The organism is Micromonospora sp. NPDC049060 (assembly GCF_040649055.1).
Classification (GTDB): domain Bacteria; phylum Actinomycetota; class Actinomycetes; order Mycobacteriales; family Micromonosporaceae; genus Micromonospora; species Micromonospora reichwaldensis.
The window spans coordinates 1-42,990 of the sequence record NZ_JBEZEV010000049.1; the positions used below are offsets into that span (position 1 = coordinate 1).

Genomic DNA, 42,990 nt, shown 5'->3' on the forward strand with positions numbered 1-42,990 from the left:
CGCATGTCGAGATCAAGGAGGGCGCCGAGCTGCTGGCGCACCTGGACGACTACCTGCGGCACGCCCCGGCGAGCCCCGGTCGGCCCGGCCCAGCGCACCACCGTGCCGTCGGCGTATGTGCGCAGCACCTCGAAGGTGAGCCGGTCGGTCTGCGGCAACGGCCCCATGGACAGGGTGAGCCGGGCCGGGCCGGGAGCCGTGCCGGGCATCCGGACCCAGGTCACCGCGCTGGTCACCTCGTCGACCCGGGACGAGTGGATGCCGGCGACCGGCTGGTCGAGCCTGCGGGAGGTGATCCGGGGCGCCCAGCCGGGCACCGACATCGGATAGACCTCGGCGATCGGGGCGTCGGCCGGCAGCCGGATCTCGATCCGCTCGGCGCGGGCGCCCGGCAGTTCGTCGGGCACCACGAACTCCAGTTTCACCGCACCGCCCTGTCGCGCCTGCGTCGGGCTGGTCGTCACGTCGGCCGCGTACGCCGGGGCGGGCCAGGTCAGCACCCCGGCCGCCGCCAGGACGGCCACCGTCGCGCCCCGGCGCCGGGGCCGGGGCCCGGGCCGCACACCGTGCATCGTCGCCATCGTCGGTCCCATCCGTCTCCACGGGCCGGCACGGTTCCGGCCACGTCCGGTAGTTCGGATGCGGGGACGCAAAGGTTCAACGCAGGGCTCAGGACGCCGGCCGGGCCCGGCGCGCTCGGCCCGTCCCGGGGTGCCGGCGGGGCGGCGCCCGTCCCACGGCCCCCGGGGGCGGTGGCGTCGGCGACCGTGCCGGCGGGGGCGACCGATAGCATCGCAGGAGCCGAACGTTCGGCGTCATCCGTGCCGTCTGCTGGAGGAGTCACCGTGTCCGCACCCCGTACCCCCGCCGTGGCCGACCCCGTCGTCGTCGCCGCCGGGACCACGGCGGCCGACGCGGTGGCCGCGGCCGGTCTGCCCGCGTCCGGCCCGAAGGCGATCGTGGTGGTCCGCGACCCGCAGGGCCAGCTGCGCGACCTGGACTGGGCCCCGCAGGCCGACACCGAGGTCGAGCCGGTCAGCCTCGACTCGCCGGACGGGCTCAACGTGCTGCGGCACTCCTGCGCGCACGTGCTCGCCCAGGCCGTGCAGGACGTCTTCCCGGAGGCCAAGCTCGGCATCGGCCCGCCCATCGAGAACGGCTTCTACTACGACTTCGCCGTCGACAAGCCGTTCCAGCCGGACGACCTCGGCAAGCTCGAAAAGCGGATGCAGGAGATCGTCAAGTCCGGCCAGCGGTTCCGCCGCCGGCGCTTCGGCAGTCTCGACGAGGCGAAGGCCGAGCTGGCCGCCGAGCCGTTCAAGCTGGAGCTCATCGACGTCAAGGGCGAGGGGCTGGACACCTCCGAGGTGATGGAGGTGGGCGGCGGCGAGCTGACCATCTACGACAACCTCGCCGCCAAAGAGGACAAGGTCTGCTGGTCGGACCTGTGCCGGGGCCCGCACCTGCCGAACACCCGGCTGATCGGCGCGTTCAAGCTGATGCGCTCGGCCGCCGCGTACTGGCGCGGGTCGGAGAAGAACCCGCAGCTCCAGCGGATCTACGGCACCGCCTGGCCGACCCGGGACGAGCTGAAGGCGTACCTGAAGCTGCTGGAGGAGGCCGCGCGGCGCGACCACCGCAAGCTCGGCGTGGACCTGGACCTGTTCAGCTTCCCCGACGAGCTGGGTTCGGGCCTGGCGGTGTTCCACCCCAAGGGCGGCATCATCCGCCGGGAGATGGAGAACTACTCGCGCATCAAGCACGAGCAGGCCGGCTACGCCTTCGTCAACACCCCGCACATCACCAAGGGCCACCTGTACGAGGTCTCCGGGCACCTGGACTGGTATGCCGACGGCATGTTCCCGCCCATGGAGGTCGAGGGCGCGAGCTACTACCTCAAGCCGATGAACTGCCCGATGCACGACCTGATCTTCCGGTCCCGGGGGCGGTCCTACCGCGAGCTGCCGCTGCGGATGTTCGAGTTCGGCACGGTCTACCGCTATGAGAAGTCGGGCGTGGTGCACGGCCTGACCCGGGTACGCGGCATGACCCAGGACGACGCGCACATCTTCTGCACCGAGGAGCAGATGGCGGGCGAGCTGAAGTCGCTGCTCGTCTTCGTGCTCGAACTGCTGCGTGACTACGGCCTGGACGACTTCTACCTGGAGCTGTCCACCCGCAACCCGGAGAAGTCGGTCGGCACCGACGAGAACTGGGAGCGGGCCACCGAGGCCCTGCGCTCCGCCGCCGAGGAGTCCGGGCTGGACCTGGTGCCCGACCCGGGTGGCGCGGCCTTCTACGGCCCGAAGATCTCGGTGCAGGCCAAGGACGCCATCGGCCGGACCTGGCAGATGTCCACCATCCAGGTCGACTTCAACCTGCCGGAGCGCTTCGGGCTGGAGTACCAGGCCGCCGACGGCACCCGGCAGCGGCCGGTGATGATCCACCGGGCGCTCTTCGGCTCGATCGAGCGCTTCTTCGGGGTGCTCACCGAGCACTACGCGGGCGCGTTCCCGGCGTGGCTGGCCCCGGTGCAGGTGGTCGGCATCCCGATCCGCGAGGACCACACCGACTACCTGCACGGCTTCGTCGCCGCGCTGCGCGCCGAGGGCGTCCGCGCCCAGGTCGACGCGGGCGACGACCGGATGCAGAAGAAGATCCGCACCGCCCAGCAGCAGAAGGTCCCGTTCATGGTGATCGCCGGCGACGACGACGTGGCCGCCGGCACCGTCTCGTTCCGCTACCGGGACGGCTCGCAGCGCAACGGGGTGCCGGTCGCCGACGCCGTGGCCCACGTGCTCGACGTGGTCGGCTCCCGGACCAACGTCGGCCCCTCCGCCGCCTGACCCGCGACGCACCGAAGGCCCCCCGCACCGCGGGGGGCCTTCGTCATGGGGTCGTCAGGTGTCAGATCCCGCAGCTCGGCGCGGACCAGCCGCCGACCGCCCCGACGTGGGTGTGGTCGTTGTGACCCGGGTAGCCGGGGCCGAGGATCTGGCCGAAGCCGTGGTAGCGGGCCTGCTGGGCGAGCCGGCAGAACGAGGGCGACCCGACCAGGTCGACGCCGTCGCCGTAGAGGTGCCGGCTGTTCGAGGCGCCGCCGACCGCGCTGTTGCACGAGTAGCTGCGGAAGCCGCTGCTGATATTGATCGACACGCTGCCGAGGGCCTTGCGCATGGCCTGGAGCTTCCACATCGACACCAGCGCGTTGAACCGGGCGGTGCTCGCGGAGACCGCGCCGCCGGACCAGGTGCTGTTGCACCGGTTCAGCTCGGCGTAGCTGAAGTTGACCGGGGTGCAGTCGTCGTCCTGGAGCGCGTAGAGCTGGTTCTGGGTCGCCGGCCCCGCGATGCCGTCCGCGGCCAGGCCGTACGCCTGCTGGAAGCGGATCACGGCGGACCGGGTGGCCGGGCCGAACGAGCCGTCGAGGGAGAGCTGGGCGTTGTAGCCGGGGTAGCCGGCGAGCCGGATCTGCAGCTGCCGGACATCCTCGCCGGTGGCGCCCTGGGCGAGGACGCGTCCCCATGTGTAGCAGCCGTCCGCCTGCGCGGGGCTGCTGGTCGCCACCACGCCCACGAGGGCGGTGGAGGCGGCGAGTGCGCAAGCGGCGAGCGCCCGGCCAAAGCGGCGGAATGCGGTTCTCACGATGGGCTCCCATCGACAATGGATGATGTCTGTGGATGGATTCTTCATTCACGTTCATCAGTTCGTCAAGAACTTTCACCCCCTATCCGTCCCCCTGAACGCGATCCGGGCCCCAGGGGGGGCGTCGGGGGTGGGCGCGGACCGGCGTACGGCGTCCGGAGCGACCGTCGCCGGGAACGTAGGATCGGTGGCGTGACTGGGGTGGAACGGCACATGGACAGCGGCATGGCCGACGGCCTGGAGCGGCTCTGGACTCCGCACCGGATGACCTACATCTCCGGGGAGGACCGGCCCGAGGGCGGCTACGAGCGGCCCGCCGGCTGCCCGTTCTGCCGAGCCCCGGGGCTGGCGCCCGAGGAGAGCCTGGTGGTGGCCCGGGGCGAGCACGTGTTCGCGGTGCTCAACCTCTATCCCTACAACCCCGGGCACCTGCTGGTCTGCCCCTACCGGCACGTGGCCGACTACACCGAGCTGGACCTGGCCGAGACCACCGAGCTGGCGGCGTTCACCCAGACCGCCATGCGGGTGGTACGCAAGGTGAGCAACGCGCACGGGTTCAACCTGGGCATGAACCAGGGCGGCGTGGCCGGCGCGGGCATCGCCGCGCACCTGCACCAGCACGTGGTGCCCCGCTGGGGCGGCGACGCCAACTTCATGCCCGTGATCGGGCAGACGAAGGTCCTGCCGCAACTGCTCACCGACACCCGCGACCTGTTCACCCGGGCCTGGCCGACCTAGACCGACCCTCGCCCTTCCCGGCGGTCCGTGACGGTGTGCGGCTCCGCCTGCGGGCCCCTCCCCGCCCGCCGGCCCCGCTCCCGCACCGATCGACACCCCCCGCGTCCGGGCCGGTCGGCGGCTGCGGGCGGTGGTGTCGTCCGTGGACTTCCTGTCCCAGGTCGGGCGCGAGGTGGCACGATCTGGCGATGGCAGTGACGACGCGGACGTTGGGCCGCAGCGGCATCGAGGTCAGCGCCCTCGGCATGGGGTGCTGGGCGATCGGCGGCCCCTGGGCCGAGGGCAGCCAGCCGCTGGGCTGGGGCGCCGTCGACGACGACGAGTCGGTCCGCGCGATCCGGCACGCGCTCGACCTCGGCGTGACGCTCTTCGACACCGCCGACACCTACGGGGCCGGGCACGGCGAGCGGGTGCTCGGCCGGGCCCTCGCCGGCCGGCGCGACGAGGCCGTGATCGCCACCAAGTGGGGCTGGACCTTCGACGAGGCCACCCGCCAGGCCACCGGCGAGGACCCCTCCCCGGCGTACCTGCGGCGGGCCGTCGCGCACTCGCTGCGCCGGTTGGGCACCGACCGGATCGACCTCTACCAGCTGCACCTGGCGGACCTGCCGGTGCCGCGGGCCGAGGCCCTCGTCGGCACCCTGGAGGACCTGGTCGCCGAAGGGCTGATCCGGGCGTACGGCTGGAGCACCGACCGCCCCGACCGAGCCGCCGCGTTCGGGCGGGACGCCCGGCACGCCACCGCCGTGCAGCACACGCTGTCGGTGCTCCGGGACGCCCCCGAACTGCTCGCCGTCTGCGACAAGTACGACCTCGCCAGCGTCAACCGGGGACCGCTGGGCATGGGCCTGCTCTCCGGCAAGTACACGGCCGGCTCCACGCTGCCCCGCGACGACGTGCGGGGGGTCGCCCCCGGTTGGCTGGAGTGGTTCCGGGGCGGCCGGCCGGCGCCGGAGTGGCTGCGCCGCGTCACCGCCGTGCGGGCGGCGTTGACCGCTGACGGGCGTACCCTCGCGCAGGGCGCGCTCGGGTGGCTCTGGGCGCGCAGCGACCGCACCGTCCCGATTCCCGGCTGCCGCACCGTGGCCCAGGTGGAGGAGAACGCCGGGGCCCTGCGCCGGGGTCCGCTGCCGGCCGACCAGTTCGCCGAGGTGGAGCGCCAGTTGGCCGCGCTGCGCTCGGCCGCCCTCCGCGACGCCGACCGCCCCCACCGGCCGAGCCCGCTGCCTCCCACCGCCCGCCCCTGACCCGGCCGGGGACCGGTTGCCCGCCGGTGCTCAGGGGTGGGTGGGGTGTTCCTTGCGGAGCTGGTCGGCCAGGTGGGCGGGCATCGGGTCGTAGCGGACGAAGTGGCGGCGGAACGTGCCGGTGCCCGACGTCATGGAGCGCAGCTCGACCGCGTAGCGGAGCAGCTCCGTGGCCGGTACCTCGGCCCGGACCACGGTGCGTCCCTCGGCCTCGGGGTCGGCCTCGGTGCCGAGCACCCGGCCGCGCCGGCCGGACAGGTCGCCCATCACCGCGCCCACCGAGGAGTCGGGCACCCGGACCGCCACCTCGTCGATCGGCTCCAGCAGCGCCGGCTGCCCCTTCCCGGCGGCGTCGCGCAGGGCGAGGGCGCCAGCGGTCTGGAAGGCCGCGTCGGAGGAGTCGACGCTGTGCGCCTTGCCGTCGACGAGGGTCACCCGCAGGTCCACCACCGGGTGGCCGGCGACCAGGCCGCGTTCCATCTGGGCGCGTACGCCCCTCTCGACGGAGGGGACGTAGTTGTGCGGCACCGCCCCGCCGACCACCCGGTCGACGAACTCGAATCCGGCGCCGGGCGGCAGCGGCTCGACCTCGATGTCGCAGACGGCGTACTGGCCGTGGCCCCCGGACTGCTTGACGTGCCGGCCGTGCCCCGACGCCCCGACGGTCAGCGTCTCGCGCAGCGCGACCCGGACGGGCTCGGTGTCCAGCTCCACCCCGCCGGCGCGCAGGCGCTCCAGCACCACGTCGGCGTGCGCCTCACCCATGCACCAGAGCACCAGCTGGTGGGTCTCCGGGTTGCGCTCCAGCCGCATGGTGGGGTCGCCGGCGACCAGGCGGGCCAGGTTGCGCGCGAGGGCGTCCTCGTCGGCGCGGCTGCGGGCCACGACGGCCACCGGCAGCAGCGGCTCGGGCATCTCCCAGGGGGCGATCAGCAGCGGGTCGTCCTTGGCGGAGACGGTGTCGCCGGTCTCCGCGCTGCCCGACTTGGTGATCGCGCAGATGTCGCCGGCCACGCAGACGCCCACCTCGCGCAGGCTCGCGCCCAGCGGCGTGTAGATGTGGCCGACCCGCTCGTCGGCGTCGTGGTCGGGGTGGCCGCGCTCGGCCATGCCGTGCCCGGAGACGTGCACGGTCTGCTCGGGGCGCAGGGTGCCGGAGAAGACCCGGACCAGGGAGACCCGGCCGACGTGCCGGTCCACGGTCGTCTTGACCACCTCGGCGACCAGCGGGCCGTCCGGGTCGCAGGTCAGCGGCGGCCGGGGGGAGCCGTCCACCCCGGCGACCGCCGGCAGCTCGTGCTCCAGCGGCGAGGGGAAGCCAGCGGTGAGCACCTCCAGCAGCGCGTCCAGCCCCACGCCGGTCTCGGCACAGACCGGCACCACCGGGTAGAAGTGACCGCGGGCGACCGCCTTCTCCAGGTCGTCGACGAGCACGTCGGTGCCGATCTCCTCCCCGTCGAGGTAGCGGTCCATCAGGGACTCGTCCTCGCTCTCGGCGATGATCCCCTCGATCAGCTCGTTGCGGGACTCGACGATGGCGGGCAGGTGCTCCGGGTCCGGCTCGCGTACCTCGGCCGGCAGGCCGGCGGTGTAGTCGAAGACCCGGCGGGTGATCAGGCCGAGCAGGCCGACGGTGGAGATCCCGTCGTCGCCGAGCATCGGCAGGTAGAGCGGGAGCACGTTGTCGCCGAAGACCCGCTGGCACAGCGCCACGGCCTCGTCGAAGTCGGCGCGCGGGTGGTCCAGCCGGGCCACGGCGACCGCCCGGGGCATGTCGACCGCCGCGCACTCCTCCCAGAGGGCGGCGGTGGCGGCGTCCATTCCGTCGACGGCGGAGACCACGAACAGTGCCGCGTCGGCGGCCCGCAGGCCCGCCCGCAGCTCGCCCACGAAGTCGGCGTAGCCGGGGGTGTCGAGCAGGTTGACCTTGACCCCGTCGTGCAGCAGCGGGGCGCAGGCCAGGCTCACCGAGCGCTGCTGGCGTACGGCGGCCGGGTCGTGGTCGCAGACGGTGGTGCCGTCGGCGACGTTGCCGGCCCGGCCGATCGTGCCGCTCGCCGCGAGCAGCGCCTCGACCAGGGTCGTCTTGCCCGCCCCGGAGTGCCCGACGAGCACCACGTTACGGATCCTGCCGGGCTCGGTCACCACCGGCGCGCCGCCGGCGGCCCCCTTCTCCTGACTCTTCTGCGCCATGGGGCGCACCTCCCTCAGCCGTGGTTGGTGGCGACCGCCGCGCGCGACGGGGAAGCGGCCCGGTCGGGTTCCGCGGCGACATCCTCCGGTGTGGTGCCGGTTTGCGGGTAATCAACGGGCGGGTGGGTGAGCTGGCTCACTTCCCTGCCCCGATCTCACACCCGATCCGGGGCCGGCACAAGGCTCCGTCCCGCGGGTCGCCTGACCGGCCGTACCGCTGCTGCTACGCGGACCGTTATCGTGGGACCGCCATGGCGAAGATCTTCCAAGTGTCGGCCCGCGCGGGGATGACCCGTGTCGTCGAGCCGGTCGCACGCCGCCTGCTCCGAGCGGGCGTAACTCCCAACGCGGTCACCGTGGCGGGCACCCTCGGGGTGCTCGTCGGCGCGCTCGGCTTCGGTGCCCGCGGTCATCTGGTCGCCGGGGCCCTGATAGTCACCTTCTTCGCGCTCACCGACCTGCTCGACGGGACGATGGCCCGGATGAGCGGGGGATCGACGAAGTTCGGGGCGTTCCTCGATTCGAGCATGGACCGGGTCGCCGACAGCGCCGTCTTCGGCGCGGTGGCGTACTGGCTGGCCACCCAGCACCAGTACTCGGGCGTCGCCGCCGCGCTGCTCTGCCTGGCCGCCGGCGGGCTGGTCTCCTACGTCAAGGCCCGCGCCGAGGGGCTCGGCATGACCTGCAACGTGGGCATCGCCGAGCGCACCGAGCGGCTGCTCATCGTCGGCGTCGGCGGTCTGCTCACCGGCGTCGGCGTCAAGCCCGCACTGGAGATCGCGCTCTGGCTGCTCGCCGCCGTGTCGATCTTCACCGTGGGCCAGCGCATGGCGCACGTCTACCGCCAGGCCCAGCGGGTGCACACCCCGGGCGGGCAGGGGTGAGCGCGACACCCGCCGGTCGGCCGGGGCCGGGGGGCCGGCGCCGGTGAACCTCACCGAGCTCGGCTACGTCGCCGGGTGGCGCGTGATCCGCGCGCTGCCCCGGTCGGTCGCGGCGGCGGCGTTCCGGGCGGGCGCCGACCGCGCCCACCGTCGCGGCGGCGGGGGTACGGCCCGACTGCGCGCGAACCTGCGCCGGGTGGTCGGCCCCGACCTGCCGGAGGCCGAGCTCGACGAGCTGGTCCGTCGTGGCCTGCGCTCGTACGCCCGGTACTGGCTGGAGGCGTTCCGGCTGCCCGCGCTCAGCCGGGCGGAGATCCTGGCCGGTTTCCGGCTCGACGGCGAGGAGAAGCTCGCCGCCGACGTGGCGGCCGGGCGGGGCGCGGTGGTGGCGCTGCCGCACGCCGGCAACTGGGACGCGGCCGGCGCCTGGGTCGCGGCGACCGGCTGGCCGATCACCACGGTCGCCGAGCGGCTCAAGCCCGAGGGCGTCTACCAGCGCTTCCTCGCCTTCCGCCGCAGCCTGGGCATGGAGATCCTGCCCACCCACGGCGGCGAGCGGAACGCCTTCGACGTGCTGGTCGACCGGGTCCGGGCCGGCACGGTGGTGCCCCTGCTGGCCGACCGGGACCTCTCCGCGCGGGGCGTGGAGGTCGAGTTCTTCGGCCACCGCACCCGGATGCCCCCGGGCCCGGCCCTGCTCGCGCTGCGCACCGGAGCGCCCCTCTACGTCGCCTCGATGTGGTACGAGGCGGACGCGGCGTGCGCCTCGATCGAGGGACCGCTGCCGCTGCCCGGCCCCGAGGAGGGCCCGCTCGACCAGCGGGTCCGGTCGCTGACCCAGCGGATCGCCGACGGTCTGGCGGCGGGCATCGCCCGGCATCCGGAAGACTGGCACATGTTGCAGCGGATGTGGCTGGACCAGCATGGCAGGGGCGGCGACGCGACCCTGCCCTCCCCGGCCGCCGGACAGGCGTAAGGGAGGCGTTTGCACGTGCGCATCGGCATCGTGTGCCCGTACTCCTTCGACGTGCCCGGTGGGGTGCAGAACCACGTCATGGACCTCGCCGAGGCGCTGATCGGGCTCGGGCACGAGGTGAGCGTGCTCGCCCCGGCCGACGAGGACTCCCCGCTGCCGCCGTACGTGGTGCCGGCGGGACGGGCCCTGCCCCTGCCGTACAACGGCTCGGTGGCCCGCATCGCCTTCGGCCCGGTCTCCACCGCGCGGGTGCGGCGGTGGATCATCCGGGGCGAGTTCGACGTGCTGCACGTGCACGAGCCGCTGACCCTGAGCCTGTCGCTGCTGGCCGTGCTCTCCGCCCGCGGCCCGGTGGTGGCGACCTTCCACACCGCGATGACCAGGTCGCGGGCGCTGGCCGCCGCGCAGGGCGTGCTCCAGATCGTGCTGGAACGGATCACCGCCCGGATCGCGGTGAGCGCCCTGGCGCGCAAGGTGCAGGTCGAGCACATGGACGGCGGGGCCGTGGAGATCCCCAACGGGGTGGCCGTCGCGAAGTTCAGCCACGCGCAGCCCCTGCCGGGCTGGCCGGGGGAGTGCCCGCCGGGCCGCGACGGGGCGATCGGGTTCCTCGGCCGGTTCACCGAGGCCCGCAAGGGCTTCCCGATCCTGCGCGACGCCTTCGTCGAGCTGGCCCGGCAGCGTCCCGGCCTGCGGCTGCTGGTGGCCGGGCCCGGCGACGCCGACGACCTGTTCGGCCGGTTCCCTGCCGACCTGCGGGACCGGGTGACCTTCCTCGGGCTGGTCTCCGAGGAGGACAAGGCGCGGATGCTGCGCAGCGTGCACCTCTACGTGGCGCCGAACACCGGCGGCGAGTCCTTCGGCATGATCCTCACCGAGGCGCTCGCGGCAGGCACGACCGTCGTCGCCAGCGACCTCGACGCGTTCCGCCGGGTGCTCGACGGCGGCCGGGCCGGCCGGCTCTTCCCGACCGGCGACCCGGCCGCGCTGCGTACCGCCCTCGCCGACCTGCTCGACGATCCCGGCGCCCGGGCCGCGCTGACCGCCTGCGGCGACCAGGTGGTGGCCACCTTCGACTGGCCGGTGGTCGCCCGGCGGGTACTGGAGGTGTACGCGGCGGCGATCGAGGCCACCGACGGGCGGGTCATGGACACCGAATGGGTGGGGCTGGACTAGACGATGTCGCGCATGTGGTGGGTGGTGCTCGCGGCCCTGGTCGTCGGGCTGGTGGCGGCGTACCTCGTCTGGACCGCCGGGCGGGTCGGCCGGCTGCACGCGCGGGCGGAGCTGGCGGCCCGCGCCCTGGAGGCCCACCTGCTGCGCCGGGCGGCCGCCGCCGCGGTCCTGGCCGAGCGCCGCTACGGCGTCGAGCTGTACGCGGCGGCGCGGATCGCACTGGACGCCGAGCCCGACGAGCGGGAGGCCGCCGAGAACGACCTCACCCGCCAGTTGCGGGCGGTGGAGCTGGACCCGGCGGATCCGGGCTGCGAGGCGGTGATCGGCGCCAGCCGGCGGCTCGCCCTGGCCCGTCAGGTGCACACCGACCTGGTCCGCGACGCCCGCGCGGCGCGGGGCCGCCCGCTGGTGCGCCTGTTGCGGATGGGGCGCCGACGCCCCTGGCCGACCTACTTCGACATCGACGACCCCACCCTCACCGTCCCGGCTGACGTCCCCGCCACCTGACCCCGGCGCGCGTCCCCGCACGGGAGCATCGCGGGCGGGGAGGGGACGGACTTCGCATCCGGGAGCAGCGGGACAGGCGGGGAGAAACCACGCGGGGCCGGTGATGGCTGCCACAGTGCAGGCCACCGTGGGTCTGATTGGCTGTCGGATCGGCGTTGGAGCCGTCGTAGCATTTCCGCAGCCACCCCCCGAGCACGTTCGAGGAGCGATGACCCGTGCCCGAAACCACTGCCCAGCACGCTAGCGCCAGCCCCGTCACCGGCACCGCCCGCGTCAAGCGCGGCATGGCCGAGATGCTCAAGGGTGGCGTGATCATGGACGTGGTCAACGCCGAGCAGGCCAAGATCGCCGAGGACGCCGGCGCCGTCGCGGTGATGGCGCTCGAGCGGGTGCCCGCCGACATCCGCGCCCAGGGCGGGGTGTCCCGGATGAGCGACCCCGACATGATCGACGGCATCATCAACGCCGTCTCCATCCCGGTCATGGCCAAGGCCCGGATCGGTCACTTCGTGGAGGCCCAGATCCTCCAGTCGCTCGGCGTCGACTACGTCGACGAGTCCGAGGTGCTGACCCCGGCCGACTTCGCGAACCACATCGACAAGTGGGCCTTCACCGTCCCCTTCGTCTGCGGGGCGACCAACCTCGGCGAGGCCCTGCGCCGGATCACCGAGGGCGCGGCCATGATCCGCTCCAAGGGTGAGGCCGGCACCGGTGACGTCTCCAACGCCACGACCCACATGCGCAAGATCCGCCAGGAGATCCGCCGGCTGAGCTCGCTGCCGACCGACGAGCTGTTCGTGGCCGCCAAGGAGCTCCAGGCGCCGTACGAGCTGGTCAAGGAGGTCGCCGAGAGCGGCAAGCTGCCGGTGGTGCTCTTCACCGCAGGTGGGATCGCCACCCCGGCCGACGCCGCGATGATGATGCAGCTCGGCGCCGAGGGCGTCTTCGTCGGCTCCGGCATCTTCAAGTCCGGCAACCCCGCGCAGCGCGCCGCCGCGATCGTCAAGGCCACCACCTTCCACGACGACCCGGACGTGCTGGCCAAGGTCTCCCGGGGCCTGGGCGAGGCGATGGTCGGCATCAACGTCGACGAGATCCCGCAGCCGCACCGCCTGGCCGAGCGCGGCTGGTGAGCTGTCAGGAAGGGCACCTTCCTGTCGCCTGGTGCACAGGAAGGTGCCCTTCCTGACACAGCAACAAGCCGGCACGTTCGTTACGAGAGGAACGGCAGATGAGCGACGCACCCGTGATCGGCGTGCTCGCCCTTCAGGGGGACGTCCGCGAGCACGTCGCCGCGCTGGCCGAGGCCGGTGCGGACGCCCGCCCGGTACGCCGCCCGCAGGAGCTGGACGCGGTGGACGGGCTGGTCATCCCCGGCGGTGAGTCGACCACGATCAGCAAGCTCGCCGACATCTTCGAGATGCGCGAGCCGATCGACAAGCGCATCGCCGACGGCATGCCGGTCTACGGCTCCTGCGCCGGCATGATCATGCTGGCCACCGAGGTCCTCGACGGCCGGCCCGACCAGCGCGGCTTCGCCGGCATCGAGATGACCGTACGGCGCAACGCGTTCGGCCGGCAGGTCGACTCGTTCGAGGCGCCGGTGGGGGTCACCGGGGTCGAGGGCGGCCCGTTCCACGCGGTGTTCATCCGGGCGCCGTGGGTCGAGCGGGTCGGCGAGGGCGTCGAGGTGCTCGGCACGGTGACCGAGGGCCCGGCCGCCGGGCGGGTCGTGGCGGTGCGGCAGGGCAACCTGCTGGCCACCTCGTTCCATCCCGAGCTGACCGGCGACGCGCGGGTGCACGCGTACTTCGTGGCGATGGTCCGGGCGTCCCGCTGAGTGACGGCGACGGGTCCCTCCGCCGCTACCGGCCCGGCTTGGAGGGCCGGTGCGAACAGCGGTCCACCTCCGGGTTCAGGGTGCTGGGCTCGTACGGCTTCGGGGCCTGACCGCAGCCGCGTTTTCGTCCCGTCCGTCCCGTTACGGGCGGCCGGGGCAGGGCGGCGGCGCGCGGCGCGGTGACAGCGACCCGCCGGGCGTCGGTAGGATTGCCGAGATTCGGCGGGGCCAGCTGCCCGTCCACGGCTTTCCCGCAGGGCTGCCCGGCACCACCGCGTGCGCCGGCGGGAGCGGGGGCGTGCGCGGTCGGTCGATGCAGACGGCGGGTAGCAACGGAGGTAGCAGATGTCCGGCCACTCAAAGTGGGCGACGACCAAGCACAAGAAGGCGGTCATCGACGCCAAGCGCGGCAAGATGTTCGCCAAGCTGATCAAGAACGTCGAGGTCGCCGCGCGCACCGGCGGCGGTGACCCGGCCGGCAACCCGACGCTCTACGACGCCATCCAGAAGGCGAAGAAGAACTCGGTCCCCAACGACAACATCGACCGCGCCGTCAAGCGCGGCTCGGGCCTGGAGGCCGGCGGCGCCGACTGGCAGACCATCATGTACGAGGGCTACGGCCCCAACGGCGTGGCGATGCTGATCGAGTGCCTCACCGACAACCGCAACCGTGCGGCCACCGAGGTGCGCACCGCGCTGACCCGCAACGGCGGCTCGCTCGCCGACGCGGGCTCGGTGTCGTACATGTTCTCCCGCAAGGGCGTCGTGCTCGTACCCAAGGCCGGCACGACCGAGGACGACGTGATGATGGCGGTCCTCGACGCCGGCGCCGAGGAGGTCAACGACCTGGGCGAGGCGTTCGAGGTGGTCTCCGAGCCGACCGACCTGATCGCCGTCCGCACCGCGCTCCAGGACGCCGGCATCGAGTACGAGTCGGCCGAGTCGTCGCTGATCCCGAGCGTCAACGTCCCCCTCGACGAGGAGGGCGCCCGCAAGATCTTCAAGCTGATCGACGTGCTGGAGGACTGCGACGACGTGCAGAACGTCTACGCGAACTTCGACGTCAGCGACGAGGTGATGGAGGCCGTCGGCTGATCCCGACGTCCCCGGCGCACGGGCCGGCACCGCCGCGACCGCCGTCGACTCCCGGCACCGACCGGGAGCCGGCGGCGGGAGGCGGTGGCCCGCGCGTCGCCGCCGCGCGGGCGCGTTCCGTCCGACGTACGACCGATCTCGCCGGACTCGCGGGGTCCGTGGTCGGGGGTGCGCCGCCCCGCGCTGGCTAGGCTGCGGGGCGTGGACCACGCGGGCCGGGCGGAGCGAGACGATGGTGGGGCGGGCGACGGTGGCCGGTTCGCGCCGGGCGACGTCGTGGTCCGGCGCGAGATCCTGCGCGGCGAGGTGTGGTTCGGCTGCCCGACGATCTGCGTCGAGGACACGCCCGACCTGCTCGTGCTCTACCTGCCCCCGGGCGCGGAGTTCGGTTTCCCCGAGGCCGGCGGCTTCCCGTGCGGGCGGCACCCGTGGCAGGTCGCCGGGCACCGGGCGTGGAGCGGGCACGGCAAGCTGATGCTGCACCGCCCGGGTGAGGCGCACTCCGTGGACGTCTTCTGGACCGGCCCGCAGCGCGCCTTCGCCGGGTGGTACTTCAACCTCCAGGAGCCGGTGCGGCGTACCCCGATCGGGGTGGACACCCTCGACCACGAGCTGGACCTCTGGTGGGGTGCCGGCGCCGACCGCTACGTCTGGAAGGACGTGGAGATGTTCGCCCAGCGCCTGGAGGAGGGGCGCTACCCGGGGATGGCCGACGCGATCCGGGCCGAGGGCGACCGGATCGCCGCCCTGCTCGACGCGGGGGAGCGCTGGTGGGACGAGGACTGGTCGAGCTGGCGTCCGGACCCGGCCTGGCCCGTGCCGGCCCTGCCGTCCGGCTGGGACACGGTCCCACCGACCCGCTGATCGCCGCCGGCCGCACGTGCCGCGGATGGCGCCGGCGGGCTGGTGGCCCGCCGGCGCCGGCGCTCAGCCCAGCGTCTTCTCGCGCGACCGCCACGCCGTCCGCACCGAGGTGCGGCCGTTGGTGCGTAGCAGCGAGCCCTCGTACACCCGGGCCCCGGCGGCCACGAACGCGGCGGCCGCGACCAGCAGCAGGGCCAGGGACACCAGCGGCTCCCAGCCGGCCGCGTCCCCCGTGAACAGCCGCAACGGCATGGCCGTCGGTGCGGAGAACGGCACATAGGACAGCACCCGCATGGCCGTCGCGTTGTCGTTCAGGAAGATCACCGCGAAGAACGGCAGCATGACCGCGAGCTGCACCGGCGTCGACACCCCGGCGATGTCCTCCTGCCGGTTCACCAGTGCGCCGGCCGCCGCCCACATGGCCGCGACCAGCACGAAGCCGAGCAGGAAGAACGGCAGGAACCAGCCGATCGCCGGGGCCAGCAGCGAGAGCAGCCCGCCGCTGTCGCCGAACTGCACACCGACCAGGGCGACGAGGGCGACCAGGGCGATCTGCCCGAGCGCCAGCACCGTGCCGGCGATCATCTTGCCGGCCAGCAACGCCCGTACCGGTACCGCGGCGACCAGGATCTCCACGATCCTCGTCTGCTTCTCCTCGACGATGCTCTGCGCGATCTGCACGCCGAAGGTCTGCGAGGTGACGAAGAAGATGAACGCGAAGGCGAACGGCACCAGGAAGGCCACCACCGGGTCCACCGCGTCGGGGTCCAGCAGCCGGACCGCGGGCTGCGTGCTCAGCGCCGCCACCACGTCGTCGGGGGCCTCGTCCATGGCCAGGACCGCCGGCCCGGAGACCACCGCGGCGTCGACGTCGCCGTCGCGTACGGCCTGCTCGGCGGCGCGGTCGTCGGGGACCGTACGGACCTCCAGCCCCGCCTCGCGCAGCGGGCCGGCCGCCGACGCGGTCGCCGCCACGCTCGACGGGCCGCCGGAGAGCAGCGGCGGCAGGATGGTCGCGGCGGCGGCGATCAGCAGGAAGAACAGGGTGCTGAACAGGAAGGTGCGGTCGCGCAGCTTGACCCGGATCTCCCGGCCGGCGACCAGCCGGGTGGCCTGCATCGTGTTCACTGGGCGACCTCTCGGAAGATCTCGGTGAGGGAGGGGCTGACCGGGCGGAACGCGCGGACCGGGCCGCGTGCCAGCGCCGCGTGCAGCACCGGCTGCTCGTCCGCGCCGGGGGCGAGGTCGAACACGGCGCGCGCGCCGTCCAGGTCGACGAGGGTCACCCCCGGCTGGTCCCGCAGCCAGCCGGCGTCGGTCTCCACCACCAGCTCGTACCGGGGCACGGTGTACGTCGCGCGCAGCTCCTCCCGGCTGCCGGCGGCCCGGATCACGCCGCCCCCGATGATCACCAGGTCGTCGCAGAGCCGCTCGACGACGTCCAGCTGATGGCTGGAGAACAGCACCGGCGCGCCCGCGGCCGCCCGCTCCCGCAGGACCGCCACGACCGTGTCCACGGCCAACGGGTCGAGCCCGGAGAACGGCTCGTCGAGCACCAGCACCTCGGGGTCGTGCACCAGGGCGGCGGCGATCTGCGCGCGCTGCTGGTTGCCCAGCGACAGCGTCTCCAGCAGGTCGTCGCCGCGCTCGGCGAGCCCGACCCGCTCCAGCAGCGCGTCCGTGTTGCGTCGCGCCGCGGCGGCGGTCATCCCGTGCAGCCGGCCCAGGTAGGTCACCTGCTCCCGGACGCTCATCTTCGGGTAGAGGCCGCGTTCCTCCGGCATGTAGCCGAAGCGCTGGCGGGCCTGCCGGCTCAGCGGAGCGCCCTGCCAGGTGATCTCGCCGGCGTCCGGGGCGAGCACCCCGAGGATGATCCGCATGGTGGTGGTCTTGCCGGCGCCGTTGCCGCCCACGAAGCCGGTCATCCGGCCGGCGGCCACGTCGAAGGACACGTTCTGGAGCACCCGCCGGTCGCCGAAGCTGCGGTCGACGCCGTCGAGGCGGAGCACATTGGTCACGGCGTCCACGCTAGATCGCAGGCCGCGCCCCGCCGTCCGCCCCGAGATCGAGCACGCCGTCCCCCTCATGGCGGAGCCGGGTCAGCCGCCGGGACGCACCACCCCGTGCTCGTACGCGAAGACCACCGCCTGCACCCGGTCGCGCAGGCCCAGCTTGGCGAGCACCCGGCTGACGTGGGTCTTCACCGTCGCCTCGCCCAGGTGCAGCCCGGCGGCGATCTCGGCGTTGCTGGCGCCGCCGGCGACCAGGACCAGGACCTCCCGCTCGCGGGGGGTGAGGTCCCGCAGCGCCGCCTCGGGAGCCGTTCTCGGGCCGCCCGGCGGGCCGGGCTCGCCGGGACGGGCGAAGGTGGCGATCACCCGCCGGGTGAGTTCCGGGGCGAGCAGACCGTCGCCCCGGGCGAGCACCCGGATCGCCTCGATCAGGGCCTCCGGGGTGCCGTTCTTGAGCAGGAAGCCGCTGGCCCCGGCGCGCAGCGCGGCGAACAGGTAGTCGTCCCGGTCGAACGTGGTGAGGATCAGTACGGCCGGCCCGCCCGGCCCGTCCTCCCCGGCGGTGATCCGGCGGGTGGCCTCCAGCCCGTCGACCCCGGGCATCTCGACGTCCATCAGCACGACGTCCGGACGCAGCGCCCGGGCCATGGTGGCGGCGCGCTCCCCGTCGGCGGCCTCCCCGACGACCTCGATGTCGTCCTCCACCTCCAGGATGACCCGGAAGCCGGTACGGACCAGGTGCTGGTCGTCGGCGAGCAGCACCCGGACCGGACGGTCGGTCCCGGGCGCCTCCTGTCCGGCGCTCACGCGGGCCGCCCCACCGGCAGCGGCAGCGGGAACCGGGCCCGTACCCGCCAGCCGCCGCCGGCGCGCGGGCCGACCTCCAGCGCGCCGCCGTGGGTGGCGACCCGCTCGCGCATCCCGACCAGGCCGAGCCCGTCGGCGTTCGCCGGGCGGGTCGCCCGTCCGTCATCGGTCACGTCGACCTCCACCTCGTGTGCCAGGTAGCGGATGCGCACGTCGAGCGCGGTCGCGCCCTCGGCGTGCTTGAGCGTGTTCGTCACGGCCTCCTGGGCCACCCGGTACGCAGCCTGCGAGACCGACTCCGGCAGCGGCGTCGGGTCCCCGTACACGCCCATGGTGGCCCGCAGCCCGGCTTCGCGGGCGCGCTCGACCACGGCCGCGATCTGGTCGACTCCGGCCGGTCCCGGCTGCTCCGGGCGGTCCGGGCCGCCGTCGCGGGCGCGGAGCAGGCCGAGCATCCGGCGCAGCTCGTCGACGGCCGTGCGGGCGGTCTCCTCGATCGCGCTCAGCGCGGCGCGGGCCTTGACCGGGTCCTTGTCGAACACCCGGCGGGCGGCGGACGCCTGCACCCCCATCACCGACACGTGGTGGGCGACCACGTCGTGCAGCTCCCGGGCGATGCGGACCCGCTCGCCCACCACCGCGTGCTCGCGGATCTCGGCCTGCGAGCGGCGCAGCTCCTCGGCCCGTGCCTGCACCTCGTGCTGCCGCCGGGCGGCCAGCCACGCCGTCTCTCCGAAGAAGTACGCGAACCCGAAGTAGAGGCCGTTGACCAGCACCCCGTTCACCATGGCCGCGAGCAACGGGGGCACGGGCCCGACGGCGCGGGCGAATGCGTCCGGGGGAATGGTGGTGTAGGTGGTCGCGTAGTAGACCCCGAGCCACAGGAACATGGTGGCGATGACGCCGATCCGCAGCCGCCGGGACAGCCGCCGTTCCCGGCCCCACGCGCCCAGCGTGTAGAGGGCGGCGAACAGCGCCCACGAGGCGAGCTGCGTCTCCGGGGCGGAGCGGGCCTGCGCGGCGATGAACGCGATCGAGACCACCAGCGTGACGGCGGCGGGGAACCGGCGTCGCCAGATCAGCGGCAGGGTCACCGCGACGGTCCAGAAGATCTGTTCCGGGCCGGACGGCGGCGGGCCGAGCAGGAACGCTCCGGCGCTGCGGGCCAGGGTCAGGCTGAACAGCGCCAGGACGGTCGCGGCCAGTCCGATGTAGACGTCCAGCCGGCGCTGCTCCGGGGTGGGCCCCGGGCGCCGCCAGTCCTCGTCGGTGTCGCTGTTCATCCAGGTCAGGATCTCATCCCGCCGGGCGCCGCCGATCCGGCACCCGGTCGGGGCGGCCCGGCCCGTCGCGGGACCGGACGCGTCACGGCCCGGCACGCGTGGCGCGCCGGGCCGTGACGGTGGTGGATCAGGTGCGGTTGCGCCACGTCTTGACGGCGCTGTCGAGGATGTCCCAGAGCGTCACCAGCACCGTGCCGGCGATCACGGCGGTCGCCACCAGGTTCAGGTTGTCGCCCTCGCCGAGCCACTCGAAACGGGCCACGAACTCGGGGTTGAGCAGCCGGTCGGTCGACATCAGCCAGACCACCGGCGCCGCGAACGCCAGGCCGAGCACCGCGTTGACCGCGACCAGCGACCAGGTCCAGCGCCCGACCCGGTACTTGGCGAACTCCAGGCCGATCGTGGCCACCAGCACCGCGATCAGGAACGGCAGCCAGAAGCTCCACAGCGCCGGGTCGAGGATCGGCAGGTTCTCGCCGTCGTCGGTGGGCACGAACGAGCGGAAGTGCTGCATCGGCAGGTAGGCGATGACCAGCGCCAGGAAGGTGACCGAGGCGGCGATGTCGGTGAGGGTGATCTGCCGGTCGGTCGTGTCCTCCGGAAGCTGGTCGACGCTCCACGCGGGCAGGTGCAGGGGGGTCTTGGTGCGCTCCAGCACCGCGAAGACCACTGTCACCCAGAAGGCGATCTGGACGGCCACCTGGAAGGCGGTGGTGATGCCCGCGCCGATCCCCTCGCCCGCGTTGCCGCCGTCGGCGACCCTGAGCAGGCCGGCCAGCACGCCGACCAGGGCCGGGATGAAGCTGAGCAGCAGCTTCATCAGCCGCGACCAGGCCAGGTAGTAGGCCGGGCCGATGAGCTGCAACCGGCGGTCGGCGTAGCGGGCGGCGAGCTTGTCCGGGTCGCCCAGTTCGGTGAGCACCTCCCGCTCGGCGGCGGCGGCGTCCTGCCCGCCGGCCGTACGGCCCTCGACCATGTCCGCGATCGAGGCGCGCAGCTCGGTGTCGATCTCCGCGCGGCGCGCGACCGGCACCGAACGCAGGGTCGCGGTGAGGTATCGGTCGGTCAGGGTGCTCATCGGTCGGCTCCTTCGATCAGCCCGGTCAGGGAGGTCTGCACTGTGGCGAGGTCGGTGAGGAGCCGGCCCAGCACCGACTCGCCCTCCTCGCTGGTCCGGTAGAACTTGCGCGGCCGGCTCTCCTCGGTGTTCCACTCGCTGGTCAGCAGCCCCTGCTCCTCCAGCCGCCGCAGCAGCGGGTAGAGCGTGTTGGCGTCGACCGGAAAGCCGTGGTCGGAGAGGCGTTGCAGCAACGCGTAACCGTAGTCGGGCCGGCGCAGCGCGACGAGGCTGGCCACCACCACGGTGCCCCGGCGCAACTCCTGGAGGTGCGTTCGCAGGATCTCATCGCTAACCATGCGTCACACCATACTGTGTGGCACACACTATCGTCCACCGCTACATCATCGTGCGCACCAACATCAGTGTGTTCGGGCGAAACGGACGGCGGCGGACCCCTCGAAGGGATCCGCCGCCGCGGGTGCCGGTCGCTCAGCAGGACCGGCCCTCCCGGAAGCCGCGCTCGACGACGGACGCCGGCCCGACCTGGAGGTAGCCGACCCCCGGCCGGATCGGGTGGCCGGTGAACAGCTCCACCCGGGAACCGACGCGCACCAGATAGGCCGAGTCGTCGCCCGCGTCGTTGCGGATCATCGAGCCCCGCGGGCCGTAGATCTCCTCCAGGGCGGCGAAGGACATGCCCACCCCCGCCCCGGCGGGCGTGCGCGGCGGCGCGGTGGCGGTGCCCACCTCCACCAGCCGCCCGTCGCGGAAGGCCAGCAGGATCTTGCCCGCCCAGGCCCCGGTGACGCCGGCGTGGACCGTGCCGTCGCAGCCGGTAGCCACCCAGTCGATGAGGCCGGCCGCCGACAGGCGGGCCAGGTCGGCCCCGATCCGGAACGGCCCCGCGCCCCGGACGCTGATGAGCCGGACCTCGTCGGGGTCGGCGGCGGCCGGGCGGGCAGCGCCGTCCGTGCCCGCGCCGAATCGGCCGTCGGCACGTTCGGACAGGTTCCCGGCGACGGCGACGGCGGCCGGCGTGGGCGCGGCGGCGGCGGGTGCCGCCGCGGTGATCGGCACGAGCCCGGCCGTGGCCAGCAGGGCGGTGACGACGGTGTACGAGAGACGGTGCACGGGGATCTCCTCCTCGGGAGTGCGGGTGTCCTTGTCCTGTTGGTCACCCGTTCGGCCGGATCGGTTCGTCGGTTTCCCGACCGAGCGCCCGGACCTAGGCGCCCCGACCGATGCGCCCGACCGGCAGGCCCCGACCGGTGCGCCCCTGCCCGCCCGACGCGCCGACCCCGCGTGGCGGTCGCGGGCTGCCCCCGGCCCGCTGCGCCGTCTACTGTCGAGGCGGAACGGCGACCGGCGGTGCCGGTGTCGGGGGTGGTGCGGTGACCAGTCCGGGGCGGATCGGGCCCTACCGGATCGAGCGGCTGCTGGGCACGGGGTCGTTCGCGACGGTGTGGCTGGCCCACGACCCGGTGCTCGACTCCCGGGTGGCGATCAAGGTGCTGGCCGAGAACTGGCACCACGACCTGCGGGTACGGGAGCGCTTCCTGGACGAGGCCCGCCTGCTGCGCCGGCTCGACGACGAGCGGCTGGTCCGCGTCCACGGGGTCGGCGAACTGGCCGACGGCCGGCCGTACTCGGTGCTGACCTGGGCCGACGGCGGCAGCCTGCGCGACCGGCTGGCCGCCGGGCCGGTGCCGGCGCCCGCCGCCCTGGAGTTGCTGGCCGAGATCGCCGCCGGCGTCGCCGTCCTGCACCGGCACGGCGTGGTGCACCGCGACCTGAGCCCGGGCAACGTCCTGTTCCGCTCCGGCCCCGACGGCGAGCGGGTGCTGATCGCCGACCTCGGGCTGGCCAAGGCCCTCGCCGCCGCCTCCGGTCTCACCGCCCGGGCCGGCACCCCCGGCTACATGGCCCCGGAGCAGGACGACCCGTTCGCCATCGTCGACACCCGCGCCGACGTGTACGCGCTGGGCCGGCTCGGCCTCCGCCTTTTCGCCCCGGCCGCCGATGTCGGTGCCGCTCCAGGCGCCGCCCCCGGTGCCGTCGCCGTCGCACAGGCGGCGGGTGGGGGCGCCCCGCCGGAGGTGGCGGCGGTCCTGCGGCGGGCCACCGCGCCCCGCGCCGCGGACCGGTACCTGGACGCCACCGCCTTCCGCGCCGCCCTGCGCCGCCCCGCCCCGGCCGCCTCCGCCCCAGCTGCCTCCGCTCCCGTCCCGGCCGCTCCCGTCCCGGCCGCTCCCGTCCCGGCCGCTCCCGTCCCGGCCGCTCCCGTCCCGGCCGCCCCCGTCCCGGCCGCCCCCGTCCCGGCCGCCCCCGTCCCGGCCGCCCCCGTCCCGGCCGCCCCTGCACCGGCCGCCCTTGCCTCGGCCGCTTCCGTGCCGGCTGCCCCCGCCTCGGCTGTCCCCGCGCCGGCCGCCGGGACGGTCAGGCATCCGGCCCGGTGGGCGCGCACGGAGGGGCGGCCGGTCGCCCGGCGGCGGCTCGGCGCGCTGGCGCTGGGGGTCCTGACCCTCCTGGCGGCCCTGTCCACCGCCGGCGACGACACGGCGGGCCGGCGGGACGCCGGAAGCTGGACGAGCGGGCCGGTCACCGTCGCGCTGCCGCTCGGGTGGCGGGCCACCGGCACCGGCTGGGCCGGCCGGTACGGACCCGACGGCCGGCTCGAACCGGCCCTGGTGATGTCGCCCGACCCGCACCGGTGGGCGGCCGACCCCACCGTGCCGGGTGCCTTCGTCGGGCTCTCCGCCAGCATCGCCGCACGCACCAGCCCGGCGGGATTCGTCGCCGAGCGTCCCCACGCGGCGTGTGTCGCCGCGCCCGTACGCCGCACCCGACAGGCGGGCGTGGACTGGGTGGTGGCCCGGTTCACCTGTGACCGGGGGCGGCCCGAGGTGGTCGAGGCCGCCGGGCTCGCACCCGGCCGCGCCGGCCTGGTCTACGTGCAGATCACGCCCCCGCCCGGCAGCCGGGCCGACTTCGTCGACACGCTGCTGGCCGGGGTGAGGGTGGGCTAGGGCGTGTCTCGTGGATCTGTGGGGCGTGAGCTGGTATCACGTTTGTCGTGTCTGGACGGTTAGAGCTCACCGATGCCGAGTGGGAGTCGCTGAAGCCGTTGTTGCCGGCGGATGCGCCGCGTGGTGGCCGGTGGCGGGATCACCGTACGACGGGTCTCGGGGATCTTGTTCCGGGAGCGGACCGGGATCACCTGGCGGGACCTGCCCGCCCGGTTCGGCCCGTGGAAGACCGTCAACCAGCGCAAACGCCGCTGGGCTCTGGACGGGACGTGGGCGGCGGTCTGCGGCGCGCTGCGCATCGACTGCGACGCCGAGGAGGGCGACGACTGGACGCTGGGCGTGGACTCGACCGTGGTCCGCGCACACCAGCACGCCGCCGGCGCCCGCCACGACCCGCCCAAGGACCTCGACGGTGAGGTCGTGCCGGGCAAAGGGGGCAGTCGGCACCGGGCAAATCGGGTGATCGTGAGGCGCTCGGTCGGTCCCGCGGCGGGCTGAGCACCAAGCTGTACCTGGCCGCCGACCGCCGGTGCCGGCCGGTCAGCGCGGCCCTGACCGCCGGGCAGCGCCACGACAGCATCGGGTTCGCCCCCGTCATGGACGGTATCCGCATCCGGCGCCGGGTCGGCCGGCCGCGGACCCGGCCCGGCCGGCTGCTGGCGGACAAGGCGTACACGAACAGGAAGATCCGGGCCGAGCTGCGTCGACGCCGGATCGCCGCGGTGATCCCCGAGAAGAAGGACCAGCTCGCCGCACGCAAGGCCAAGGGCAGCCGCGGCGGGCGCCCGCTGGCCTTCGACCGGGACCTGTACAAGCAGCGCAACACGGTCGAGCGGGCGATCAACAAGCTCAGGCAGTTCCGGGCCGTGGCCACCCGCTACGACAAGAGAGAGTTCATGTACCAGGCCACCGTCGACGTCGCCACGATCAAGATCTGGCTACGCGACTTCACCCGAGATCCACGAGCCGGCCATGTACGGCCCTGCCTGTCGGATCTTGGGCCGGAATCCCTCTGAAGTGTTGTGCGAGCATGGGCTGATGACCTTTGGAGAGCTCATCGTCGTTCGCCATGGGCAGTCAACTTGGAACGGCGAGCGACGTTGGGCCGGGCAAGCAGATCCGCCACTTACTGATCTTGGTCGACGGCAAGCTATCGATCTTGTTCAGCGCTGTCGCGGCGCGGAGATCGGCGCCGTGGTCACGTCCGATCTGAGTCGTGCGCGAGAGACGGGCCTCATCGTCGCCCAGGCTCTTGAGCTTGACCGTCCGGCAGAATTTCCGGACCTTCGCGAACGTTGGAGTAGGACGATTACGGGACTTACGGTCGAGGAGATCGAGGTGACGTTTCCAGGTGCGCTGGCTGCCTGGAGAGACGGCACATCGACGGACCTTCCTGGGGACAGCGAGCCATTTGATGTCTTCGCCGCTCGGGTTCTTCGTGGCCTGCAAGCCGCTACCGGCCTTGCCTCCGTGGTTCTTGTTGTAGCCCACGCGGGGCTGTTCCGCGTGCTTGGCAACGCCGCCCGAACAGGCACGAACGCGCGTACGGCGAATACGGACGGACGGCGGATCATGATGGCGGCCGGTCGTGTGAGCGACAACGGACCGGCATTCGAGCCGATGTCAACGGTGTGACGAGTCCGTTGCAGAGCTTGGCAGACACGCCGGTCGGCCATCCAAGATCTACGAGACACGGCCTAGTGCGGAGCGGACGCCGCCGCCCGGCCGAGGCGGTCGCGCAGGAACTCCTCGAACGTCAGCAGCCAGGGGAACCGGTTCCGCAGGCCGGCGATGTCGGCCTGGTATCCGCTCTCGGCGAACCAGGCGTACATGCGGTGCTCGACCGGCTGCGGTTCCAGGCGGGTGGGGGTGCCGGTGAGCGCCTCGTAGATCTCGGCGACCCGGGTGAAGGTCAACTCGTCCCCGGCGATCTCGATCTGCGCGCCCAGGTGGTCCGCCGGGTGCGCGAAGGCGTACGCGGCGATGCGGCCCACGTCGTCGGAGGCGATCATCTGCAGCGGTCGGTCGGGAAGGACCTGGAGGCGCAGGACCCGTTCTCCCTCAGCGTCGGCGTGGTGGAGGAGATTGTTCATGAAGAACGCCGGGCGCAGGATGGTCGCGGGCAGGCCCGACGCCTGGATGTGCCGCTCGATCTCGGCCTTGGTCTCGAAGTGGTCGATGCCGGTCCGGCGCTCCGCGCCGCCCACCGAGCTGTAGACCAGGTGTGCGACACCGGTCTCCCCGGCCACGTCGGCGACCGTCCTGCCCTGCCTGACCTCGGCCGCGAGGCCGTCCGGAGTGTGTGCCAGGGCCTGGACGCTGAAGACACCGTGCACGCCGCGCATCGCCGCGCGTAGCGACCCGGCATCGTCCATGTCCCCCTCGACCAGGGTGGCGCCCTGCTCCGCGAGGAGGCACGCGGCCGGCCTGGCCCGATCGCGGACGAGTGCCCGCACCTGCCAGCCGTCCTGGAGCAACCGGCGGGCCGTGGCGCCGCCCTGATTGCCGGTGGCGCCGGTCACGAGAATCGTCTTCCGCTCCGTCATGACGGTCCAGCCTAGGGAAACGGCAGGTCAGCCCGACGGCGAGGGGGCCGCCATCGACGGGGGCGTACGGCCCCGCCGCGCACCGCCCTCCGTCGGAGTTAGCGCACCACCACCGTGACCGTGTGCGTCGTACCGCCTTGGGGGATCAGCACGTCCACCGTGCCGGGGCGGACGAACCGGATGTCGACCACCCCCGCCTCGTAGCTGTGGGAGACCAGGTCCTCCCGGTCCACGCCGACCTCACCCGGCCCGATGCCGATGATCCGCAGCACCCCGCCGGTCGCGAAGCAGAGCGAGCGCACCAGCGCCAGCTCGGTCTCGGCCAGCACGAGGTCGTGGCGTACCGCCCCGAAGCAGGTGCCGGGCAGTTCGCCCGGCGAGCGCGTCGCGGTGGGCGTACGCCCGGCGGCGGCCGTCGGGGGCGCAGCCGGCGGGGGCCGGCGGGACGGCGGGACGACGGCCGACGTGCCCGGCGGACGGCCTGGCGTGCTCGGCGACGGCGGGGAGGCCGATGGCGGGAGGGCCGACGGGGAGGGCGACGCCGGGCCGGGGGAGCGGGAGGCCGGCGCCTGCACGGGCAGCGGCGAGACGGGAGCGTCCCCGCCGCCGCACCCCGCGAGCGGCACGGCAACGGTCACGGCGACCACCGCGATCCCGGCGAGCCGCGGCGCGGAGAACCGCGAGCCGCCGGAGCCGCCGGAATCACCGGAGCCGCGCGGCGCGCCCCGGCGGCGGCCCGTCGCCGTCACCGCCGGCCCTCGCCGGCGGCGGGCTCACCGGAGAGCCGGTGGCGCAGCTGCCGGCGGGCCTCGTGGATCCGCGACTTGACGGTGCCCTCCGGCACGCCGAGCAGGCCGGCGATCTCCCGGTAGCCCAGCCCCAGGACGTCGCGCAGGGTCACCGCCTCGGCGAGTTCGGGGCGCAGCGCGTCGAGCGCGTCGAGCAGGTCCAGCCGGGTGCCGGCGACCACGCTCGTGCGGCGCGGGTCCACCGGCTCCGGCAGCGGCACGCCGCCGGCCTCCACCAGCCAGCGCCGCCGCAGCACCCGGTACGTCGAGCGGGCCCGGTTGGCCGTCAGCCGGTACAGCCAGGTGTGGAACGACGAGCGGCCCTCGAACCGGCCGACGCCCCGGGCCAGCGCGAGCAGCGCGTCCTGGCACGCCTCCTCGGCGTCCTCCCGGTTCGGCAGCAGGCGGGCGCAGAGCCGCAGCACCTCCGGGCGGACCGCGACCAGCAGCGCGTCGAGCGCCACGGGATCGCCGCGCGCCGCCGACTCGACCAGCTCCTCGACACCGTCCGGGAGGGGCATCAGGTCGTCCAATGCTCGCCGGATACCGTCCGCCCAGGCTACGGCCGCCGCCGCCGATCGGGGCGCCCCGAGTCCGGGAACCGACTGCCGGCGGCCGTCGTGGGCCCGCCGAGCGTGCGGGGCGGGGCCGGCGGAGAGACGCGCGCCACCCGGCCCGGCCCTGTCCGCGCGGCGTCTGGAGCCGCCTTCGGCGGCGGCGATAGGGTAGGCCGTCCGAGCTCGACCATCCCATGATCCGACCCGGGGGGCGCCACGCATGGGCGATTCGTTCGCGCATCTGCACGTGCACACGGAGTACTCGATGCTCGACGGGGCGGCCCGGCTCAAGGACCTCTTCGCCGAGGTCAAGCGGCAGGGCATGCCGGCGGTGGCGATGACCGACCACGGCAACATGCACGGCGCGAACGACTTCTACAAGCAGGCGATGGCCGCCGGCGTCACCCCGATCCTCGGCATCGAGGCGTACGTGGCGCCGGAGTCGCGGTTCCACAAGCAGCGGGTGAAGTGGGGCCGGCCGGAGCAGAAGAGCGACGACGTCTCCGGCAGCGGCGGCTACACCCACATGACCATCTGGGCGAAGAACAAGACAGGCCTGCACAACCTCTTCAAGCTCACCAGCCGGTCGTACACGGAGGGGTTCTTCGTCAAGTGGCCGCGGATGGACGCGGAGCTGCTCGCCGCGAACTCCGACGGGTTGATGGCCACCACCGGCTGCCCCTCCGGCGAGGTGCAGACCCGGCTGCGCCTGGGCCAGTACGACGAGGCGCTCAAGGCCGCCGCGCGGTACCAGGAGATCTTCGGCAAGGAGAACTACTTCCTGGAGGTCATGGACCACGGCATCAGCATCGAGAGCCGGGTCCGCCAGGAGCTGCACGACATCTCCCGCAAGCTGGACATCCCGCCGGTGGTCACGAACGACTCGCACTACACCCACGAGTCCCAGGCCGAGGCGCACGACGTGCTGCTCTGCGTGCAGACGGCGGCGAACGTCGCCGACCCGAACCGGTTCCGGTTCGACGGCAGCGGCTACTACATCAAGTCCGCCGACGAGATGCGCGCCGTCGACAACTCCGACTTCTGGTTGGAGGGCTGCCGCAACACCCTGCTGGTGGCCGAGAAGGTCGACCCCGCGGGGATGTTCGAGTTCCACAACCTGATGCCGCGCTTCCCCGTCCCGGAGGGGGAGACCGAGGAGTCCTGGTTCCGCAAGGAGACCTTCGCCGGGCTGGAGCGGCGCTACCCCGGCGGCATCCCCGAGGGGCACGTCAGGCAGGCCGAGTACGAGCTGGGCGTCATCATCCAGATGGGCTTCCCCTCGTACTTCCTCGTGGTCGCCGACTTCATCCAGTGGGCCAAGAACCAGGGCATCGCCGTGGGCCCGGGCCGTGGCTCGGCCGCCGGCTCGCTTGTCGCGTACGCGCTGGGCATCACCGACCTCGACCCGATCCCGCACGGCCTGATCTTCGAGCGGTTCCTCAACCCCGAGCGCGTCTCCATGCCGGATGTCGACATCGACTTCGACGAGCGCCGGCGCGGTGAGGTCATCAAGTACGTCACCGACAAGTGGGGCGAGGACAAGGTCGCCCAGATCGCCACCTTCGGCACCATCAAGGCGAAGGCCGCGATCAAGGACTCGGCCCGGGTGCTCGGCTACCCGTACGCGGTGGGCGACCGGATCACCAAGGCGATGCCCCCTGCCGTGATGGGCAAGGACATCCCCCTGGAGGGCATCTTCGACCCCAAGCACCCCCGCTACGCCGAGGCCGGCGAGCTCCGGGGCATGTACGAGGCGGAGTCGGACGTCAAGAAGGTCATCGACACCGCCCGGGGCATCGAGGGGCTGATCCGGCAGACCGGCGTGCACGCCGCCGGCGTCATCATGTCCGCCGAGCCGATCATCGACCACATCCCGCTCATGCGCCGGGACTCCGACGGGGTCATCATCACCCAGTTCGACTACCCGACGTGCGAGTCGCTCGGGCTGTTGAAGATGGACTTCCTCGGCCTGCGCAACCTGACGATCATCGACGACGCGGTGAAGAACATCCAGCTCAACCACGGCAAGGAGCTGGAGCTGCTGGCGCTGCCGCTGGACGACAGGCCCGCGTACGAGCTGCTGGCCCGGGGCGACACCCTGGGCGTGTTCCAGCTCGACGGCGGGCCCATGCGCTCCCTGCTGCGGATGATGAAGCCGGACAACTTCGAGGACATCTCCGCCGTCCTCGCGCTCTACCGGCCCGGCCCGATGGGCGTCGATTCGCACACCAACTACGCGCTGCGCAAGAACAACCTCCAGGAGATCACCCCGATCCACCCGGAGCTGGAGGAACCGCTGCGCGAGATCCTCGCGCCCACCTACGGCCTGATCGTCTACCAGGAGCAGGTGCAGCGCGCCGCGCAGATCCTCGCCGGCTACACCCTCGGCCAGGCCGACCTGCTGCGCCGCGCGATGGGCAAGAAGAAGAAGGAGATCCTCGACAAGGAGTTCATCCCCTTCCGGGACGGCTGCCGGGAGCGGGGCTACTCGGACGAGGCGATCCAGAAGGTCTGGGACGTGCTGGTCCCGTTCGCCGGCTACGCCTTCAACAAGGCGCACTCGGCGGCGTACGGGCTGGTGTCGTACTGGACGGCGTACCTGAAGGCGCACTACCCGGCCGAGTACATGGCGGCGCTGCTCACCTCCGTCGGCGACGACAAGGACAAGATGGCGCTCTACCTCTCGGAGTGCCGCCGGATGCGCATCCAGGTGCTGCCGCCGGACGTGAACACCTCCGCGGGGCCGTTCACCCCGGTCGGCAAGGAGATCCGGTTCGGCCTCGGCGCGGTGCGCAATGTCGGCGCCAACGTCGTCGCCGCGATCATGCGCTGCCGGGACGAGAAGGGCGAGTACGCCGACTTCTACGACTTCCTGTCGAAGGTCGACGCCGTGGTCTGCAACAAGAAGACCATCGAATCGCTGATCAAGGCCGGGGCGTTCGACTCGCTCGGGCACTCCCGCAAGGCGCTGCTCACGGTGCACGCGGAGGCGATCGACGCGTACGCCGACGTCAAGCGCAAGGAGGCCGTCGGCCAGTACGACCTCTTCGGCGCCGGCTTCGGCGACGCGGAGACCAACAGCACCACGGTGATGCCGGTCATCGGCGACGGGGAGTGGGACAAGCGCGACAAGCTCGCCTTCGAACGCGAGATGCTCGGCCTCTACGTCTCCGACCACCCGCTCTTCGGCCTGGAGCACGTCCTCGGCGCGGCGGCGGACTGCACCATCGCCTCCCTGTCCGAGGAGGGCACCGTCCCGGACGGGGCCGTGGTCACCCTCGCCGGCATCCTCTCCGGGGTGCAGCGGCGGGTCACCAAGCAGGGCCGGGCCTGGGCGTCGGCCACCCTGGAGGACCTCGCCGGCGGCGTGGAGGCCCTCTTCTTCCCCAACACCTACGAGGTGATCGGGCAGTACATCGCCGAGGACGCCATCGTGGTGGTCAAGGGGCGGGTGGACCGGCGCGACGACACGCCCCGGATCATGGCGATGGACATGTCCATGCCGGACGTCAGCAGCACCCCGGGGAGCAAGCCGGTCACCCTGACCATTCCGGTGCACCGGTGCACCCCGCCGCTGGTGGAGCGGCTCAAGGAGACCCTGGTGCTGCATCCGGGCGACACCGAGGTGCACGTCAAGCTGCTCAACGGCGGCCGGACCACCACCCTGCGGCTGGGGCCGTTCCGGGTGGCGGCCACCACCGCGCTGATGGGCGACCTGAAGAGCGTCCTCGGCCCCGCCAACGTCAGCTGACGCCACCACCCCGCCGGCCAGCCTGGCCGGCGGGGTGGGCCGAGGTCAGACCCGGGTCATGGTCGAGGGGTAGCCGCCCCCGCCGGGGTAGACCCACTCACCGGTGACCGTGGTGTCGTCGGCGCTGAACGTGCCGTGGTAGTACGCCGGGCTGCCCTTCGCGCCGCCCCAGATCGTCAGCTTGTCGCCGGTCAGCTCGTAGACGTAGTCGAGGGTGTTGCCGGTCGAGTCGTAGAACCGCGACACCACGTCCGCGCTCACGGGCTCGCCGAACGGGCGCAGGTTGCCGATCACCTCCAGGCCGGTGACGGGCTGGCCGAACTGGGTGAGCGCGACGCGCTGGAGCAGGAAGAACCGGCCCTCCATCCATTCGTACGTCACGGTTCCCTCTGCCCCGCCGGTGACCGTCCAGGTGCCGACCAGGCGGTCCAGGGCCGTCAGGTCGGCGCTCGGCTGATGGGTCTCAGACATCTCGTCCTCCTTGATGGGTCGTCGCCGGTACCTCGGAGGCGGCCGGCGGGTCTCGACACGCGCCTGATGTGACCCCGATCACCGCACGGCCGTGTCGAGATCCCCGGGCCGGCCACGAGGTAGCGGCAGGAACCCACCAAGGAGGAACCCGTGGCCACCCTCGCCGCCCCCACCGCGCGCCACTCACCCGCCCGCCTGCTGCTGACCGGTGCCCTCGCCGGACCGGTCGACCGGATGTCCTGGCACAGCGTCGCGCACTCGGCCTCGGCCTCGGCTCCCTGCGCCGTTCCGCCTGACCCCACGTACCGTCGATCCAGGCCGACCAGGAAGAGAACCTGTGAAATACCTGCTGCTCAGTTACACGCCGGCCGCTGCCTGGGACGGCGCGACCGCCGACGTCCCGTCCGAGGAGGCGATGGCCGCGTTCGCCGCGTACCAGAGGTTCGAGCGGGAGCTGACCGAGACCGGCGAGCTCGTCGGCAGCGAGGGCCTCGGCCACCCCGTGGTCAGCGCCACCGTCCGCCCGACCCCGGCCGGTGTGGTCGCCACCGACGGGCCGTTCGCCGAGCTGAAGGAGGTCCTGGCCAGCTTCGCCGTCATCGACGTGGCGAGTCGGGAACGGGCCGTCGAGATCGCCTCGCGGATCGTCGAGGCACTGGGTGAGCCCATCGAGGTCCGGCCGATCATGGGCGAGGACTTCACGGCATGTGACCCATCCGCGCCGGCCCGCACCCGTTGCGGGCGCAGGCCCGGGCGCGGGTGCGAAGGGGGACGCCGGCATGCCCACGGACGTCGAGCACCTGCTGCGTACCGAGGCGCCGCAGGTGCTCGGCGCGCTGGTGCGGCGCTTCGGGCACTTCGACGTCGCCGAGGACGCGGTGCAGGAGGCACTGCTCGCCGCGAGCCGGGCGTGGCCGGTCGACGGCGTGCCGGAGAACCCGCGCAGCTGGCTGATCCGGATCGGCTACCGGCGGATGGTCGACCTGCTCCGCTCCGAGGGGGCCCGGCGCCGACGCGAGCGGGAAGCCGGAACAGTCGAACTGGCCATGCGGGAACCCGCCCGGCTGGCCTCCCCTGCGCCGGAGACCGACGACAGCCTCACCCTGCTGCTGCTCTGCTGCCACCCGGCGCTGAGCGCCACCTCCCAGGTGGCGCTCACGCTGCGCGCGGTGGGGGGTCTGACGACCGCCGAGATCGCGCACGCCCACGGGACGACCGAAGCCACCATGGGTACCCGGATCAGCCGCGCCAAGCAGCAACTGGCCCGCGCCGGCGCCCGCTTCATCCCGCCGACCGACGCCGACCGGCACGACCGGGTGACCGCGGTGACGCGGGTCCTCTACCTGATCTTCAACGAGGGCTACACGGCCTCCGCCGGGGCCGAACTCGCCCGCGTGGACCTGACCCGCGAGGCGATCCGGCTGGCCCGGATGCTCCACGCCGGCCTGCCTGACGACGCCGAGGTCGCCGGCCTGCTCGCGCTGATGCTGCTCACCGAGTCGCGGCGCGCCGCCCGCACCGGTCGTGACGACGAGCTGGTGCCGCTGGACGAGCAGGACCGGAACCGGTGGAACCCCGACCTCATCCGGGAGGGCACCGCGCTGATCGACAGCGTCTGGCACCGGCGTGAGGTGGGCCCCTACCAGTTGCAGGCGGCGATCGCGGCCGTGCACGCCGGCGCCGGGCCGCCGGAGAACACCGACTGGCTGCAGATCGCGGCGCTCTACCTGTGGCTCGAACGACTGCACCCCACCGCGCCGGTGCGGCTGAGCCGGGTGGTCGCGGTGGCCCGGGCGTACGGGCCAGCCCGGGGGCTGGCCCTGCTCGACGACCTCAACCGGCGCTTCGGGCTCGACCGGGAACCGCTGACCCGGCAACGGGAACGCGCGGTGCGCGCCCACCTGCTCGAGATGACCGGCGACGCGCAAGGCGCGGCGACGCGGTACCGCGAGGCGGCCGCCCTGACGGAGAACCAGGTCGAGCGGCGGTACCTGCTGCACCGCGCCGACCGCCTCGACTGACGATCGAGCGGGGCCGCGGCGGATGCGGCATGATCGCGGGCATGACCGTGCCCGCCGGGGAGGCAGTCGCGAGCCCGCTGCGGGTCCGCGACCTGGTGCCGGACTTCCTGGCGTACGCGCACCGCACCGCGCACGTCCCCCGGCAGCGGTGGGCGGAGCTGTGGCGGACGCACTACCTGGCGCCCCACCGCGACCTGTACGCGGCGCTGGACCGCCAGGGCGACTGGTCCGGGGTGGACGACCTCGAAGGTGTCCTGGAGCGGCTGCACGGGCGGGAGGCGGTGTTCGCCGCGCGCGCGGAGCGGCTGGCGGCGCTGCTGCCCGCCACCGTCGCCGGGGTGGGCCGGGCGATGGGCTGGCCCGGCGACGGGGAACCCCTCGACTGCGTCCTGCTGGTCGGGCTGGAGCAGGCCAACGGCTGGGCCGACGAGTTCCGGGGCCGCTTCGCCCTGTTCCTCGCCGTCGAGCGGATCGGCGAGCCGGAGCACGACGAGCTGCTGGTCCGGCACGAGGTGGCGCACGTGGTGCACGACCGGCTGGCCCGCATCCGGGACTGGCCGGAGCACGGGGTCGCCCACGCGCTGCTCACCGAGGGGCTGGCCACCCAGGTGACGGCCGAGCTGGACCCGCGACGACCTGACGACGAGTACCTCTGGATGGGCACCACCCACCGGCGGTGGCTCGCCGACTGCCGGCGCCGCTGGCCGGAGATCCTGCACCGGATCGCCGCCGACGTGGACGCCACCGACCTCGACCGGTACGCCGCCTGGTTCCTCATGCGCGACAGCGCCCACCGGGGCGACCTGCCGCGCCGCTGCGGCTACCTCGTCGGCCTGGAACTGGTCCGGCTCCTGCGCGAGCGCCACCCGCTGCACGAGATCGCCGCCTGGGACCTCGACCGGGGGCTCGACGAGGTGCGACGCGGTCTGCACGCCCTGTGCGCGGCGACCTGAACCAGCCACCCGGGGCCGCGAGCGCGGGATTGGCCATCCCGGTACGCGGCGGGGGTGGCTAGCGTCGGTGGGGTGGAGATCGCACAGGCGCAGAAGTTGTGGCAGCCGCAGCCGGGTTGGCTGAACACCGCCAGCTACGGGCTCCCGCCCGATCCGGTGTGGGACGCGGTGCAGGAGGCGTTGACCGACTGGCGGGCCGGGCGCACGTCGTGGGAGGGCTGGGGCCAGGCCACCGAGCGGTCGCGGGCCGCCTTCGCCGGCCTGGTCGGGGTGCCGGTCGCCGACGTCGCGGTCGGCAGCACGGTCTCGCAGCTGCTGGCCCCGGTCGCCGCCGCCCTGCCCGCCGGCGCGACCGTCGTGGTGCCGGAGGTCGAGTTCACCTCCAACCTCTTCCCGTGGCTGGTGCAGGTCGAGCGGGGCGTGCGGGTGCGTACCGTGCCGCTGGCCGGGCTCGTCGACGCGATCGACGCCGACACCGACCTGGTCGCGTTCAGTCTGGTGCAGTCGGCCGACGGCGCGGTCGCCCCGTACGCCGAGGTGGTCGCGGCGGCCCGGGCGCACGGCGCGTTCGTCGCGGTCGACGCCACCCAGGCGTGTGGCTGGCTGCCGTTCGACGCGAGCCTCGCCGACCTGGTCGCGGTCGGCGCGTACAAGTGGCTGATGGCCCCGCGCGGCTCCGCGTTCGCCTACCTGGCGCCCGCGCTGCGGGAGCGGCTGCGCCCCGACGCCGCCGGCTGGTACGCGGGGGACGACCCGCACGCCTCCTACTACGGCCTGCCGCTGCGCCTGGCCGGGGACGCGCGCCGGTTCGACATCTCGCCGGCGTGGTTCAGCTGGGTCGGCACGGCCCCCGCACTGGAACTGCTCGCCGAGATCGGGGTGCCGGCCGTGCACGCGCACGACGTCGCCCTGGCCAACCGGTTCCTCGCCGGGCTGGGTCGTCCGCCGGGGGAGAGCGCGATCGTCGCGGTGGAGGTGCCGGGCGCGGCGGAGCGGCTGGAGCGAGCCGGCGTCCGGGCGGCGGTGCGTGCCGGCCGGGTGCGGGCGTCCTTCCACGTCTACTCCACCGAGGCCGACGTCGACCTCGCCCTGGACGCGCTCACCGGCTGAGGCCGGGGCGGGGCCGAGGGCGGGGTCGACGTCGGCCGGCCGTCACTTGGCGCCGGTGACGATCCCGGGGTTGATGCAGAGGCCGGGGTTGCTGCCGTTGCGCTCGGCGATCTCCAGGCACCGCGACACCTTGTCGACCTTCGCGTTGGTCTCGGTGATCTGCTTCTGGATGGCGGCGTTCTTCCGGTCCTGCTCCAGGTTGCGGGTCTGGGCGAGCTTGTCCTGGAAGGCCTTGATGTTGCCCTCGGTCTTGTCGTCGTGGTTGACCCGGGTGATCGTCACCGACAGGATGTCGACGTCGCTGGAGAGCCGCGACTCGGCGCTTGTCTTGATGCTCTCGGCGAAGGGCTTCAGGTCCACGTTCAGGCTGCCGGTGTTCGAGTCGATCTTCTCGAGCGGGTTGTAGGTGGCGAAGGCGTCGTTGACGGCGCTGTCGAGCTGCACGCCCACCCGCTGGCCCCGGAAGCTGTCGAAGTCGCCCTTGTAGTCCATGAACTGCTTGGGCGCGTTCTCCGGCTTGACCTGCCACTCGACGAGCACCTCGACGCAGGCGTCGGCGAGGGTGCCGGTGCGGACCCGCACGCAGTGGTCGCCGCCGATGTGGTCGTACTTCTGCCGGCCGGCGTCCCACTCGCCGACCTTCTGCCAGGGAGCCACCCACTTCAGGCCGGAGCCGGTGACCTTCCCCGTCGGCTTGCCGAAGCTGGTGACGATGCCGACCGAACGGATCGGCACGGAGTGGGCGCTGGAGCCGATGGTGAACACGACCGCGCCGACGAGGCAGGCGACCGCGGCCAGGGTGGCGGTCCCCTTCGTCGACGTATTCGAGGCGGCGAGCGCCAGCAGGCCGGAGATCGCCAGGCCGACGGCGAAGATGATCGCAACAGTGAAGCCGAAGGGCATTTCGCTCGGCACCTTTCGCGGGAGGGGGCCATCACCCTAGGAGCACCGGTCAAGGCGAAACGCAGGTGGGGCGCGGCCGTGGCGCGCCCACATGACGTGGTACGCCGTGACTCCACAGTCACCGGCGTCGATGCCGGCGGGCCGGGGTGGCCGGGCGGCGGGGTGGCGTTCCCGCACGGTCGGTCGTCCCGGAATGTGGCTGCCATCGACATAGTTCGACATCGCGGCCCCGCCGTAGGTTTCCAGGACGCGACGGCCATGTGACCCCGGTCACCGATCCGGTCGTCGCCGGACCTACGAAGGAGTAGGCGATGGCCGGGCAAGCGCTCCTGTCGGCCCGCGGGCTGACCCGTGACTTCCGGGGTTTCCGGGCGGTCGACGGGGTCGACCTCGACATCGCGGCGGACAGCGTCCACGCGCTCGTCGGCCCGAACGGCGCCGGGAAGACCACCCTGTTCAACCTGCTCACCGGCTTCCTGCGGCCCAGCGGCGGGCGCATCGAGCTGGCCGGCCGCGACGTGACCGGGCTGCCCCCCGAGCGGGTCGCCCGACTCGGCGTGGCCCGGTCGTTCCAGATCACCAGCCTCTTCCCGCAGCTCTCCGCGCGGGAGCACGTCGAGTTGGCGCTGCAGAGCCCGAGCGGGCTGGGCTGGCGGTTCTGGCGCTCGGCGAAGCTGATGCGCCGCTACACCGACCGGGCCGGCGAACTGCTCGACATGGTCGGGCTGGCCGAGCTGTCCGAGGCCCCCGCCGAGGCGCTGGCGTACGGGCGCAAGCGGGCGCTGGAACTGGCCATCGCCCTCGCGCTGGACCCGAAGGTGCTGCTGCTCGACGAGCCGACCGCCGGGATGGGCCTGGAGGACGTCGACCGCACCGTCGAGCTGGTCGCGCGGGTCCGGCAGGGCCGGACGGTGGTGCTGGTCGAGCACAACATGAGCGTGGTCGGGCGGCTCGCCGACACCGTCACCGTCCTGCAGGCCGGCAAGGTCCTCGTCGAGGGCCCGTACGAGCAGGTGCGCGCCGACGAGCGCGTGATCACCGCCTACCTGGGAGCCGCCGATGCTGCGCATTGAGAACCTGTCCGCCTGGTACGGCGAGGCGCAGGTGCTGCGGGACGTCAGCCTGGACGTCGCCGCCGGCGAGGTGGTCACCCTCGTCGGGCGCAACGGCGCCGGCAAGTCCACCCTGCTGCGCTGCGTGATGGGCCTGCACGCCGGCCAGCGCGGCCGGATCGAGCTGGACGGGCGGGACGTCGGGAGGCTGGCCGCGTACCGGCGGGCGCGGTTGGGGCTCGGCTGGGTCCCCGACGACCGGGGCAGCTACGCCACGCTGAGCGTGACGGAGAACCTCACCCTGCCGCCGACCGTCGGGCCCGACCCGTGGTCGCTGGAGCGCGTGTACGAGGCGTTCCCCGCCCTGCACCAGCGGCGGGACTCGGCCGCCACCATGCTCTCCGGCGGCGAGCAGCAGATGCTCGCGCTGGCCCGGGTGCTGCGGATGGGCGCCCGGCTGCTGCTCTGCGACGAACCGACCGAGGGGCTCTCGCCGCTGCTCGTGCAGCAGGTCGGCGACCTCCTGCGCGAGGCCAAACGGCACGGGGTGACCGTGCTGCTGGTCGAACAGAACCTGCACTTCGCCACCGGCGTCGCCGACCGGCACTACCTGCTGGCCGAGGGACGCGTCGTGGAGGCGATGGACAACTCCGAGGTGCGCTCCCGGGAACGGGAGCTGCTGTCGTACCTCGGCATCTGAATTCCGATTCGACGACCCGCGCGGCGCGCGGGGTGGAGGGATGGGCATGCGTAGGACGGTGGGTGTGGCCGCGGCTTCGACGGCGGCGATGGTGCTGATCGCGGGCTGCGGCGGCGGTGGTCCCCAGTCGGGCGGCGACCAGAAGCTGACCGGGGGCAAGATCGTGCTGGGCGTGCTGAACGACCAGTCCGGCGCGTACTCCGAGCTGTCCGGCAAGAACTCGGTCAAGGCCGTGGAGATGGCCATCGCCGACTTCAAGGCGAAGCACGGCGACAAGGCGGTGACCGGCGACATCACCGTGGAGACCGCCGACCACCAGAACAAGCCGGACATCGCCAACAGCAAGGCCCAGGAGATGTACGACCGCCAGGGCGTCGACCTGATCCTCGACGTGCCCACCTCGTCGGCGGCGCTGCGGGTGGCCGACGTGGCGAAGGAGAAGAAGAAGCTCTACTTCAACATCGGCGCCGCGACCACCGACCTGACCGGCAAGAGCTGCAACAAGTACACGTTCCACTACGCGTACGACACCTACATGCTGGCCAACGGAACGGGCAAGGTCACCACCGAGCAGGTCGGCAAGAACTGGTACATCCTCTACCCGAACTACGCCTTCGGCCAGGACATGGAGAAGAGCTTCACCACCGCCATCACCGCCGCCGGCGGGCAGGTCGTCGGCAAGGACGGGGCGCCGTTCCCGAACACCAGCGGCGACTTCTCCACCTTCCTGCTCAAGGCGCCGACGCTCAACCCGAAGCCGCAGGTGCTCGGCACCATGCAGGCCGGCGCGGAGCTGGTCAACGTGGTCAAGCAGTACAACGAGTTCAAGCTGCGCGACAAGGGCGTCGGGCTGGCGGTCGGCCTGATGTTCATCACCGACATCCACTCGCTCACCCCGGCCGCGCTCGCCGGTACCACCTACACCGACGCCTGGTACTGGAACTCCGACCAGCAGAACCGCGAGTTCGCCGACCGGTTCCAGAAGGAGACCGGTACCCGGCCGTCCTTCGCGCACGCGGCCAACTACTCCGCCGCGACGCAGTACCTGGAGGCCGCGCAGGCCGCCGGCACCGACGACGCCGACGCGATCGTCAAGGAGCTGGAGGGCAAGGAGGTCAACGACGTCTTCCTGCGCAACGGCAAGTTCCGCGCCGAGGACCACCGGGTCATCCACGACGCCTACCTCGCCCAGGTGAAGCCGCAGTCCGAGGTCAGTGAGCCGTGGGACTACGTCAAGGTGCTCAAGACCATCCCCGCTGCCGAGGCGTTCCGCGCCCCGTCGGCGGACTGCAAGATGTGACCAGGGCATGACCAGCTTCTTGCAGAACACGTTCAACGGGCTGGTGAGCGGGGCGTTCTACGCCCTGCTCGCCCTCGGGCTCGCGGTCATCTTCGGGATGCTGCGGGTGGTCAACTTCGCCCACGGGGCGTTCTACATGTTCGGCGCCTTCGGCGCGTACGTCCTGCTCACCGAGGCGGGCGTGCCGTTCTGGGCGGCGTTGGTGATCATGCCGGTGGGGCTGGCCCTGGTCGGCATGGCCCTGGAGCGGGCCTTCATCCACCGGCTCACCCGGCTCGACCCGCTCTACAACTTCCTGCTCACCTTCGGCCTGACGCTCATCCTCCAGGACCTGGTGAAGCTCCGCTACGGCGTGCAGTCCAGCCCGTACGAGACCCCGTCCGCGCTCAGCGGGTCGGTCGACTTCGGGCTCTTCGACTTCCCCACCTACCGGGTCTTCATCCTCGGCTTCGCGCTCGCCGTCTGCGCCGGCGTCTGGTGGGTGCTCACCCGCACCCGGGTCGGCATGGTGGTCCGGGCGTCGACCGAGCGGCCCGAGCTGACCCGGGCGTTCGGCATCGACGTGGGGCGCTGGGTCACCCCGGTCTTCGGCTTCGGCATCGGCCTCGCCGGGCTGGCCGGGGTGCTGGCCGCGCCGATGCGGGCCGTGAACCCGCTGATGGGCGCCGACCTGATCATCGTGGTCTTCGCGGTGGTGGTGATCGGCGGGCTGGGCTCGATCTTCGGGTCCGTCGCCGCCGGCTTCGGCATCGGCCTGGTGCAGGCGTGGGGCGAGGCGTACCTGTCCGACTTCCCGATCGTGTCGCAGACGATCGTCTTCATCGTGATGGCCGTCGTGCTGCTCTGGCGCCCGGCCGGGCTGTTCGGCCGTGAGGAGGCACCGGCATGACGAGCACCGTCGACACCGAGACCGACGCCGGTCGTCCGGCGCCGAGGTCCGGGCTGGTCGCCGTGACCCGGGCCCCCGGCTGGGTCCGGTACGCGCTGCTCGCCGTCGGGCTGCTGGTGGCGTTCTGGCTGCCCAACGGGCTCTACCCGGCGGTGGCGGTGGCCATCCTCTGCTGGGCGTTGTTCGCCGTCGCCGTGGACCTGCTGCTCGGCTTCACCGGGCTGATGTCCTTCGGGCACGCGGCCTTCTGGGGCGCCTCCGCGTACGTCACCGGGTTGACGGCCATCCACCTCGGCCTGCCGTTCCCGGCGGCCGTGCTGGCCGGGGCGCTCGCGGCGGCCGTGCTCGCCGTGCCGATCGGCTACCTGGCGGTGAAGCGGACGGGCATCTACTTCGCCATGGTCACCCTGGCATTCGCGCAGATGGTCTACTACGTCGCCAACGAGTGGCGCTCGGTCACCCGCGGCGAGAACGGCCTGCAGGGCGTGCCCCGCGAGCTGTTCGGGCTGGACCTGACCGACGACTACTACTTCTACTACGCGATCCTGCCGATCGTGCTGCTCGGGCTGGCCGCCGCCTGGCGGATCGTGCACTCGCCCTTCGGGCGGGTGCTGGTCGGCATCCGCGACAACCCGGCCCGCGCCCGCGCGCTCGGCTACCCCGTTCACCGCTACAAGCTGACCGCGTTCGTGCTGTCGGGCTTCATCGCCGGGCTCGGCGGCGGGCTGTTCGCCGTCGGCCACCGCTTCGTCTCCCTCGACGTGCTGCACTGGACGACCTCCGGCAAGGCGGTCATCGTGGTGGTGCTCGGCGGCATCGGCACGCTCTGGGGCGGGGTGCTCGGCGCGGGCATCCTGGTCCGCCTGGAGGACTGGCTGTCGTTCTCCGGGTTCGAGGCGATCGGCCTGGTCACCGGCGGGATCTTCGTCCTCGTCGTGCTGGTGTTCCGGCGCGGCATCTGGGGCAGCGCCGCCGCCCTGGCGACGCGCTGGGCGGCATCCCGCCGCCGGTAGTCGCACCCGGGCGCATCCGTCCGCGGCCCTCCCGACGAACCCCCGGGTAGTGAACGTCTACCCGGGGGTACGTCTGGTGCTGACAGATCCCATGCCGGTCGGGGCCGTCGAGACCGCGCGCAAGCAGTTGTCGCTGGCCGCCGAGGACCTCGACGCCAACCGGGTCGCGGCGGTCGTCGTCGAGGTGGCCGACGAGTGGGGCACGGCGGCGCTGTGGGAACAGGTCTGCGTGCCGATGCTGGCCGCACTGCCCGGGCACACCGCCATCGAGGTCGCCGTCGAGCACGCCCTCGCCGAGGGCGTCCGCGTCGGCCTGGACGTGTTCCGGCGCGTACCGGGCCGCCCGCTGCCGACCGGCGGCGTACTGCTGGCCGGCGCGGAGCAGGAGACGCACTGCCTCGGCCTGCACGCGCTGGCCGCCGCGCTGCGCGAGCGGTCCCGGGGGAGTCTGCTGCTCGGGCCGGCCCTGCCGTGGACGGCGCTCGCCAGCGCCGCCCGTCGGGTCCGCCCGCGCATCGTCGTGGTCTGGGCGCAGACGCCGGTCACCGGCCGCGCGTACCGCCTGGTGCGCTTCGCCCGCGACTTCCCGGCGACCCGGGTGTACGGCGCCGGCCCGGGCTGGATCGAGCCGCTCGCCGCGCCGGCGACCCGACTGTCCACGCTGCCCGCCGCCGTCACCGCCTGCTCCGCGCCGTCACCGCCTGTGCCGCTCCTGCCCTGACGGGGACGTGGGGGCGACACCACGTCTCGGCCCGACGGACCAGGCACCATGGGCCCGTGCGACTACTTACCGCCGAGGAGTTCACCGCCACGATCGGCACGCCACCGGCGCCGGTGGACGTCGACGAGTCTGCCCCGTTCGACTTCTGGCCCTACTTCGACGCCATCCCCCGCGAGGACCTCGGTGGCCACGACTTCAGCGACGAGGAAGTCACCCACGTGTGGCAGATGCCGGACGGGACGCATCAGCACGTCCTCATCGCCTGCGACACCCCGAACGTGTTCCTGGCGCTCGTGCTCGACCTTCGGACGGCGTCGGTGGCCGGGCACCACGTACTCGACCTCAACCAGATCTACGGGCTCAGCCAGCCGTCCGCCCCTGACGAACGGTAGAGCGTCGGCTCCGGCTGCCCACTCGTCCGCCTCCGGATGCTCGCCAGCTTGCCTCCGGCTGCCCACCAGCTCGCCTCCGGCTGCCCATCGGTCCGTCGTGGCTTCGGCCGCCGTCCGGCCAGGAACCCTGACGTCGAGCCCGAACCCGGGTGAGTCGGGTGAGCCGCTCCTCCGGGTCACCGGGGTCACCGGGGTCACCCGGGTCGCCCGGGTCGCCCCCAGACACCGGGTCACTGAGGCGCCAGTCGAGATCTTGGTACGAGAGTGCCCCTGGAGGGGCGGTTTCTCGCCAAGATCTCCGGCAGGAGCCCGCACACCTCGGCGCAGACCAATACGGCGATGCGCCAGGCGACCGGATCGGCGCCCGTTCCCGACCGGTCCACGCGGACGGACGCGAAGGTAGCCACCGACGGGGTGTGGCCCGCCGTGCCCGGCGCAGGGATCAAGCCTGACCGCCCGGAGCCGGGCAC

At 73.1% G+C, this 42,990-nt stretch carries 40 protein-coding genes and 2 pseudogenes; 27 read left to right on the plus strand and 15 right to left on the minus strand.

Annotated features, from left to right (window positions below):
- Positions 1–581 (minus strand): DUF1775 domain-containing protein (locus tag AB0B83_RS18335; RefSeq protein WP_357579191.1); only part of this gene is annotated, 581 nt, incomplete at its 3' end.
- Positions 582–845: 264 nt separating this feature from the next.
- Between AB0B83_RS18335 and thrS the strand changes: the two genes are divergently transcribed.
- Positions 846–2,846: a threonine--tRNA ligase gene (gene thrS, locus AB0B83_RS18340; protein WP_357579192.1), complete on the plus strand. Its 2,001-nt coding sequence runs from the start codon at positions 846–848 to the stop codon at positions 2,844–2,846.
- Positions 2,847–2,907: 61 nt separating this feature from the next.
- On the opposite strand, the gene AB0B83_RS18345 is transcribed toward thrS, so the two are convergent.
- Positions 2,908–3,645: a D-Ala-D-Ala carboxypeptidase family metallohydrolase gene (locus AB0B83_RS18345; protein ID WP_357579193.1), complete on the minus strand. Its 738-nt coding sequence runs from the start codon at positions 3,643–3,645 to the stop codon at positions 2,908–2,910.
- A gap of 225 nt (positions 3,646–3,870) precedes the next feature.
- Here AB0B83_RS18345 and AB0B83_RS18350 point away from each other — a divergent pair, with 225 nt between their 5' ends.
- Both AB0B83_RS18350 and AB0B83_RS18355 read left to right on the plus strand, forming a co-directional pair.
- Positions 3,871–4,383, plus strand: coding sequence for an HIT domain-containing protein (locus tag AB0B83_RS18350; protein ID WP_199729380.1), 513 nt, complete (start codon positions 3,871–3,873; stop codon positions 4,381–4,383).
- Positions 4,384–4,571: 188 nt separating this feature from the next.
- The gene (locus tag AB0B83_RS18355; protein ID WP_357579194.1) at positions 4,572–5,630 is read left to right on the plus strand and encodes an aldo/keto reductase; all 1,059 of its coding nucleotides are present in this window, start codon (positions 4,572–4,574) and stop codon (positions 5,628–5,630) included.
- A gap of 30 nt (positions 5,631–5,660) precedes the next feature.
- Here AB0B83_RS18355 and AB0B83_RS18360 read toward each other — a convergent pair whose 3' ends face one another.
- Positions 5,661–7,823, minus strand: coding sequence for an elongation factor G-like protein EF-G2 (locus AB0B83_RS18360; RefSeq protein ID WP_357579195.1), 2,163 nt, complete (start codon positions 7,821–7,823; stop codon positions 5,661–5,663).
- A gap of 251 nt (positions 7,824–8,074) precedes the next feature.
- Between AB0B83_RS18360 and pgsA the strand changes: the two genes are divergently transcribed.
- From pgsA to AB0B83_RS18400, 8 genes are all read left to right on the plus strand, one after another.
- Positions 8,075–8,707, plus strand: coding sequence for a phosphatidylinositol phosphate synthase (pgsA, locus tag AB0B83_RS18365; RefSeq protein WP_327027678.1), 633 nt, complete (start codon positions 8,075–8,077; stop codon positions 8,705–8,707).
- A gap of 43 nt (positions 8,708–8,750) precedes the next feature.
- The gene (locus tag AB0B83_RS18370) at positions 8,751–9,683 is read left to right on the plus strand and encodes a phosphatidylinositol mannoside acyltransferase (protein ID WP_357579196.1); all 933 of its coding nucleotides are present in this window, start codon (positions 8,751–8,753) and stop codon (positions 9,681–9,683) included.
- Positions 9,684–9,698: 15 nt separating this feature from the next.
- Positions 9,699–10,859, plus strand: a complete 1,161-nt coding sequence (locus tag AB0B83_RS18375; protein ID WP_311414472.1) for a glycosyltransferase family 4 protein — start codon at positions 9,699–9,701, stop codon at positions 10,857–10,859.
- A 12-nt stretch (positions 10,860–10,871) separates the two neighbouring features.
- On the plus strand, positions 10,872–11,366 hold the full coding sequence (locus AB0B83_RS18380; protein ID WP_192581594.1) for a hypothetical protein: 495 nt from the start codon (positions 10,872–10,874) through the stop codon (positions 11,364–11,366).
- A 215-nt stretch (positions 11,367–11,581) separates the two neighbouring features.
- The gene (gene pdxS / locus AB0B83_RS18385; RefSeq protein ID WP_357579197.1) at positions 11,582–12,499 is read left to right on the plus strand and encodes a pyridoxal 5'-phosphate synthase lyase subunit PdxS; all 918 of its coding nucleotides are present in this window, start codon (positions 11,582–11,584) and stop codon (positions 12,497–12,499) included.
- 98 nt (positions 12,500–12,597) lie between these two features.
- Entirely contained in the window at positions 12,598–13,206 is a 609-nt protein-coding gene (gene pdxT / locus AB0B83_RS18390) for a pyridoxal 5'-phosphate synthase glutaminase subunit PdxT (RefSeq protein WP_357579198.1), read from the plus strand.
- Between the two features lie 345 nt (positions 13,207–13,551).
- The gene (locus AB0B83_RS18395; RefSeq protein ID WP_101409175.1) at positions 13,552–14,301 is read left to right on the plus strand and encodes a YebC/PmpR family DNA-binding transcriptional regulator; all 750 of its coding nucleotides are present in this window, start codon (positions 13,552–13,554) and stop codon (positions 14,299–14,301) included.
- Between the two features lie 201 nt (positions 14,302–14,502).
- The gene (locus AB0B83_RS18400; RefSeq protein WP_357579199.1) at positions 14,503–15,165 is read left to right on the plus strand and encodes a DUF402 domain-containing protein; all 663 of its coding nucleotides are present in this window, start codon (positions 14,503–14,505) and stop codon (positions 15,163–15,165) included.
- A 63-nt stretch (positions 15,166–15,228) separates the two neighbouring features.
- Here the strand turns inward: AB0B83_RS18400 and AB0B83_RS18405 are convergent, their stop codons facing one another.
- From AB0B83_RS18405 to AB0B83_RS18435, 7 genes are all read right to left on the minus strand, one after another.
- The gene (locus AB0B83_RS18405) at positions 15,229–16,293 is read right to left on the minus strand and encodes an ABC transporter permease (RefSeq protein ID WP_357579200.1); all 1,065 of its coding nucleotides are present in this window, start codon (positions 16,291–16,293) and stop codon (positions 15,229–15,231) included.
- Entirely contained in the window at positions 16,290–17,183 is an 894-nt protein-coding gene (locus AB0B83_RS18410) for an ATP-binding cassette domain-containing protein (RefSeq protein WP_357579201.1), read from the minus strand. The genes AB0B83_RS18405 and AB0B83_RS18410 overlap by 4 nt, the downstream gene beginning before the upstream one ends.
- An 81-nt stretch (positions 17,184–17,264) precedes the next feature.
- A complete protein-coding gene (locus tag AB0B83_RS18415) occupies positions 17,265–17,984 on the minus strand; it encodes a response regulator transcription factor (protein WP_357579202.1) in 720 nt (239 codons plus the stop codon).
- On the minus strand, positions 17,981–19,267 hold the full coding sequence (locus AB0B83_RS18420) for a sensor histidine kinase (RefSeq protein ID WP_357579203.1): 1,287 nt from the start codon (positions 19,265–19,267) through the stop codon (positions 17,981–17,983). The genes AB0B83_RS18415 and AB0B83_RS18420 overlap by 4 nt, the downstream gene beginning before the upstream one ends.
- A 127-nt stretch (positions 19,268–19,394) precedes the next feature.
- Positions 19,395–20,345 carry a permease prefix domain 1-containing protein gene (locus AB0B83_RS18425; protein WP_357579204.1) on the minus strand — a complete coding sequence of 317 codons (951 nt, stop codon included), beginning with the start codon at positions 20,343–20,345 and terminating at the stop codon, positions 19,395–19,397.
- A complete protein-coding gene (locus AB0B83_RS18430; RefSeq protein ID WP_089001033.1) occupies positions 20,342–20,683 on the minus strand; it encodes a PadR family transcriptional regulator in 342 nt (113 codons plus the stop codon). Before AB0B83_RS18430 ends, AB0B83_RS18425 begins: the two co-directional genes overlap by 4 nt.
- 133 nt (positions 20,684–20,816) lie before the next feature.
- Positions 20,817–21,458, minus strand: coding sequence for a hypothetical protein (locus tag AB0B83_RS18435; protein ID WP_357579205.1), 642 nt, complete (start codon positions 21,456–21,458; stop codon positions 20,817–20,819).
- Between the two features lie 260 nt (positions 21,459–21,718).
- On the opposite strand from AB0B83_RS18435, the gene AB0B83_RS18440 reads away from it, so the two are divergent.
- The 3 genes and pseudogenes from AB0B83_RS18440 to AB0B83_RS18450 all read left to right on the plus strand — a co-directional run bounded on the left by AB0B83_RS18440 (position 21,719) and on the right by AB0B83_RS18450 (position 24,988).
- Entirely contained in the window at positions 21,719–23,353 is a 1,635-nt protein-coding gene (locus AB0B83_RS18440; RefSeq protein WP_357579206.1) for a serine/threonine-protein kinase, read from the plus strand.
- 47 nt (positions 23,354–23,400) lie between these two features.
- A pseudogene (locus tag AB0B83_RS18445) lies at positions 23,401–24,243 on the plus strand (IS5 family transposase); the annotation flags it as partial.
- 148 nt (positions 24,244–24,391) lie between these two features.
- On the plus strand, positions 24,392–24,988 hold the full coding sequence (locus tag AB0B83_RS18450; protein WP_357579207.1) for a histidine phosphatase family protein: 597 nt from the start codon (positions 24,392–24,394) through the stop codon (positions 24,986–24,988).
- A gap of 62 nt (positions 24,989–25,050) precedes the next feature.
- Here AB0B83_RS18450 and AB0B83_RS18455 read toward each other — a convergent pair whose 3' ends face one another.
- The 3 genes from AB0B83_RS18455 to AB0B83_RS18465 form a co-directional block, all read right to left on the minus strand.
- Positions 25,051–25,899 (minus strand): NmrA/HSCARG family protein, encoded by an 849-nt coding sequence (locus AB0B83_RS18455; RefSeq protein ID WP_357579208.1) that lies wholly within the window; start codon positions 25,897–25,899, stop codon positions 25,051–25,053.
- 98 nt (positions 25,900–25,997) lie between these two features.
- Positions 25,998–26,648, minus strand: coding sequence for a hypothetical protein (locus AB0B83_RS18460; protein ID WP_357579209.1), 651 nt, complete (start codon positions 26,646–26,648; stop codon positions 25,998–26,000).
- Entirely contained in the window at positions 26,645–27,208 is a 564-nt protein-coding gene (locus AB0B83_RS18465; RefSeq protein ID WP_357579210.1) for an RNA polymerase sigma factor, read from the minus strand. Before AB0B83_RS18465 ends, AB0B83_RS18460 begins: the two co-directional genes overlap by 4 nt.
- Positions 27,209–27,464: 256 nt before the next feature.
- On the opposite strand from AB0B83_RS18465, the gene dnaE reads away from it, so the two are divergent.
- The gene (gene dnaE / locus AB0B83_RS18470) at positions 27,465–30,995 is read left to right on the plus strand and encodes a DNA polymerase III subunit alpha (protein WP_357579211.1); all 3,531 of its coding nucleotides are present in this window, start codon (positions 27,465–27,467) and stop codon (positions 30,993–30,995) included.
- Between the two features lie 45 nt (positions 30,996–31,040).
- On the opposite strand, the gene AB0B83_RS18475 is transcribed toward dnaE, so the two are convergent.
- A complete protein-coding gene (locus AB0B83_RS18475; RefSeq protein ID WP_357579212.1) occupies positions 31,041–31,466 on the minus strand; it encodes a hypothetical protein in 426 nt (141 codons plus the stop codon).
- Between the two features lie 337 nt (positions 31,467–31,803).
- Here AB0B83_RS18475 and AB0B83_RS18480 point away from each other — a divergent pair.
- The 4 genes and pseudogenes from AB0B83_RS18480 to AB0B83_RS18495 all read left to right on the plus strand — a co-directional run.
- Positions 31,804–32,091, plus strand: a pseudogene (locus tag AB0B83_RS18480) (YciI family protein); the annotation flags it as partial.
- 154 nt (positions 32,092–32,245) lie between these two features.
- On the plus strand, positions 32,246–33,487 hold the full coding sequence (locus tag AB0B83_RS18485; RefSeq protein WP_357579213.1) for a DUF6596 domain-containing protein: 1,242 nt from the start codon (positions 32,246–32,248) through the stop codon (positions 33,485–33,487).
- Positions 33,488–33,528: 41 nt separating this feature from the next.
- Positions 33,529–34,440, plus strand: a complete 912-nt coding sequence (locus AB0B83_RS18490; RefSeq protein WP_357579214.1) for a hypothetical protein — start codon at positions 33,529–33,531, stop codon at positions 34,438–34,440.
- A 72-nt stretch (positions 34,441–34,512) separates the two neighbouring features.
- Positions 34,513–35,550, plus strand: coding sequence for an aminotransferase class V-fold PLP-dependent enzyme (locus AB0B83_RS18495; RefSeq protein ID WP_357579215.1), 1,038 nt, complete (start codon positions 34,513–34,515; stop codon positions 35,548–35,550).
- A gap of 42 nt (positions 35,551–35,592) precedes the next feature.
- Here the strand turns inward: AB0B83_RS18495 and AB0B83_RS18500 are convergent, their stop codons facing one another.
- Positions 35,593–36,453, minus strand: coding sequence for an SPFH domain-containing protein (locus tag AB0B83_RS18500; RefSeq protein ID WP_357579216.1), 861 nt, complete (start codon positions 36,451–36,453; stop codon positions 35,593–35,595).
- A 311-nt stretch (positions 36,454–36,764) separates the two neighbouring features.
- Between AB0B83_RS18500 and AB0B83_RS18505 the strand changes: the two genes are divergently transcribed.
- The 8 genes from AB0B83_RS18505 to AB0B83_RS18540 all read left to right on the plus strand — a co-directional run.
- Positions 36,765–37,526 (plus strand): ABC transporter ATP-binding protein, encoded by a 762-nt coding sequence (locus tag AB0B83_RS18505; protein ID WP_357579217.1) that lies wholly within the window; start codon positions 36,765–36,767, stop codon positions 37,524–37,526.
- Positions 37,513–38,205 (plus strand): ABC transporter ATP-binding protein, encoded by a 693-nt coding sequence (locus AB0B83_RS18510; protein WP_357579218.1) that lies wholly within the window; start codon positions 37,513–37,515, stop codon positions 38,203–38,205. Before AB0B83_RS18505 ends, AB0B83_RS18510 begins: the two co-directional genes overlap by 14 nt.
- Before the next feature lie 40 nt (positions 38,206–38,245).
- The gene (locus AB0B83_RS18515) at positions 38,246–39,505 is read left to right on the plus strand and encodes an ABC transporter substrate-binding protein (protein ID WP_357579219.1); all 1,260 of its coding nucleotides are present in this window, start codon (positions 38,246–38,248) and stop codon (positions 39,503–39,505) included.
- 7 nt (positions 39,506–39,512) lie between these two features.
- Positions 39,513–40,394: a branched-chain amino acid ABC transporter permease gene (locus AB0B83_RS18520; RefSeq protein ID WP_357579220.1), complete on the plus strand. Its 882-nt coding sequence runs from the start codon at positions 39,513–39,515 to the stop codon at positions 40,392–40,394.
- Complete coding sequence (locus AB0B83_RS18525) at positions 40,391–41,407, plus strand: branched-chain amino acid ABC transporter permease (RefSeq protein ID WP_357579221.1); 1,017 nt, start codon at positions 40,391–40,393, stop codon at positions 41,405–41,407. Before AB0B83_RS18520 ends, AB0B83_RS18525 begins: the two co-directional genes overlap by 4 nt.
- 76 nt (positions 41,408–41,483) lie before the next feature.
- Positions 41,484–42,128 (plus strand): transcriptional regulator, encoded by a 645-nt coding sequence (locus AB0B83_RS18530; protein WP_357579222.1) that lies wholly within the window; start codon positions 41,484–41,486, stop codon positions 42,126–42,128.
- Positions 42,129–42,184: 56 nt separating this feature from the next.
- Positions 42,185–42,520 carry a hypothetical protein gene (locus AB0B83_RS18535; RefSeq protein ID WP_357579223.1) on the plus strand — a complete coding sequence of 112 codons (336 nt, stop codon included), beginning with the start codon at positions 42,185–42,187 and terminating at the stop codon, positions 42,518–42,520.
- Between the two features lie 264 nt (positions 42,521–42,784).
- Positions 42,785–42,990, plus strand: a 206-nt coding sequence (locus AB0B83_RS18540; protein ID WP_357579224.1) for a hypothetical protein, incomplete at its 3' end; no start/stop codon positions are given.

Excerpts from the sequence above, each read along its gene's own strand:
- AB0B83_RS18465 (WP_357579210.1), bottom strand. The coding sequence starts at position 27,208 with ATGCCCCTCCCGGACGGTGTCGAGGAGCTGGTCGAGTCGGCGGCGCGC.
- AB0B83_RS18450 (WP_357579207.1), top strand. The coding sequence starts at position 24,392 with ATGACCTTTGGAGAGCTCATCGTCGTTCGCCATGGGCAGTCAACTTGG.
- pgsA (WP_327027678.1), top strand. The coding sequence starts at position 8,075 with ATGGCGAAGATCTTCCAAGTGTCGGCCCGCGCGGGGATGACCCGTGTC.
- pdxT (WP_357579198.1), top strand. The coding sequence starts at position 12,598 with ATGAGCGACGCACCCGTGATCGGCGTGCTCGCCCTTCAGGGGGACGTC.
- AB0B83_RS18515 (WP_357579219.1), top strand. The coding sequence starts at position 38,246 with ATGGGCATGCGTAGGACGGTGGGTGTGGCCGCGGCTTCGACGGCGGCG.
- AB0B83_RS18420 (WP_357579203.1), bottom strand. The coding sequence starts at position 19,267 with ATGAACAGCGACACCGACGAGGACTGGCGGCGCCCGGGGCCCACCCCG.
- AB0B83_RS18380 (WP_192581594.1), top strand. The coding sequence starts at position 10,872 with ATGTGGTGGGTGGTGCTCGCGGCCCTGGTCGTCGGGCTGGTGGCGGCG.
- AB0B83_RS18350 (WP_199729380.1), top strand. The coding sequence starts at position 3,871 with ATGGCCGACGGCCTGGAGCGGCTCTGGACTCCGCACCGGATGACCTAC.
- AB0B83_RS18395 (WP_101409175.1), top strand. The coding sequence starts at position 13,552 with ATGTCCGGCCACTCAAAGTGGGCGACGACCAAGCACAAGAAGGCGGTC.
- AB0B83_RS18355 (WP_357579194.1), top strand. The coding sequence starts at position 4,572 with ATGGCAGTGACGACGCGGACGTTGGGCCGCAGCGGCATCGAGGTCAGC.
- AB0B83_RS18490 (WP_357579214.1), top strand. The coding sequence starts at position 33,529 with ATGACCGTGCCCGCCGGGGAGGCAGTCGCGAGCCCGCTGCGGGTCCGC.
- AB0B83_RS18520 (WP_357579220.1), top strand. The coding sequence starts at position 39,513 with ATGACCAGCTTCTTGCAGAACACGTTCAACGGGCTGGTGAGCGGGGCG.
- AB0B83_RS18475 (WP_357579212.1), bottom strand. The coding sequence starts at position 31,466 with ATGTCTGAGACCCATCAGCCGAGCGCCGACCTGACGGCCCTGGACCGC.
- AB0B83_RS18510 (WP_357579218.1), top strand. The coding sequence starts at position 37,513 with ATGCTGCGCATTGAGAACCTGTCCGCCTGGTACGGCGAGGCGCAGGTG.
- AB0B83_RS18430 (WP_089001033.1), bottom strand. The coding sequence starts at position 20,683 with ATGGTTAGCGATGAGATCCTGCGAACGCACCTCCAGGAGTTGCGCCGG.
- AB0B83_RS18360 (WP_357579195.1), bottom strand. The coding sequence starts at position 7,823 with ATGGCGCAGAAGAGTCAGGAGAAGGGGGCCGCCGGCGGCGCGCCGGTG.
- AB0B83_RS18525 (WP_357579221.1), top strand. The coding sequence starts at position 40,391 with ATGACGAGCACCGTCGACACCGAGACCGACGCCGGTCGTCCGGCGCCG.
- AB0B83_RS18505 (WP_357579217.1), top strand. The coding sequence starts at position 36,765 with ATGGCCGGGCAAGCGCTCCTGTCGGCCCGCGGGCTGACCCGTGACTTC.
- AB0B83_RS18425 (WP_357579204.1), bottom strand. The coding sequence starts at position 20,345 with ATGAGCACCCTGACCGACCGATACCTCACCGCGACCCTGCGTTCGGTG.
- AB0B83_RS18500 (WP_357579216.1), bottom strand. The coding sequence starts at position 36,453 with ATGCCCTTCGGCTTCACTGTTGCGATCATCTTCGCCGTCGGCCTGGCG.
- dnaE (WP_357579211.1), top strand. The coding sequence starts at position 27,465 with ATGGGCGATTCGTTCGCGCATCTGCACGTGCACACGGAGTACTCGATG.
- AB0B83_RS18455 (WP_357579208.1), bottom strand. The coding sequence starts at position 25,899 with ATGACGGAGCGGAAGACGATTCTCGTGACCGGCGCCACCGGCAATCAG.
- AB0B83_RS18485 (WP_357579213.1), top strand. The coding sequence starts at position 32,246 with ATGCCCACGGACGTCGAGCACCTGCTGCGTACCGAGGCGCCGCAGGTG.